General features: G+C 59.7%; 47 protein-coding genes, 1 tRNA gene and 1 pseudogene (1 of these 49 running past the window's edge). 11 read left to right on the top strand and 38 right to left on the bottom strand.

Annotated elements, in window-relative coordinates; genetic code table 11:
* A partial coding sequence (locus AAHB08_RS16340; RefSeq protein ID WP_342059509.1) for a DNA replication terminus site-binding protein occupies nt 1-210 on the top strand: 210 nt, incomplete at its 5' end.
* Between the two features lie 88 nt (nt 211-298).
* Here the strand turns inward: AAHB08_RS16340 and AAHB08_RS16345 are convergent.
* From AAHB08_RS16345 to rfbB, 23 genes and pseudogenes are all read right to left on the bottom strand, one after another.
* Nucleotides 299-4,141 carry a DEAD/DEAH box helicase gene (locus tag AAHB08_RS16345; RefSeq protein WP_342059510.1) on the bottom strand — a complete coding sequence of 1,281 codons (3,843 nt, stop codon included), beginning with the start codon at nt 4,139-4,141 and terminating at the stop codon, nt 299-301.
* Between the two features lie 206 nt (nt 4,142-4,347).
* Entirely contained in the window at nt 4,348-5,001 is a 654-nt protein-coding gene (locus AAHB08_RS16350; protein ID WP_042649459.1) for a YceH family protein, read from the bottom strand.
* A gap of 176 nt (nt 5,002-5,177) precedes the next feature.
* Nucleotides 5,178-5,630 (bottom strand): glycine zipper 2TM domain-containing protein, encoded by a 453-nt coding sequence (locus AAHB08_RS16355; RefSeq protein ID WP_342059511.1) that lies wholly within the window; start codon nt 5,628-5,630, stop codon nt 5,178-5,180.
* Nucleotides 5,631-5,807: 177 nt separating this feature from the next.
* Entirely contained in the window at nt 5,808-7,523 is a 1,716-nt protein-coding gene (locus AAHB08_RS16360) for a PglL family O-oligosaccharyltransferase (RefSeq protein ID WP_342059512.1), read from the bottom strand.
* Nucleotides 7,524-7,618: 95 nt separating this feature from the next.
* A complete protein-coding gene (locus AAHB08_RS16365) occupies nt 7,619-8,701 on the bottom strand; it encodes an LPS O-antigen chain length determinant protein WzzB (protein ID WP_342059513.1) in 1,083 nt (360 codons plus the stop codon).
* Nucleotides 8,702-8,724: 23 nt separating this feature from the next.
* Entirely contained in the window at nt 8,725-9,255 is a 531-nt protein-coding gene (gene rfbC, locus AAHB08_RS16370; RefSeq protein WP_342059514.1) for a dTDP-4-dehydrorhamnose 3,5-epimerase, read from the bottom strand.
* Nucleotides 9,256-9,309: 54 nt separating this feature from the next.
* Nucleotides 9,310-10,215: a glucose-1-phosphate thymidylyltransferase RfbA gene (gene rfbA / locus AAHB08_RS16375; RefSeq protein WP_342059515.1), complete on the bottom strand. Its 906-nt coding sequence runs from the start codon at nt 10,213-10,215 to the stop codon at nt 9,310-9,312.
* Nucleotides 10,216-10,261: 46 nt separating this feature from the next.
* On the bottom strand, nt 10,262-11,152 hold the full coding sequence (gene rfbD / locus AAHB08_RS16380) for a dTDP-4-dehydrorhamnose reductase (RefSeq protein WP_342059516.1): 891 nt from the start codon (nt 11,150-11,152) through the stop codon (nt 10,262-10,264).
* A gap of 5 nt (nt 11,153-11,157) precedes the next feature.
* Nucleotides 11,158-12,255: a sugar transferase gene (locus AAHB08_RS16385; RefSeq protein WP_342059517.1), complete on the bottom strand. Its 1,098-nt coding sequence runs from the start codon at nt 12,253-12,255 to the stop codon at nt 11,158-11,160.
* Nucleotides 12,256-12,427: 172 nt separating this feature from the next.
* Entirely contained in the window at nt 12,428-13,204 is a 777-nt protein-coding gene (locus AAHB08_RS16390; protein ID WP_342059518.1) for a glycosyltransferase family 2 protein, read from the bottom strand.
* Between the two features lie 3 nt (nt 13,205-13,207).
* The gene (locus tag AAHB08_RS16395; protein WP_342059519.1) at nt 13,208-14,473 is read right to left on the bottom strand and encodes a protoporphyrinogen/coproporphyrinogen oxidase; all 1,266 of its coding nucleotides are present in this window, start codon (nt 14,471-14,473) and stop codon (nt 13,208-13,210) included.
* On the bottom strand, nt 14,470-15,255 hold the full coding sequence (locus AAHB08_RS16400) for a glycosyltransferase family 2 protein (RefSeq protein WP_342059520.1): 786 nt from the start codon (nt 15,253-15,255) through the stop codon (nt 14,470-14,472). Before AAHB08_RS16400 ends, AAHB08_RS16395 begins: the two co-directional genes overlap by 4 nt.
* A 2-nt stretch (nt 15,256-15,257) precedes the next feature.
* Nucleotides 15,258-16,379, bottom strand: coding sequence for an EpsG family protein (locus tag AAHB08_RS16405; RefSeq protein ID WP_342059521.1), 1,122 nt, complete (start codon nt 16,377-16,379; stop codon nt 15,258-15,260).
* Nucleotides 16,366-17,592, bottom strand: a complete 1,227-nt coding sequence (locus tag AAHB08_RS16410; RefSeq protein WP_342059522.1) for a lipopolysaccharide biosynthesis protein — start codon at nt 17,590-17,592, stop codon at nt 16,366-16,368. Before AAHB08_RS16410 ends, AAHB08_RS16405 begins: the two co-directional genes overlap by 14 nt.
* Before the next feature lie 3 nt (nt 17,593-17,595).
* Nucleotides 17,596-18,639 (bottom strand): polysialyltransferase family glycosyltransferase, encoded by a 1,044-nt coding sequence (locus tag AAHB08_RS16415; protein ID WP_342059523.1) that lies wholly within the window; start codon nt 18,637-18,639, stop codon nt 17,596-17,598.
* Nucleotides 18,636-19,331, bottom strand: a complete 696-nt coding sequence (locus AAHB08_RS16420) for an acylneuraminate cytidylyltransferase family protein (RefSeq protein WP_342059524.1) — start codon at nt 19,329-19,331, stop codon at nt 18,636-18,638. Before AAHB08_RS16420 ends, AAHB08_RS16415 begins: the two co-directional genes overlap by 4 nt.
* The gene (locus AAHB08_RS16425; RefSeq protein WP_342059525.1) at nt 19,331-20,383 is read right to left on the bottom strand and encodes a nucleotidyltransferase family protein; all 1,053 of its coding nucleotides are present in this window, start codon (nt 20,381-20,383) and stop codon (nt 19,331-19,333) included. The genes AAHB08_RS16420 and AAHB08_RS16425 overlap by 1 nt, the downstream gene beginning before the upstream one ends.
* A gap of 12 nt (nt 20,384-20,395) precedes the next feature.
* Entirely contained in the window at nt 20,396-21,040 is a 645-nt protein-coding gene (locus AAHB08_RS16430) for an acetyltransferase (protein ID WP_342059526.1), read from the bottom strand.
* Nucleotides 21,033-22,106, bottom strand: a complete 1,074-nt coding sequence (neuB, locus tag AAHB08_RS16435; RefSeq protein ID WP_342059527.1) for an N-acetylneuraminate synthase — start codon at nt 22,104-22,106, stop codon at nt 21,033-21,035. Before neuB ends, AAHB08_RS16430 begins: the two co-directional genes overlap by 8 nt.
* Nucleotides 22,103-23,263, bottom strand: coding sequence for a UDP-N-acetylglucosamine 2-epimerase (gene neuC / locus AAHB08_RS16440; protein WP_342059528.1), 1,161 nt, complete (start codon nt 23,261-23,263; stop codon nt 22,103-22,105). The genes neuB and neuC overlap by 4 nt, the downstream gene beginning before the upstream one ends.
* Before the next feature lie 2 nt (nt 23,264-23,265).
* The gene (locus tag AAHB08_RS16445; RefSeq protein WP_342059529.1) at nt 23,266-24,408 is read right to left on the bottom strand and encodes a LegC family aminotransferase; all 1,143 of its coding nucleotides are present in this window, start codon (nt 24,406-24,408) and stop codon (nt 23,266-23,268) included.
* A 9-nt stretch (nt 24,409-24,417) separates the two neighbouring features.
* Nucleotides 24,418-25,611, bottom strand: coding sequence for a UDP-N-acetylglucosamine 4,6-dehydratase (locus AAHB08_RS16450; RefSeq protein WP_342059530.1), 1,194 nt, complete (start codon nt 25,609-25,611; stop codon nt 24,418-24,420).
* 85 nt (nt 25,612-25,696) lie between these two features.
* A pseudogene (rfbB, locus tag AAHB08_RS16455) lies at nt 25,697-26,716 on the bottom strand (dTDP-glucose 4,6-dehydratase); the annotation flags it as partial.
* Nucleotides 26,717-27,588: 872 nt separating this feature from the next.
* On the opposite strand from rfbB, the gene AAHB08_RS16460 reads away from it, so the two are divergent.
* The gene (locus AAHB08_RS16460) at nt 27,589-28,263 is read left to right on the top strand and encodes a response regulator (protein ID WP_025327574.1); all 675 of its coding nucleotides are present in this window, start codon (nt 27,589-27,591) and stop codon (nt 28,261-28,263) included.
* Between the two features lie 23 nt (nt 28,264-28,286).
* On the top strand, nt 28,287-29,645 hold the full coding sequence (locus AAHB08_RS16465; protein ID WP_139434905.1) for an ATP-binding protein: 1,359 nt from the start codon (nt 28,287-28,289) through the stop codon (nt 29,643-29,645).
* Between the two features lie 378 nt (nt 29,646-30,023).
* On the opposite strand, the gene glk is transcribed toward AAHB08_RS16465, so the two are convergent.
* Nucleotides 30,024-30,992: a glucokinase gene (gene glk / locus AAHB08_RS16470; protein ID WP_139434784.1), complete on the bottom strand. Its 969-nt coding sequence runs from the start codon at nt 30,990-30,992 to the stop codon at nt 30,024-30,026.
* 348 nt (nt 30,993-31,340) lie between these two features.
* Between glk and AAHB08_RS16475 the strand changes: the two genes are divergently transcribed.
* Nucleotides 31,341-32,195 carry a MurR/RpiR family transcriptional regulator gene (locus AAHB08_RS16475; RefSeq protein ID WP_167402227.1) on the top strand — a complete coding sequence of 285 codons (855 nt, stop codon included), beginning with the start codon at nt 31,341-31,343 and terminating at the stop codon, nt 32,193-32,195.
* A 161-nt stretch (nt 32,196-32,356) separates the two neighbouring features.
* Nucleotides 32,357-33,796, top strand: coding sequence for a pyruvate kinase (pyk, locus tag AAHB08_RS16480; RefSeq protein ID WP_139744459.1), 1,440 nt, complete (start codon nt 32,357-32,359; stop codon nt 33,794-33,796).
* A gap of 64 nt (nt 33,797-33,860) precedes the next feature.
* Here the strand turns inward: pyk and AAHB08_RS16485 are convergent, their stop codons facing one another.
* The 4 genes from AAHB08_RS16485 to AAHB08_RS16500 form a co-directional block, all read right to left on the bottom strand.
* The gene (locus tag AAHB08_RS16485; RefSeq protein WP_342059531.1) at nt 33,861-34,904 is read right to left on the bottom strand and encodes an efflux RND transporter periplasmic adaptor subunit; all 1,044 of its coding nucleotides are present in this window, start codon (nt 34,902-34,904) and stop codon (nt 33,861-33,863) included.
* Between the two features lie 15 nt (nt 34,905-34,919).
* Nucleotides 34,920-37,982: an efflux RND transporter permease subunit gene (locus AAHB08_RS16490; protein ID WP_342059532.1), complete on the bottom strand. Its 3,063-nt coding sequence runs from the start codon at nt 37,980-37,982 to the stop codon at nt 34,920-34,922.
* A 163-nt stretch (nt 37,983-38,145) separates the two neighbouring features.
* Nucleotides 38,146-40,470: an acyl-CoA dehydrogenase gene (locus AAHB08_RS16495; RefSeq protein ID WP_342059533.1), complete on the bottom strand. Its 2,325-nt coding sequence runs from the start codon at nt 40,468-40,470 to the stop codon at nt 38,146-38,148.
* A 47-nt stretch (nt 40,471-40,517) separates the two neighbouring features.
* Nucleotides 40,518-41,171, bottom strand: a complete 654-nt coding sequence (locus tag AAHB08_RS16500; protein ID WP_025327582.1) for a TetR/AcrR family transcriptional regulator — start codon at nt 41,169-41,171, stop codon at nt 40,518-40,520.
* Between the two features lie 463 nt (nt 41,172-41,634).
* Between AAHB08_RS16500 and AAHB08_RS16505 the strand changes: the two genes are divergently transcribed.
* Both AAHB08_RS16505 and AAHB08_RS16510 read left to right on the top strand, forming a co-directional pair.
* Nucleotides 41,635-42,375 (top strand): phosphatase, encoded by a 741-nt coding sequence (locus AAHB08_RS16505; protein WP_139434773.1) that lies wholly within the window; start codon nt 41,635-41,637, stop codon nt 42,373-42,375.
* 86 nt (nt 42,376-42,461) lie between these two features.
* Nucleotides 42,462-42,537: transfer RNA gene (locus AAHB08_RS16510), tRNA-Thr, on the top strand.
* 181 nt (nt 42,538-42,718) lie between these two features.
* On the opposite strand, the gene AAHB08_RS16515 is transcribed toward AAHB08_RS16510, so the two are convergent.
* Genes AAHB08_RS16515 through AAHB08_RS16525 form a run of 3 tightly spaced genes read right to left on the bottom strand, consistent with a single transcriptional unit; the run spans nt 42,719 to nt 48,487 of the window.
* Nucleotides 42,719-44,134 carry an efflux transporter outer membrane subunit gene (locus tag AAHB08_RS16515; RefSeq protein ID WP_342059534.1) on the bottom strand — a complete coding sequence of 472 codons (1,416 nt, stop codon included), beginning with the start codon at nt 44,132-44,134 and terminating at the stop codon, nt 42,719-42,721.
* On the bottom strand, nt 44,127-47,276 hold the full coding sequence (locus tag AAHB08_RS16520) for an efflux RND transporter permease subunit (RefSeq protein ID WP_202046698.1): 3,150 nt from the start codon (nt 47,274-47,276) through the stop codon (nt 44,127-44,129). The genes AAHB08_RS16515 and AAHB08_RS16520 overlap by 8 nt, the downstream gene beginning before the upstream one ends.
* 17 nt (nt 47,277-47,293) lie before the next feature.
* On the bottom strand, nt 47,294-48,487 hold the full coding sequence (locus AAHB08_RS16525; protein ID WP_265436618.1) for an efflux RND transporter periplasmic adaptor subunit: 1,194 nt from the start codon (nt 48,485-48,487) through the stop codon (nt 47,294-47,296).
* A 153-nt stretch (nt 48,488-48,640) separates the two neighbouring features.
* Here AAHB08_RS16525 and AAHB08_RS16530 point away from each other — a divergent pair, with 153 nt between their 5' ends.
* The 3 genes from AAHB08_RS16530 to AAHB08_RS16540 all read left to right on the top strand — a co-directional run bounded on the left by AAHB08_RS16530 (nt 48,641) and on the right by AAHB08_RS16540 (nt 51,346).
* Entirely contained in the window at nt 48,641-49,282 is a 642-nt protein-coding gene (locus AAHB08_RS16530) for a TetR family transcriptional regulator (RefSeq protein WP_202046700.1), read from the top strand.
* Nucleotides 49,283-49,381: 99 nt separating this feature from the next.
* Nucleotides 49,382-50,050, top strand: a complete 669-nt coding sequence (locus tag AAHB08_RS16535; RefSeq protein WP_342059535.1) for a class I SAM-dependent methyltransferase — start codon at nt 49,382-49,384, stop codon at nt 50,048-50,050.
* Nucleotides 50,051-50,167: 117 nt separating this feature from the next.
* Nucleotides 50,168-51,346: a dicarboxylate/amino acid:cation symporter gene (locus AAHB08_RS16540; RefSeq protein ID WP_139439560.1), complete on the top strand. Its 1,179-nt coding sequence runs from the start codon at nt 50,168-50,170 to the stop codon at nt 51,344-51,346.
* 74 nt (nt 51,347-51,420) lie between these two features.
* Here the strand turns inward: AAHB08_RS16540 and tesB are convergent, their stop codons facing one another.
* The 7 genes from tesB to pxpB form a co-directional block, all read right to left on the bottom strand.
* On the bottom strand, nt 51,421-52,284 hold the full coding sequence (tesB, locus tag AAHB08_RS16545; protein WP_342059536.1) for an acyl-CoA thioesterase II: 864 nt from the start codon (nt 52,282-52,284) through the stop codon (nt 51,421-51,423).
* 68 nt (nt 52,285-52,352) lie between these two features.
* Nucleotides 52,353-53,006 carry a pyroglutamyl-peptidase I gene (gene pcp, locus AAHB08_RS16550; RefSeq protein ID WP_342059537.1) on the bottom strand — a complete coding sequence of 218 codons (654 nt, stop codon included), beginning with the start codon at nt 53,004-53,006 and terminating at the stop codon, nt 52,353-52,355.
* A gap of 114 nt (nt 53,007-53,120) precedes the next feature.
* A complete protein-coding gene (locus AAHB08_RS16555) occupies nt 53,121-54,110 on the bottom strand; it encodes a DUF979 domain-containing protein (RefSeq protein ID WP_342059538.1) in 990 nt (329 codons plus the stop codon).
* On the bottom strand, nt 54,107-54,847 hold the full coding sequence (locus AAHB08_RS16560; protein ID WP_342059539.1) for a DUF969 domain-containing protein: 741 nt from the start codon (nt 54,845-54,847) through the stop codon (nt 54,107-54,109). Before AAHB08_RS16560 ends, AAHB08_RS16555 begins: the two co-directional genes overlap by 4 nt.
* Before the next feature lie 54 nt (nt 54,848-54,901).
* Complete coding sequence (gene pxpA, locus AAHB08_RS16565) at nt 54,902-55,645, bottom strand: 5-oxoprolinase subunit PxpA (protein ID WP_342059540.1); 744 nt, start codon at nt 55,643-55,645, stop codon at nt 54,902-54,904.
* Nucleotides 55,629-56,561: a 5-oxoprolinase subunit C family protein gene (locus AAHB08_RS16570; protein ID WP_342059541.1), complete on the bottom strand. Its 933-nt coding sequence runs from the start codon at nt 56,559-56,561 to the stop codon at nt 55,629-55,631. Before AAHB08_RS16570 ends, pxpA begins: the two co-directional genes overlap by 17 nt.
* Nucleotides 56,555-57,244 (bottom strand): 5-oxoprolinase subunit PxpB, encoded by a 690-nt coding sequence (gene pxpB, locus AAHB08_RS16575; RefSeq protein WP_342059542.1) that lies wholly within the window; start codon nt 57,242-57,244, stop codon nt 56,555-56,557. Before pxpB ends, AAHB08_RS16570 begins: the two co-directional genes overlap by 7 nt.
* 138 nt (nt 57,245-57,382) lie before the next feature.
* On the opposite strand from pxpB, the gene AAHB08_RS16580 reads away from it, so the two are divergent.
* Nucleotides 57,383-57,671: the 5' portion of a winged helix DNA-binding protein gene (locus AAHB08_RS16580; RefSeq protein ID WP_202046709.1), read on the top strand. 227 nt of this gene lie beyond the right edge of the window; only the first 289 of its 516 coding nucleotides appear in the window; its start codon is at nt 57,383-57,385; its stop codon lies beyond the right edge, outside the window.

Consider the following 57,671-nt stretch of genomic DNA (forward strand, 5'->3'; position numbering starts at 1 on the left):
CATCCCATGATCAACCTGCTCTGGCAGGACAGGGAGCCGCGCAAGCAGCAGCTCAAGGCGAGCCTGCCCCTGCTGCTCTGCTCGGACAATCCACCCAGCGTCACCCACCTCGGCCACTATCCGCCCAAGCTGCGCCAGGCCCGGCGGGATCGCAAGATTGGCGGCGAAGCCATCATAGAGCGGCTGCACCTCTATCGTTATCAGGGCTAGCGCCTCCTGGCCAGAGCCGGACCATGAGTCCCTGAAACAGAGAGGGGGATGGCCACCAGGACCATCCCCCTCTCGCACCCAGCCGCCCCTAGCCCATCAGCAGCGCGCGCAGGCTCTCCACGTCCAGGCCGCGCACCTCGGACTGGCCGCTCAAGAGGCCATCGGCCAGGGCCCGCTTCTCGTCGTGCAGCGCCACTATCTTCTCTTCCACCGTCTGCTCGCACACCAGTCGATAGACGGTCACCGGCTGGGTCTGCCCCATGCGATGGGCCCGATCGCTCGCCTGATCCTCCACCGCCGGGTTCCACCAGGGATCCAGGTGCAACACGGTATCGGCCTGAGTCAGGTTGAGGCCTGTGCCCCCCGCCTTGAGGCTGATGAGGAACAGGGGAACAGGGTCGTGACGGAACCGTAGTATGGACTCCTGACGGGACTTGGCGGAGCAGCCCCCGTCCAGGTAGCAGTAGTCCCATTGCCGCTGCTCGATGCGGGCCCGCAGCAGGCTCAGCAGATCGACGAACTGGCTGAACACCAGCACCCGGTGCCCGCCATCGATGGCTTCCTCCAGCAGCGCCATGGCCTCGTCCAGCTTGCTGCTGGTCTGGGACCACTCCGGCATCACCAGCTCGGGAGAGCAGCAGAGCCGCCGCAAGCGGGTCAGGCCGCTCAGCACGTGCATCAGGGCGCGGCCATCGGCGCTTTGCACCTGCTGCACCACCTCGCGCCTGGTCGCCTCGTAGAGCTGACGCTCCTCGGGGGAGAGGCTGATGTGGTGGATGATCTCGGTCTTGTCCGGCAGCTCGGTCAGCACCTGCTGCTTGAGGCGGCGCAGAATGAAGGGGCTGATCACCGCCCGCAGCAGCGCCATGTGCTGGGGATCCTTCACCGCCTTGCCGAAGCGGCGCTTGAACTCGCCGAGGCTGCCGAGCAGGCCCGGATTGATGAAGGTGAACAGACTCCACAGCTCGCCCAGGTGGTTCTCGATGGGGGTGCCGGAGAGGGCAAGGCGAAAATCCCCCTCGAGCTGGAACAGCAGCTTGGCACGCTGGGTGCCGGCATTCTTGATCTGCTGCGCCTCGTCCAGCACCATGCTCGCCCAGCGGCGGGACTTGAGGGACTGGGCCAGGCTGCCGAGCATGCCGTAGTTGACCAGGATGATCTGGCCCGCTTTGGCCTCCTGGATCAGGGTCTCCCGCTCCGCGGGATTCTCGAACACCACCACCTCCAGCTCGGGGGCGAACCGCGTCACCTCCTCCTGCCAGTTGGTGACCACGGACTTGGGCACCACCACCAGGGCGGGGCCGAGGTGCTGGCGCATGCGGAGCACCATGAGCGCCTGCAGCGTCTTGCCAAGGCCCATGTCATCGGCGAGACAGGCACCGAAGCCATGGTGGGCCAGGGTCGCCATCCAGCGCACCCCCTCTTTCTGATAGTCCCGCAGCGCCGTCAGGAGCTCGGGGGCACACTCCACCTCCTGCTGCCACTCCTGCTGCAGGGAGTGCCAGGCATCATCCCCGGCCGTGGTCACCGCCGACAGCAGGCGGGCCAGGGGGTAGGCCAGCTTGTTGTTGATACGCTGCTCGGTATCCAGCATGGCCCCCAGCATGGTGAGGCGCTCCACCAGCTTGTCGCTCAGCATCAGACTGGTCTTCTCGTCGAGCTGAACGGTGCGCTGACCCGGGGTCAGCTGGCGCAGGATGAGGCGCAAGTCGAGGATCTGGTGCTCGTCCAGCGCCAGCGCCCCCTCCACCTGGAACCAGTCCTGGCGACGCTCGATGCGCAGGCTCAGGGCCGCCTCGTCAAGGCTCTTGAGACGGGCGCTGTCCTGATGCCAGTGAACGACCACTCCGGCGTCCACCAGCTCGGGCAGCGCATTGACCAGGGTCAGTGCCTGCTCACCGTCCAGCTTCCATTCGTTGCCCGGCAGGCCGATGGGCAACTGGTTGCGCAGCAACTGGGCCTCGGCCTTCTCGGCAGCCAGATCCCGTTGCCAGTAGTGATAGTCCCCGACGCCCTGGCGCACTATGGCCTCCCCCTTGCCAAGGGGCAACGGCGGCAGCTCCCCCTCCCGGGTCACCAGCTGGACCACCAGCTGACCATCCTGCCAGTCCAGCTGGACCGAGGGCACTCCGGGCCAGGGGGTCAGCTCGGCATTGCCACTGAGCCCCTCGACCTGGCTGTGCCAGGGCAGCTCGGGGATGGCATCCAGGGTACGTTGCAGCTCGGCGAGCCCGTCCGCTGGCAGCAGCGGAATAGATTCCAGCGCAGGCAGTCTGTCCAGCAGGGCCTGCGGGGTCAGGATGAGCTGCCACAGGTCCTGGGCCAGGGGCACTATGTGCGCCCCGCGCGCCGCGGCGGCCGGGCTCAGGACGGCGCTCATGCCCTGCTCGGTGGCGACCACCTGCAGCAAGGGGGCGCTGATGGCCAGTTGCAGCTTTTGCCCCTTGGCATTGAACAGGCGCGGATGGCTGGCCAGGGGGGCCCAGGCGTCTCGCGGCAGCTTGCTCATGCCCCGTGGCAGGGTGCGCACCAGGGCCCAGTCCGCCTCGTCGAGCAGGGCGGCATACTGGGTGGAGAGCAGGACAGGATCGACTCGGCGCCCGGCGGTCCACTCCCCCTTGGTGCTCTGCTTCTGGATCTTGCACTCGAGCTCGGGCCCTTCCGCGTGGAGCAGCCACACCAGCCGCTCCTGCGCCTTGCGCACGCCGCTGGAGCGCCCCAGCCCCTGCAACCAGTTGAGCCAGCTGGCCGAGGCGGGGGTCTTGTCCTCATCCTCGGCGTCGCTGGCCGCCTCGGGAGCCGCGGTGGCACGCAGTTGCTGCAACGGGGGGCGCTCGGCCCCCTCCCCCAGCAAGAGGCGCAACAGATCCTGACAGAAGGCCATCAGGCGATGGCGGGGCTCGGCCTCCAGCACATGGGAGAGATCCCACTTGTGCAGTATGGCCACCTGGGGGCTCTGCTCGCCGTGACGCGCGAGGGCACAGAGATCCAGCCAGAGGTAGCCCCAGTGGAGCTCCTCCAGCGGCAGTTGCAGGGTATCGAACAGGCCTATCGCCTGACCGTGACGATCACCGGCCCACTGTCCCAGCAGATCCGAAAGCAGGGGGAAATGGTTGCCAAGGCTGCGCTGCCACTTCTTGCGCTGCTCGCTGGCGAGCACGGGATCGGCCTGCTGCAGCCAGCCAAGCCAGAGCAGGGCGCTGAACATCCTGGGCCAGGGCTCGTGCGCCGCCACGGCCTGCCACTGCCCCAGCGCGCCGAGCAACCGCTCCGCCAGGGGCTGCTCATCCCCCTGCTCCGCCAGTTGTTTCAGGGCCGGCCAGTGAGTGGTCACCTCGCCGGCCAACGGGCCGCAGAGCCAGTCCCACTCGCTGGCCAGCGCCTCGAGGCGGCTTGCCAGCGCAGAGGCGCAGGCCGCGGTCACGGACGCCAGCGGCCAGTGCGCGTCAGGCTCGGCATCGAGCAGGGTCTGCAGGGCGAAATGTTCCAGCAGCAGCTGTTGCCAGGCAGGGCTTGAGCCCGCCAGCAGGCGGTGGGCATCGGGCAGGTCCAGCAGGCTCAAGAGATCCGCGCTCTGGTAGTAGGCGGGGATCTGCCCAGCCTCCCCCAGGCAGAGCTCGCGCACCACCCCTTGTGCCATCTCCTGACCGGTGACCGAGGGGACCCGGGTCCAGTCCGGCATGGGGCAGGCCCCTCCCCGCACCGCCAGGATCAGGGTCAGGGTGCCCTCCGCCGTCAAACTCCACTGCTGCTCGGTGCGCAGCCGTATCAGCCCTTGCTGCTGCAACTGGTTCAGCATCTCCGTCAGCGCCTGCCCGGGCGAGCGCTGCGCGTACAGCGTGTCTTGCAAATAACGGGTACTGGCGGCGCGCTGCAGTTGCAGCTCGCTGAGCAGGGCATGGCAATCCGAAGAGAGGGTGAAGGCTGACATCAGAACTCGCGGGCAGGTGCAAAGGCGGAATTTTAACGGGAAAGCGGCGGCGGCTCGACCCTTAACCGCGAATTAGTACAAAAAAAGCGGTCAGGCTCATAAAAGCGGGGACAGGGGGCCGGGCAGCCCCTCTTCTGCGGGCGGCCAGCAGGGCATGAAAAAAGGCGCCGCAGCGCCTCTTGATGGGATAAGCAAACTCGCCGGATTCAGCCTTCCAGGTGCGCCAGACGGGCTTCCAGGGCCTGCAACTGCGACTTGAGGCGCTCCACTTCCTCTTCCAGCTGGCTCAGGCGATCGGCGGCAGGAGAGGCATAGCTGCTGGCGGGAGCGGCCTCGGCCAAAGCTTCCAGATCGATTTCGCCGCCAAACAAATGGGCATAGCGGGATTCCCGCTTGCCCGGCTCCCGGGGCAGCTTGACCACATAGGGTCCCCGCTCGACCAGCGCGGCCAGCACCGCATCCACCTCGGTCACATCGTCGAAGCTGCACAGCCGGTTGGTGCGCGAACGCAGCTCACCCGGGGTCTGGGGGCCCCGCAGCAGGAGCTCGCAGATAATGCCGAGCTCCTGGGCGCTGAACTTCAGTTCACCGAACTCGGTGTTGCAGAAACGGTGCTGATAGCGGGGCACCCGGGCATTGAAGCCGGCGGTGTTGACCACCAGGCGGCGGCGGATCAGCTCGTCGATGACGGCGCGGATATCCAGCTCGGCGAGCTCGAGCACGGGTTCGCGATTGCTCTTCTGGTTGCAGGCGTTGACCAGTGCATTGAGAGAGAGAGGGTACTGATCCGGCGTGCAGATCTCTTTCTCTATCAGGCAGCCGATCACGCGAGCCTCTAATGGGCCTAGTACTATCTCCATTTCATACTCCCTTGCCAAACAAGACGTTAAGACGGTTATCTTAGCCAAGGCGCTCTCGCCGTCCAGCACGGAACCGCATTTTTGCGAGCCGATGAAACCCTTGTTGAAACATCGTACAACCCGGCCACGACCAGGGGGCAACACCATACCGCCAGGAAGCCAACACCAGGCAGCGCCTAGACGGACTTGTCGACCCGGGTATCCGTTCCCGTGGTCAGGATGCGCACCTTGTCCCCCTTGTTGAACGTGAGCGCGGGAGCCTGATCCTGCACGACGCTGAGCAGTTTGCCTGCCTCGGTCTTGATCAGCAGCTCGACCGTCTGCTTGCCCTGCACGCTCTGCTGGTTGCCCTGACGGCGACGGGAGGCCTCGGCCCCCGCCACTGCCCCCACAGTGGTGGCGACGGTCTGGCCAGAGCCACCGCCAAACTGGCTGCCGACGGCCGCCCCCAGGGCGGCGGCCCCTATGGTACGAAGTGGCCGGGTTCCGCCCTGCTGGGGCGCCACCTCCTGGGTCAGGATGCGGCTCTCTTGCACTGTGCCGTATTCCACCTGGGCGCTGGTGCCTGCGAGGGCCGGTGTGCCCATCAGGATGAGCAGGCTGGTAATGATGGATGCAATCTTCTTCACTATGTCGACTCCGATGACGACTGAGACCAGATGGCGCCGACACCGCGCCTGCGCGGCCCCGCCATCCCCATTCGGGAGACTACACCGCCGATCCTGACTGTGAGCTTGCCTGAGGTGGAAATGATCACGGCCGCAGGGCGGCCGTGATGGGATAAGGAGAAGCGGTGCCCGGCCCGCTCATGAGGAGGGCTTGGGCTCCAGGGTCGAAGCGACCGACCTGGCCGCCGAGGCGGTGAGCAAGGGCTCACCCGGATAGAACATTAGCGCCTGGGTGCGCAGGCGGCTGGCCTCTTCGGTCCGTCCCAGCGCATTGAGGGCGATCACCATGTTGGCGTAGATGTTGGCCCTGGGGGTATGACGCACAAACGCCTGCCCCCAGTCGAGATAGGCCTCCAGCTCCGCCTTGTTGTTGGCCTGCAAACCCACCATCAGGCGCACCGCATTGACGTCGAACTCCACCCGGGTCAGCCAGGCCATGGGGTTGACGATGTCGAGCAAGAGCGCAGGCTGCTTGTAGCCGCCGCGCTCATACTTGGTCACCACCCAGGCGGTATGCAGGGCCGTCAGCATGAAGGGAACGACGATCAGAGGGATGCCAATGGCCAGGAAACGCAGCAAAAGCCAGGGGCGATAGACATGCTCCCGCCAGTTGGCATGGCCAGCGCTTCCCCCCTCCTCCACCTCCGCATCCAGCACATGGATGAGCAGCAGCAGCGCCCACCACAGGGCAATGGCATGGTAGAAGGGATACTCGGTCTGGGTGTGCAGCAGTATGGGGATCACCAGGGCCAGCAAGGCACTCCCCCTGACCCAGCCAGCCCGACCCAGTCGCCACAGCAGGGCCCCGCCCATCAGCGCCATGCCGAGCATGGGGGCCAGCCCCCCTTCCACCGCCCAGTAGAGAAACTCGTTGTGGGGGTGATCCAGGTTGTACTCGATCTGCACCATAGCGGGATTGAGCGCCTTGTCCGCCATGTAATGCTGGAGGAACACGGACTCGAAACTGCCATAGCCCCAGCCGGTCCAGGGCGCCTCGGCAATCAGCCTGGCGGCATAGGGCCAGTAGATGGATCTCATGCCGCCGGACTGATACATCTCCAGCCCCCGATTGGCGCCGGCCATCCAGTACTGGGAAGCCAGCCCGAGCGCTATGCCCAGCCCGACCAGTCCCAGCACTCGACCCAGTTGTCGCTCGCGATGCAACTGCGGCAGCAGCAGGATCAGGGCCAAGGCGCCTCCCAGCTGGCCCACCCTGGACTGCAGCACCACCAGCAGCAAGGCGGTCGCCAGGATCACGGCATGACGCAGCCCCTTGAGCCAGGGGTTGACGTGCCCTCGCATCTGAAGCCATATCGCCAGGGCAAGCCCGGTTGCCATAAAGCTTGCCATCACATTGGGCTGCTGGAAGATGCCATAGGGGCGATTGATCCTGGTGTCATAGCCTATCCAGTTGCCCGGCACCAGCAGGTAGTACTGCACCAGGCCGAGCAGCGCCTCTATGGCGACCGCCCCCAGCAGCAGGTAGAGCAAGCGATCCCGCATCTGACGGTCCAGTCGCCACTGATAGAGGCAAGCGAGAAACAGCAGACCGGCAAACAGTCCCAGCAGGCGGGGGATGGCATAGTCCTTGAGCTCGAAGCCCGGATAAGCCATGGGCAACAACAGCAGCAAGGCCCCCAGCCACAGGACCGTCAGCAGCGGCGAAACCACCAGCCGCTGGTTGAGGGTGACCTGCCACAGTCCCAGCGCCATCACCAGGCTCGCGAAGATCCAGCCCCAGGCATTGAAGGGCAGGTAGAGCCCGGCCCCGCCCGGGTTGTGCATGAAAAAGTGCATGCCCAGCAGCCAATAGAGGATGCTGACCAAGCCAAAGATCCCTGTTGTTGTCCTCATCGTTCCTGATCCCTGCAGCGTCATTTCCATGGTGTCGTCACCAAGCATCCAATACGTAAAAGGGGGCAACCGCCCCCCTGTTCACTTCCTTGCCATCATGCCGGCTCTGGCCTGCGAAACACATGACGGACCAGCACTATGCCCACGCCCAGCATGCCGCCGAGCAAAGTGGCCAAGACCACGACCAAGGGACGCTTGGGCTTGTCACGACTCAGGGGTTCACTCGGCGAAGCCAGATAGGCGAAGGACTGGAAGGGCAGCGCCTCGAGCTTGATGGCCTGCAGGCTGCTCAGTTGCAGGCGCAGATCGCCGATCCCTGGATTCATGAACTCGGGGTTCTTGATCTCCTTGAGGATCTTGAGCTTCTCGGCCAGAGCGCGGGCACCGAGGTCAATGGCCAGGCTACCCTGACCTTGCAGGTTCTGCACAGGCGCCTCAATCCCGGCCGCCTGAGTGATACGCAGGCTGTATTGGGTCCGCAAGATGTCATCCTGCAACTGCTTGAGGGTATCGGCTTTGGCACTCTCATACTGGGTCTGCAGCGTCTTGATCCGGTTCTGCCAGATGGTGTTGAGCTCCTTGCCCTTGGTCGCTGACTCCTGCTGCTGGATGAAGGCGATGTATTGCTCCAGACGCTGTCTAGCCTCGGTTGCCGTGTCTGCGGCGAAGGAAAGGGTAACATCTTCACGCAGTTTGTCTGGGGCCTTGGCACTGATCCCTTCGGTCATCTTCTTGAGCAGCAGTCGCTTGCCTTTTGCGTCCGTTACTCCGGACTGCGCCGCCTCGGCGTCCAGATAACCTTTCTCCATCAGAAACTGGCGCTTGTTATTGAAGCTGTTGAAGTTGTTTACGAAGTCACTGTAGAGCGCCTTCTTGTCAAAGGCGGTGAAGGCGGTCGCCGGTATCTGGGCGTTGATCAGCTGGTTGATGTTGAGCTCGAGTGATTCCACCTCCTTGAGGGTGGGCTGCTTGATCTCGGCCTGGCTGATCCAGACCTGGGGTGCCAACAGGGCGTAGGCAATACCTGCTGCGGCAAACACGCCTGTGACCAGCAGGATCAGGATCTTCTGGCGCCATAACACCAGGATCAGCTCACGCAGATCGATCTCATCGCCAACGGAGGCTTGCCAACCTTGAGGCAACTGAGTGCCTGAATTATCGAATACCTGTTTGTTCATACTGAGCTCTAAAGATGATGAAATTACTTCCAGAAAGGGGCGTGACGATCTTTGTCAGACAAGATTAATGGCACATTGTCCATGAGGGGCCACGCAATAGCCAGCGTCGGATCAGACCAGTTGAGAGATGCCTCCAGCTTGGAAACATAATAGTCGGTGCATTTATACAGCACATGAGCCCATTCGCTCTGTACATAGAAGCCGTGGGCAAATCCTGGGGGAATCCACAGTCCCTCACCCTCCTCCGCCGAGAGTGTCACGCCAACCCATTGACCATAGGTCGGACTCCCCTCGCGCACATCGACCGCCACATCGAAGATGGTGCCGGTAATCACCTGTACTAGCTTGCCCTGTGGTCTCTCCCTCTGATAATGAAGACCACGCAATGTCCCCTGCCGGGAACGACTCAGGTTGTCCTGAACGAAGCAAAGATCGCCACATTGTTGCGTGAAGTCCTGGTGGCGAAACAGCTCCATGAAGCAGCCTCGCTCATCCTCATGACGCTGATGCTGGATGTGCAACACATCAGGAATGTCCAATGAAATAAAGTGCATAGGTGATCTCTTTGAAGAGATGGGTAAGGATATATCACCCAATAGACAACCTTATCAATCCCAATCGGAATGAGACTTGCCAAAAGGCGCTTGCAACAAACGCAGCAGATAGGTGCCATACCCACTCTTTGCAAGAGGGCGTGCCAAGGCCCGAAGCTGTTCATCTGATACCCAGCCACGGCGCCAGGCGATCTCCTCGGGAGCAGCAACCTTGAGTCCCTGGCGTTTTTCCAGGGTCTGGATGAAGCTGCTGGCCTCCTGCAGACTGTCGTGGGTACCGGTATCGAGCCAGGCTGAACCTCGCCCCATAAAGCAGACTTCCAGGCGCTGCTGTTTCAGATAACACAAATTGACATCGGTGATCTCAAGCTCCCCCCGCGCCGAAGGTCGCAAGGTACGTGCAATCCCGCTCGCCGTGGCATCGTAAAAGTAGATCCCCGTCACCGCATACTGGCTCGCCGGAGAGGCAGGCTTCTCGACAATCGTTTGCACCTTCCCCTCTTCATCAAATCCCAGGACGCCGTATCGCTCAGGATCCTGCACATGATAGGCAAACAGGGTGGCACCTTGCGCCTTGCTGCTCGCACGCTGCAACTGGCGAGAAAGCTCGGTGCCGTAGAAGATGTTATCACCCAGAATAAGGCAGCAGGGGTTTCCCGCCAGGAAAGGCTCGGCGATGAGTAGTGCCTGCGCCAGCCCAGCGGGCTCCTCCTGCACCGCGTAGCTGAAACGCATCCCCCACTGGCTGCCATCCCCCAGCAGCAGTTCGAAGCGGGGCAGATCCAGCGGCGTGCTGATGATCAGGATGTCACGGATACCAGCCTGCATCAGGGTTGATAGGGGGTAATAGATCATGGGCTTGTCATAAACCGGCAGCAGTTGCTTGCTGATGGCCAGAGTTGCCGGGTAGAGCCGGGTGGCAGATCCCCCGGCCAGGATGATGCCTTTACGCTCGTGCATGGAACACCTTCACAGGGCAGATAAAACAATCAAGAAGCGACTCACGTCAGCCACCTTCACATTGACTGGCAAGCCAGCGGCTCATCAGTGCTTCCCAGGCCGGGATCTGGATCCCAAAGACAGTGGAAAAACGCATCCAATCGAGTCTAGAGTTGAGTGGGCGACGGGCTGCCTGGGGCCAGTTCGCAGATGGAATGGGTTTTATCGGAACGGGCCGCGCCAGCAGACCAAGCCGACAACCTTCCTCAACCAGGGCCGATGCAAAGCCATGCCAGCTCGTCTCGCCTGCGGGGCAGAGATGATAGAGGCCTCCCTTGTCGGGGGCCTTCACGACCTGTGTCAGCGCCAGAAGAACAGACGTTGCCAGCCAGTCCACCTGCGTCGGCGCTCCCCATTGATCCGCCACCACCTCAAGGGGCTGGCCCTCTTTGGCACGGCGCAAGATGGTACGGGCGAAATGTGCCCCCTCCCCACCATAAAGCCAGCTGGTTCGCATGATTAGATGATGGGGACACAGGCTCTGAATGGCCTGCTCTCCGGCCAGCTTGCTGGCGCCATAAACATTGAGCGGGGAAGGCGCATCCGCCTCGCGCCAGGGATCGCTGCCGGAGCCATCGAACACATAATCGGTGGAAAAATGCACCAGCAGCGCCCCCCTGGCACAGGCTTCCCTAGCAAGCCGAGCTACCGCCTGATGATTGATGCGCTCTGACAGCTCAGGCTGCGCCTCTGCAAGATCGACTGCCGTATAGGCAGCCCCGTTGAGGATGACCTCCGGCTGATGGCGGTTCAGGGCGGCGGTCAGCGCACTGGGGTCGGTGATGTCACACTCCTCCCTGCCAAGGGCCGTCACCAGCCAATGGGGATAATCCCGGCAAAGGGCAGAAAAAAGGGCTCGTCCCAACTGGCCACGAGCCCCCAGCAACAAGATCCGCATCGGGATTACCGCGCGCCAAAACCGGTCAGGATGGTGCGGATGGTCTTGAACACGATGAGCACATCCAGCCAGAGGGAGAAGTGCTTGATGTAGTAAAAATCGTGCTCGATCTTGATGCGGGTATCATCGGCATCGGCCGCATAGCCGTGCACCACCTGTGCCCAGCCACTGATCCCGGGCCGCACTATGTGGCGATACATGTAGAACGGGATCTCCCGCTCGAACTGATCGACGAAGGTACGCTGCTCCGGCCTCGGCCCAATCAGGCTCATATCCCCTTTAAGGACGTTGAAGAACTGCGGCAGCTCGTCGATACGCAGCTTGCGGATCACCTTGCCCACCCGGGTGACACGCATGTCACCGTCCTGGGCAAACTGGGCACCGTGCTGCTCGGAGTTCTGGCACATACTGCGGAATTTGTAGATCCTGAAATCCTGGTTACCCTTCCCTACCCGGTTTTGCAGGAACATCACGGGGCCCGGGCTCTCCAGCTTGATGAGGATCGCCGTCACCAGCATCAAGGGGGAGAACAGCGGGATCGCGATCACCGCGGCCAGTATGTCCATTCCCCGCTTTATGAAGGCATAGACGGGTGATGGCAAGAGGGAGCCGAGTTGGTTCTCGTGGAGATGGTCAATCTTCACCCGGCCGGTCAGGGTCTCGCTGATCTGCTTGATGTGATAGACGGGGATGTGAGCCAGGGCGCAGCGAGCGAGGAAACGCTCCCACTCTCCCGCCAGCTTCTCATCCCGAAGGTCTGCCACCACGGCGTCGTAACGCACGGCCCCAAGGTCGGGTTTGTCCAGCAAACGCCACTGCACGCTGGTGTGCTGAGTCAAGGCCTGGTAGTCGCCAAAGGGCAGCAAGGCATACTTGGGAGTCCGGTAGCGGCGGCCAATGAAGTAGGCCAGCCAGCAGCAGAGAAGGGCTACCAGATACGACTCGAACAATACTTGGCGGCTGTAAGGCAGGCGCAGGAAGAAGAGAATGCCGACCAGGGCACCATAGAGGGTGGTGACTGTGGGGATCATATAGGCCACCGGACTGGCGCCCGGATAGCGCAAGAAACGTTGGAGCACTATCCCTGTCAGCAGAAAGGCCACAAAGGCTCCCACCAAGGTGTTGGTTCTGACTGCATTGAGCCCCTCCCAGAATCCCCATCCCCAACGCTCGATGGCAGGTAGACAAACTGCCAGCAGGGCACCAAAGAAAAACAAAGAGATGGGATTGAAAATAATCAGCTCATACCAGCGAGAATGCCTACGTTCAGGACTTCTAGTCAAAACGCACTCCTTTGAACTTGTTATTAATAAGCATAAAAGCGGCTGTACACGCATAGTGCAGCCAATAGTAAAGTGCTGGTAACAAAGACAGCTTGAGTATTCTTCTGTAGATATGCCACTGCCACGAAGCAGCCTTCAACTTGTTGGAGGACAATGACCCCTCTGCACGCCGGTAATATGCCAAAGGTTGCTTGATACAATAACCACGCTTGGCGCGAGCCATGACTTCGAGCCACATCACATAGTCTTCATGCCCAACCCGCTGCTGGGTGAAAGAACCCAGCCTGCTTCTGTTGTAAACACCTGTCAGGTTGCCGATGTTGTTGCTCTTAAGCATGTCGCTATATGTAAAGTGTTCTTTTCTTTGACATTTTCCAACAATATTGGTGACTGTTCCAGAGAAAATGAAATAATCTGAACAAACTACATCATAGCCATTGAGCAGGTAATTAAGCTGGAGTTCCAGCTTTTGCGGATGCCAGACGTCATCACTGTCCAGAAAAGAAACATATTCCCCGTCTGCCATAGCAATCCCCTGATTGCGTGCAGCCGCCACACCACCATTTCGTACCATCTGATGGTAAACCACCCTGGTATCACGATGTACATACCCCTCGACAATTTCCCGAGTGGCGTCACTTGATGCATCATCGATGACGTACAGCGTCCATGAAGGGCAGGTTTGTGCCAACACGGATTCAATGCTTTGCCCTATGGTTGCCGACGCATTGAACGCCGGCATAATGATTGAGAAATGATCGGATTTCATGGTTCAGGCAATTTTTTTGGCGACGGATATGGCATCAAGCATGGAATCTTCGATGGAGCAGTACTTCCAATCCCCATAACGACCAATGGAGTAGATCCCCATGCTTTCGAGATCGCTTTTTACCTCGTCCTTCACGCCAGACAGCTCGCTGTTCACATGAACATAGGCCGGGTCCATGACAATGTGGCATGAGGACAGCAAGAGATGATCGGTTATGATACCTGCATCCTTGAGCCCTTCCAGGGTTGCCGCAAGCTGTGCTTCCACGTTTATGTCATCGTTCGGGCCATAACCAATTTCGACGTACAGACTGAGCCGTTCATCATCGAGGATATTGTTGTAGAAACCCACCCGGTAGAAGTTGTACTTCTTCTCGGGGAAATAGGCCCAATGCACCTCATCATAGCTGGACGCTTTATCGAAGCCGAGGTTGAAGACCAATACCTTGTTCCAGGAAAGTCTGTCCACGAAATGCTGATAGTCGATGTCATCAATGGTGGAAAGGAAACGATTCAATGGCATCGAATTGATGAGGTAGTCGTAGGAGATGCGACGATGGGTTGTGACTGCAATCTTAGCTTTTGCGTCAATAGAGACCACCTGCTCATTCAAGAACACGTTGTCTTCAGGCAGATCTTGAGCCAAGGCATCAACAAACACTTTGGCCCCTTTCTTGGGGTACAGGAAAGTGGAGTTGTAACTTCCCTGATACTGTTGCTTGAAGTTGCGAATGATTTGCTCAAGGTTCGCATAGGGGAAGAAACGCCCCATGGCATCCGTATCGAGTGAGTTCAAGTCACAGGCATAAAGCTTTTCATTATATGGCTTGAGGAATTTCTCCGTAATGGATTTACCAAACTTGCCATACAACATGTCCAGGAAAGAATCATAGACCTCTTTTTCTTCACGGAAGTAGAGATCGTAAAGGCACTCGATAAACTCTTCCTTCTCCAGCTGATGAATATTGGTCTGGAATGGGAAATCCACCACACTATCCTGATAGAAGATTTTCGTGACTTTATCCTTCAATACAAAAGCATCGTCAGCAATCTTGCTCTTGAAAAAAGATTTTATTTCTTCATTGGCAAAGTGGAAAAAGTGACCTGCATAATCCCAAATGAACCCATCTTGATAAATAGTCCGACAGAAACCACCCAGCTCGCTCTCTTTTTCCAAAAGAATGAAATCATCACTCTTGACCAGATTGGCAAACATCAATCCGGAAACGCCACCACCGACAACCAGATATTTGCAGTGATTCACGCTCATTTCTTATCCTCTTTTATAAATTTGACGGAGCCTTGGAACATGGTCATCAAAAACTTGATAAAGCTATAACGGTCGGCATATTCACCATGTTTTTTCAGAGAAAAAACAAGATTGAAAAACATGCCTTTCAACCCGAACAGCCTGACAAACGCGGCCCCTTTGGAGGTGACCAGATGATCATTGAAATCGGTGCCTGAACTCTCCGCAGGATGAATGACAATCGGGATCGGCAGATAGAGCAGTTTGAGCCCCCTGTCCATCGCATCTTTCAAGAAAATAATCTCGTCGTGTACACGATATTTGCTACCCAGACCAAAATTGGTGTCCAGTGACAAACCGGCTTTGAGCACGGCATCACGGCGAAATGCAATCTCGATAGACGCGCAGCGCAGTATTGAACGCCAGTTGTGCCACTGGGACTGCTGGGGGTAACCCGCATTGAACGGATTACCTTCCGGAGTCACTATCTGGAATGTAATGATATCGGCATCAGGATGTTTTTCGAATGCTCCCAATACGATATTCTCCATTCCATCGACATAACCCACATCGTCATCGGCGATCAGACATATATCGCCCGTCGCATTTTTCAATGCCATATTGCGGCTATTGGATGAACCACGCTCCTTGCAGGAAATCATTCTGATATTCCCTATAGCTTCGGAGCCATCAAAATCAGCTTGGTTAATCAATAAAACATCAGCATTTGTATTTTTATACTTCCAGTCTACATCTGAAACATTCTTTTTATGCATTGTTGCCATCAATATTTCTAAGCCCATAATCAAAAACCCCACTGATATTTTATTTCACCAACGCTCATCATGTAAAATTCATACATAAGATAAATAAAGCCAACAACAGTAATAATAGAGAACAATAGCATCCGCTTAGTTAAATCACGCACCAAAAACATACAGTTGGTGTAAATGAAAATATCAAAAACATAAAAAAATGATGCTGTTCGCGATGCCATTCTAAAATCAAAAGCAAGGAATGCATATAATGATGCACCTAATACGAATATCACTCTATGCAGGTTATTTATTTTTGCGAAAGGTAATTCTTTATCATAGAAACTCTCTGGTGCAAACATCAGCATTAAAAAACAAAAAATTATTCTTGTCGTATCTGGATTAAAGATATTGCCTGAAGCAGAAAAGTTCGTCACATATATGTACACTTTTTTTAAATAGGGTACATCTCCTACATATGACAATACAGCACCGATATTTGACGAGAACATCATCAAGGATAAAATCATTATAATAAAAAGTAAACACAGACAGTATATTGCTCTTCTACCGACCCATATGTATGAAACAAGTGGAACAATGAATGATACTATCGATACAGAATGAAATGTTAATGCAATCGTATTTATTAAAAAATACTTCAGTAAATTTCTTTTTTCAGGGATCAGATATTTGACTGATATCATAAAAGCCAAAATTGATATTGCCTGCCTGACTTGTCCATATGGACCTCGAAAAAAATAAAATAAAAAGAATAAAAATAAAAATACATAGGCATTTCTTACATTATCTTTTACTGCGAGAAAAATAAGTGTAGTGAGGATAAGAGACACCATTGCATTGAATACAAAATATGGCGCACCTATATATTTAAAAATAAAGTTTAATAGTAAAAAACCGGGTTCGAACCAGCTATCAAAATCTAAAGCTTCGCCATTAACACTATTATATGCATTGTAATATTGTTCAACATCCCACCCTCTTGTACGAAATGCAATCAGAATAAAAACAAAAAAGAGAAGAACTAGAAACTCGTTGAGGCTACGTTGAGGGGTAGATACATTATTGAATGCGTATATAAATACTAGCATGGCCATGCTAGCAATAATAATTGCATTAAAACCTAATAGGTATGGATCACTTAGGTACAATGTTGACCTCGTTGTTATTTATTTTTCTTATTAAAAGCACTGTAATCATCAATGACACTGCCGCAGATAATAATGAAACGTAAGGAACATAATCCATTTTTTCTTCAAGAAATAGTATCCATATCAAGCCGGCTATATGAGTTAAAGATGAAATAGTCGTAGACATAAGCACATGCACTGTCTTTCCTTTGAAAAATAAAACATTACTCAACATGATACTTATAAAAACAAAAGGATAGGATAGGATATAAATTAATGTGAGGTGTTTAGCTTCAATATATTCAGGAGAGAATAAATAATGTACTATATAGGGCAATATAATAAAAAATGCTAATATAAACAAAAGAAATAGAAGTAACTGAATCGAAAATACACGTTTGATGCTTCTTTTGTCTTCAACAGCCAATAATTTCATGACATATGGCATTGTAGCCTGATTTAATGAAAGCATAAAGATATTTACAACCATGGATAATTGATAGCCTACACTAAATACAGCAAGGTTTACAATTCCAAATACATGCGCAACAAAGAATCTATCAGCACCAAATCTCACAAAATTGATCAAACCATTTGGTAATAGGGGCAGGGTAAATTTCCATAAGGCCCTGACGCCGCCATTCGGCGTGGATGATACGGGAAACTGACGGCAGAGTGAGTAGCAAGAGAAACTCCCAAGACATATCACGGGTAACAGCAATGCCGCCAAACGCCAGGTCAGCCCAGGAGTCATCAATTCGAAGGCAGCAATTGTCAGTAGTGAGCTGACCGCTACGTTGAGAAACAGCAATATCGATGCCTTGATCGTTTTAAGTTCAAAGCGATACAAAATAGCTCTGATCTGGATCAGGCACATTCCCAAGGCATAGAGCGGTGCAAAGATAAACCGTGGATCATCTGCCACAAACATCATCACCAGCATGCTCACAACAAACACGGCCGCGATGCTTAACAAGCCCAAACGCAGCATGCCGGAAAAAACGTGCCGTTCCAGCTTGTGGAAATGGGCAGAACACCACCCATCGACACCAAACATAATCAGCAGCACCAGGAGTGCTACATAGGTATTGAACAGCTCGAGCAGCCCGAACTCGGCTGTAGCCAGGCGATGTGTCAGGTAAGGAAGCAATAAAAAAGGAATCGCTTTGTTGATCCCGTCAAACACAATAAAAATGAATGAGTGGCCAAGCATATGCCGCAAGGAAGAAGACATGAATCAGGGTACCACGATTGAGTTGACGAGTCCCAGCCACTGGGAGGCATGCCTGGCATTGAAATATTCTATTGGTACTACCTGCATATGGTGCTCGGCGACCCTCATCTCATTAGTCGCAAGAGCGGTAGAGCAAAGAGCGATACAATAGACGAAACGATGACCAGTGATAAAGGACCATAGTTCAATCGGAAACGCCGTCGGCAATTGCTCAACATCATGCCCGATATGATAGGCCCCTTCTTTGGGATGGTGTTTCAAATATACCCGATAGCCCTGAGCCCGGAAGAGATCAACCAAACGCGCGTAGAGGGTTAACTTGTCGGCCTCACTGCACATGCCGACCAAATCGACAGGCTGCGTCAGAATAAGGCATCCTTTGGGCTCATTGAAGCCAATATACTTGTTGAGGCCAAAAATGGTTGCGAGACGCAACCGCTGAACATCATCAATACATGAGAGCAGATCCATCAGTTTCAACGGCACAGCCTTGCTGCGAATAACCTCAGGCAAGGCTTCAGGATTCTCCGCTTCGACAGAGGTCACCCAGGGTTCATCTCCCCACACCTGGGCACGCCATGGCAATCCGAAACAGGCCCGGATCACCGCTTTCTTGACCGACAAGGGCTGCGGGACGTAATTGGACAACCCATCCTCTCGCAACACTATGGTACTACAGAGACCACGCAGTACTTTGGCCAAGAAAGGGCCGGTGTGATAGATGTAGCCAATATCGAAACGCTGCCCTCGCAAAAAAGTCGGGCACCACTGTGAAGGTGTACAGATCCCGCCTTGTAACGTGACGTTTCTGCGCAAAATACTAGGCATCATAGCTGGCAGGGTTGCAAACGCAGCAATGTGTGACTGTTCCCTGACAAAATGAAATTCAATTTCTGGATAGGCACGCATAAGACGATAGCGAACCTGACCATTGATAAACTGATAATCAATGGGGCAAATTATCGTTGTATGTCTACCTGTCTTGAGTACATCACAAATTGCCATCAGCAATTGACGATAGGTAATGCAAAGATGAACTACTTTCATGTTGAAATATGATGCTCTATTACTTCTGCCAGTATAAAGTCAAACTCATCATCGATATCGACAGAACTCTTCTTATCCATCAGATATGCATAGGAATTTTCACAGTAGATACCAGACAGATCTCCGACATGCTGTCGGTCAAACAGATAAATAGCGCCATTCAGGCGATAGAAAGGCTCAAGTTCCTGACTCCTTTTATTAACCGAAGGGGTGATAAAATAATTCAAACTATGGTCTTCCGGTAATCTATTGCAATACTGAACCGGATGTTCCAGTTCGCAAACTGAAACCACTGCAGTCGCTTTTTTATTCTTATATAACGCTACAGCCTCTTTTATTTGCTGTGCCGTACGCAATGGTGATGTAGGCTGCAATATCGCAACCATATCCACCATCGAATGATGCTCTTCTACCCATTGCACAACATGAGAGATTACATCGTTGGTCGTGGCCGTATCACTGGCAAGCTCAGCGGGACGCAATCCTGGAAATATTACACCAGCATCTTGCATCGCAATATCGGCTATCGCTTGACTATCTGTGCTGACGATCACCATGTCAAACTCACCGCTGGCGAGTGCGGCCTGCGTTGTCCAGCGGATGAGTGGTTTGCCTGCCAGCGGCTTAATATTCTTTCCAGGCAGGCGTTTACTGCCACCTCGGGCAGGAATAATTGCAATATTCAGGGACATTATACCAACCCCTTGATATCGAGCTGAGCCTTGTGGAAATCATCCATACGGCCGATATCGAGCCAGTATTCGTGAATGGGAAACATCAACACATCTTCCTGCTTGGCAATTTGCTGCTCAAGCAGTGTCGGCATATCGATTCGCTCTTGCCTTGGGACATTCATGAATAATTCTGGACTGACCACATAAATTCCCGCATTGACAAAATAGCGTTGAATGGGTTTTTCCTGCATCTCGAGGATGCGGTGTCCGTCTCCGCTGATCACCCCATAGGGGATCTGATAGTCATATTCGCGAACGCACATGGTGGCCACAGGCAGGTATTTGTTATGGAAATCGAGCAGACGATTGAAATCCACCGTGGTCAGTACATCACCATTGATCATGATGAGTGGCAAGGTGGGGATGTCGGCAGGCAACAGCCCCAGCGCGCCGCCTGTGCCTAACGGCATCTCTTCATGCACGTAGCGAATATTGGCCCCCCAGGCTGAGCCATCGCCAAAATAATCGGTGATCTGCTCGGGCATATAGTGGGTGGAGATGTAGATATTTTTGAAACCCGCCTTGAGAAACTGACTGAGCAGAGTTTCCAGAATGGGTTTGTCGCCCACCTTGAGCATGGGTTTGGGGCAGCTGTCGGTGAGCGGGCGCAGCCGGGTGCCAAACCCACCCGCCATGATGAAGACGGGGTTGTCGTAGCTCGGTGTTTGTGCAGCCTGCTCCCAGGTTTCCAGTCCGATCAGCCTACCGGCTTCATCGACTACCGGCAGGGAAAGAATGCTGCGCTCGTGCATGAGCTCCAATAATTCTGTGCGGGCCATCTTGGCAGAGACGGTGATGGGGGTGGTGTTCATCACCGCCGTGACGCTTTGCGTCAGGGCCACATTGTTCAGGATGGCACGACGGATATCACCGTCAGTGACCACCCCCAGCAGATGCTGTTCTTCATCCACGACCAGACAGACCCGCAGCGCCTCCGCATTGATCACGGCCAGAGCATCACGCACCGAACGTTCGGGTGACAGCACCACTTTTTCCCAATTTTTGCTCATCCAATCCATCCTTTACTGCTTGATAGGCATAACGCTGCCACGGGCAACGTATGCAATCTGCTTTTCTCCAAGAGGGCGCGTCAGCGTGGCGCCAGCCCCCACCACGGCATCAGCGTCAATCGATATGCCCTGGATCACGGCGGCCCCCGTGCCGATATGGACTCGCTCGCCTGTCACCACCCCGCCGGAGAGCACGGCACCCGGTGCGACATGATTGTCACTCCCCAGGTGGCAGTCGTGATCTACGATGGCGCCGGTATTGATGATGCTGTTGGCGCCTATCCGGGTGCCAGCCTGAATGATCGCCCCCGTCATGACCTGGACACCCTCTTCCAGCACGGCGTAATCAGAGACCATGGCCTTCGTGCTGACGACCCCGGCAAAACGGTAGCCGAGGGCGTGATAACGGGCAAACAGCTCGGCCCGCAACGGGTTGCCCGGCAAGGAGCCGATACCGTTGATCAACTCCACCTCATCCGGGTGATGAGTCAATATCTGAGCCTCGTCGTGCCAGAGGGGAATATCTGCCAGCACGGCGCGCGGAGCACCTGTGGCGGGCGCAACCAGCGCGAGAGGAACCACTCCCTGGCCGCGCAGCATGTCGACCAGCACGGAGGCATGTCCGCCAGCCCCGAGGACGATGACCGGTTTATTCACGGATAGGTTCACCCGCCTGATAGGCACGCTTCGCTGGTTGCCCCAGAAGCTGCCAGTAGGCATAGGGGCTCATGCCGTCACCCGGACGCTTGATGGCGAGGTTGTCGGTGCAGAGGATGGCGCCCTTTTCAATGTCGCAGGCAGCCACCAGGCTCTTGCGTGCGATCTCCTTGTTCTTGATCTCGCTCGGGCGCGGCCCCTTGATGCCATCCCCCAGTGCCAGCTCCACATCGCGGATCCCTTTCACCATGGCGGCCAGCTCATCGGGTTCAAGAGAAGCCTTGTGATCAGGCCCTTCCATGTTGCGATCCAGCGTGAAGTGCTTCTCGATGAGGCAGGCTCCCCGGGCTACTGCCGCCACAGGGATGGTGATGCCCTGACTGTGATCCGAATAACCGACCGGCAACCGGAATGCGTGAGACAGGGTATCCATGGCTTTGAGGTTGATATCCACCATGGGCGCCGGATACTCGGTGGTGCAATGGAGCAGGGTGACCTTGCTGGCCAGTGCCGCCTGACCGGCCTCGCTGGCATAGGCAGCCATGAAGGCAGCCTCCCCAGGTTGAGCATCAAGAGGAGCCGTCAAACCGAAGGCGATCACCCCCAGAGCCGCTTCCACTTCTGCCAACGTGGCCATGCCGGTCGAGACGATCAACTCGCAGCCGGTGCGGGCATGGGCCAGTACGAAGGGAGCATTGGTCAGTTCCCCGGAAGGGATCTTCAATGTCTGCAACTTCAACCGGTTCACCAGGAAGTCCAGGCTCTCGGTATCGAAGGCGGTAGACAGAAACTCGATGCCGAGCGACTCGCAATGGGCGATCAGGCGAAGATGGGCATCGAACGAGAGTTCGAGGCGGGAGAGCATGGCAAACTGGCTCTCTTCCTTGCCGGTATTGGCGGTCTGATAAGCAGCCTGTTTGGCTTGACGGGTCACCAGATTGGCCGCCTTGAAGGTCTGAAACTTGACGACATCGACGCCTGCCTGGTAGGCGGCATCGATCAGCGCCACGGCGAGTGCTTCGTCGCCATTATGGTTGACGCCGGCTTCGGCGATGATTCGGATCATGGTGACGGACTCCTGTCGAGATCATGGAACTGTTTGATGGTGGGAGCAGAAAAGTGTTTCAGACACGCCAGGATCTGGTTGCTGGCATCCCCAGCACCATAAGGATTGACATAAGCATCCGGAGCCATCGGTTGCAGAGCCTGGGCAATACATTGCGTAATGACCGCAGCCTTCGCCTCGCAATGCAGCACGCTCTTCGCTGCTAGGCGCCCTTGTTGACGCTGACCGATATTGATGGTCGGAACACCCAGAGAGGGCACTTCGATGATGCCGCTCGACGAGTTGCCAATCACGGCGGCACAGTGTTTCACCGCGCTCAGGTAACGCTTGTAACCCAGAGATGGGATGGCCAGCACGCGTGCTGGATTGGCTGCCGCATACTGCTCAAGCAGTGGAATGATGGCTCGACCACCGTCATCTGCATTCGGATACGTCAGGATGACCTGATGGTCGGGATAGTTATCCAACGCCGCCAGCAAGGCACTGAAACTCTCCTTGGCCGGTTCATCGGCCAGAGTCACGGGGTGATAGGTCACCACGAAGAACGGTGAGTCCAGCGTAAACCCAAGGGAAGATTGCAACTCGTCCATGGACAGCAGCGGGGTCTTGATGATGTGATCCAGACCGACAGCGCCTACGTTGAACACCCGCTCCGGCGCTTCACCCAACTGGATGACGCGCTGCCGATAGGGCTCGGCGGCAGTGAAGTGCAGGTAGCTCAACTTGGTAATGGCATGGCGAATGGCGTCGTCATAAGCCCCCTCGGTGATCTCACCACCATGGAGGTGTGCTACCGGTATGCGCTGCAACATGGCCGCCTGGGCGGCCGCCAGCGCTTCGAAGCGATCTCCCAGTATCACCAGTACATCCGGTTGCAACCGGGCCAATGCATCTGCCAGCCCGAGCAAGGCCACTCCCATGCTTTTGACCACACCCACAGAGGTATCGGAGGAGAGCAGCATCTCGATGCGCTCATCGATCTTGAATCCATCTTGCTCTATCTGCTGATAAGTCAGACCGAACTCGGGGGACAAGTGCGTACCCGAGACGATCAGCTTGAGCTCCAGATCGGGATCGGCGGCAATGTCTTTCATCAACCAATAGAGCAGCCCGTATTCGGCGCGGGTACCGGTAAAGACGGCGATGGTATTGGCCATGTTCAGACCTCGACAGGCGAGCTGGGCAGGTTGATCAGATGGGCTTCCAACCACTCGGCGTTCTTCAGCTCCCCGCACAGGGCATGGGAGAACATGGGCAGACGATGCATCAGCTTCCATACGGGCCGGGTCATGACGCCAGCCTTGTTCAGCTCGGTCAGCAACGTATCCCGCTGGGTTTGATCTTCACAGACAATCGCATTGAGCCAGTAATTGGAACGCCCATAGGAAGGCTCGGTCACAAACTGGCATGCCTGATCCTTGAAGAACTCGGCATAGTGCATGGCCAGCGCCCGCTTTTGCGCCAGGAATTGCGGCAGGGCTTCCATCTGTGCACATCCGAGGGCCGCATTCAGATTAGGCATGCGGTAGTTGAAGCCAGGCTCGTCATGATAGAACTCGAACGGATGGGGCACCTTGGCGGTGGTGGTGATGTGCTTGGTGCGCGCCCCCTGTTCGGCATTCTGGCAGAGCACCATGCCGCCACCACCCGTGGTGATGATCTTGTTGCCATTGAAGCTCAGGGCCGAAAATGCGCTCAGCGTCCCCGTGTGTTTGCCTTTGTAGTAGGAACCCAGGCTCTCGGCAGCATCTTCCACCAGGGCGATGCCCCAGGCCTGGCACACGGCCTGAAGCTCATCGAGTTCAACCGGATGACCAAAGGTGTGCATGGGCACAACGGCTTTCAGAGGGCGCCCGCTTGCCTTGTGAATGGCACCTGTCTCGGTGCGTTGGGCATGCTCATCCAGCCAGCTGGCAAGGGCAACGGGACACAGACCCAGGCTCTGGCGTGACACATCGACGAACACGGGCTCTGCGCCCATGTGATACAAGGCATTGCAGGTCGCCACGAAGGTCAGGGGCTGAGTGATCACCAGATCGCCTGCCTGCACACCTGCCATGTAGAGGGCGATATGCAACGCCGCCGTGCCGTTCATGGTGGCAATGGCACGGGCAGAACCGGTAAAGGTGGCTATTTGCTGTTCGAACTGCTCGACATAGGCGCCCACACTGGAAACGAAGGTGCTTTCCAGGGTATCGAGCACATATTGACGTTCATTGCCGGCAAACGTCGGGGCGTGAAGAGGAATGAAGTCATCGGTTTTGTAGGTATCACGAATAAAACGAATCAATTGAGTATGCATACCGATCCCTTACATCTTGCCGTCGAGATATTTGCCTGTTTCTTTATGACCAAAATCCGGGATCATGGTGAAGAACAGCTCGACGATCTCGCTCTTGTCCCAAGCGCGTTTTGTTTTCATGGCCGCAATGGTCTGTTCGAAATGGTTGAGCAGATCATTCTGATATGAGGGTTCATTCTTGATGATGCCCAGGTTCTCGAACCGGGCCATATCCAGCACTTCCTTGTCGGTGAAGAACTCTTCGAAGTCTTTTTCACCCGTGGTATCGCTCTCGGTGAAGAGACAAGGCCACATCCCCTGCTCAGGCAGGCTCGCCATCATGGTTCTGGCTTCATCCTCGTCCTTGCACAGATACGGCTTGTAACCATGCTGCTCCAGATACTTCACGGCGATTTCGGCGAAAGTAATGAGGTGCAGGGACTCGCTGAGCTTGGGGAAGAAGATATCCCGATTCTCACCGAAGATGCAGGACATCAGGCACAGCTCACCAGACTCCTGGGGCGTCACGAAGTAACGCTTGATGTCACTGGGGGCGACGATAGGCTGACGCTTTTGCAACCGCTGGTTGAAGCCGTGCAACAAGGAACCGTCGGAAAAGGCCACGTTGGCAAAACGAGCGGTTGAAATGGCAATCTGCTCGCTGCGGCGCATCAGGAACATCTCCATGATGCGTTTGGAGGCCCCCATCATGTTGACCGGGTTCGCCGCCTTGTCTGTCGAGACACAGAAGTACTTCTTCACCCCCATGTCGATGGATTGCTGGATGGTTTTGTCCGTGTTGAACACGTTGACATCGATCATGCGCATCAAGGTGAAGGGGTCTTTCTCGCTGCGTACATGCTTGAGGGCAGAAAGATTGAGCACGTAATCATAGGCGCCGTCGGCTTTGATAAAGGCATCATACTCAATGGAGCCGATATCCAGCGCGAACGTCTGGAAATCACCATCGATATACCCGAACGAGCTGCGGATATCGCGCACCAGCTCGACCATATTGTTCTCACTGATGTCCACCACATGCAGCTTACGGGGGTTTCTCTTGAATATTTCCTTGGTCACCGCCTGTCCAATAGAACCAGCGCCACCAAGAACAAGAAAACGGGACTGGCTGACGATCTCAGACAGCTTTTGCTCATTTTTACAAATGTCATCAACGAACAGGTCTTTGTTACGACCGATGAGACTCAAAATATTATTCTTCATATTAAAGATACCAATCTGAAGTTCAGTCCGGGAAGGACATGCAAATACGTCAACAATGAATTCAATCAATTTCTCAAACTTGAGCGAGATACCAGGTGATTGTCTTGCGTATTCCTGACTCAAAGCTGTGCTGCGGTAGCCATTTCAACTCCGAAGCCATCTTGCTGGCATCGATGGCATAGCGACGATCATGGCCAGGGCGATCCGCCACGTGAATGATCTGCTCTCGATAGGAACCGGCCTTGGGTATCAGTTCATCAAGCTGATCGCAGATGGCATGCACCACCTCCAGATTCCGTTTTTCGTTGTGACCACCGATGTTGTAGGTCTCACCAACCTTCCCTTTTGACAGCACCAGGCAAAGGGCGTGGACGTGGTCTTCCACATAGAGCCAGTCACGGATCTGGTCGCCCTTACCATAGAGGGGGATCGGTTTGCCAGCCAGTGCATGACTGATGGTTTGCGGGATCAGCTTCTCTGCATGCTGCCAGGGCCCGTAATTGTTTGAACAGTTGGTCACCAGAATTGGCAGTCCATAGGTTCGGAGCCAGGCGCGCACCAGATGATCGCTCGATGCCTTGGCGGCAGAATAGGGGCTGCTGGGCGTGTAGGGCGATCTCTCGGTAAAGAGCGGCAGCGGCTCGTTCCACAGAGGGTGCTCAGCACTCACCTCATCTGGATGAGGTAGGTCCCCATACACTTCGTCGGTGGATACATGATGGAAACGAAAAGCGCGCTGGCGCAGCTCGTCCAGGCCATTCCAATAGGCACGGGCGGCTTCCAGCAACATATAGGTGCCGACGATATTGGTCTTGATGAAATCGGCAGAGCCGGTGATGGAGCGATCGACGTGGCTCTCTGCCGCCAGGTGCATCACTGCATCGGGTTGGTGGGCGGCAAAGACGCGATCCAGCTCGGAGCGGTTGCAGATATCTACCTGCTCGAACGCATAGCGTTCGCTATCGGCCACATTCGTCAAGGATGCCAGATTGCCTGCATAGGTCAGTTTATCGAGGTTGACGACGGAATTCTGAGTATGGCCAATGATATGGCGTACCACAGCCGAGCCGATAAAACCGGCACCTCCGGTAACAAGGATTTTCATATCAATAGATATTCATGCAAGGCTAGTGAGTTGTGGTGAACAGGATTGTCGAATAAAAAACACCCAGCTCAAGGCAGGAGGCAGGCAGTTCAATAACAAATAAGAGGAAATAAAAAACCGTCAAAGTATGCCGATTTTCTGTCAACTTTGTTAGCTACCGCCCTTGAGTTACAGCTCCCAATACGCTGCTTTTTAACCTGATTGTGCGCGCTGTTGGTCATCATATCCTCCAGCTTCTTGTTTTACTTGATGTTTGACAATGGCGTCACATCACATTGCTCACCAGGCATTACTGGCGCCTGCATTGCCCACATCTTGGGCAGTTAACCCGATTTTGGGCCAGATTCTATCTCGTTTGACCCGGGGATGAACAGTCAAAACATCGCAGGCTAGATGCCTATAGTGGGCTCATATGTGTCTTTTTAGTTATTGTTAACACTCCACCAAAGAACCCTAAGCCCAACAATGAGAGACATAACCTTACCTGACCGTTGCTATTATAGAAGAGAAAAGTCACTTGTTTTCAAATTCTTACAAACAATGTGAGTGGACGCGACATCAGAGCTAAGATTGTGTTGCCAGGCATGGTCTCCACGCGGTAATCCGCCTAAAGCATGAGGATTTCTCGGTCCCGGCCCGTGCGATAGGAACAGTCGCAACCCCTGATACTGAAGTGCTGGGTGAGCCCCAGGTTGCCGATAGCTTTGATTGAGGGGTCATGGATCAGCCTGGTCACGGAGTGAGGCGGGGTGATGACAATAAAGGCAGGCACGATTCAGTCCCGATACAGGGGGGTTATGTAGGATCCACGTTGACTCTCCCCCTTAGACACCCTCTAATTGACAGCCTGGACCCTTATCATCATGCATCTTATGAAAATCCTACTGGTCGAAGACGACAAGCTGCTCAATCATCACCTCACCACGCTGTTGACCGAGGCCCAGAATCAAGTCCACAGCACCGACAGTGCCCAGGTGGCGCTGCACTATGCGGCCGACTACCCCATCGACGTGGGCATCATCGATCTGGGCCTGCCTGACATGGACGGTCTGCAGCTCATCAGCCGGCTGCGCGAGCAGCAGATCCCCTTCCCCATCATAGTCCTGACGGCCCGGGGCAACTGGCAAGACAAGGTGGAAGGTCTGGAGGCCGGCGCCGACGACTATCTGGTCAAGCCCTTCCAGAAAGACGAGCTGCTCGCCCGCCTCAATGCCCTGGTGCGTCGCAGCGCCGGTTTCATCTCCCCCAGGGTGAAGGCGGGTGACTACGAGCTGGATCTCTCCCGCAAGGAGCTCACCGTCGCCGGCGAAGTCACTGTGCTCACCAGTTTCGAGTATCTGATCCTGGAATACCTGATGCGCAACGCCCGCCAGGTGGTTTCCAAGCAGCAATTGCTCGATCAGCTCTATGGCGATGGCGAAGGGGATCCCAACACCATAGAGGTGATGGTGAGCCGACTGCGCAAGAAGCTGGATCCGGAAGGGGTCATTGCCCCCATCTCCACCATCCGTCGCCAGGGTTACATCTTCAACCTCTCCTGCAGCTGATGCCCCGTTTCATGCTGCATCCCATGCAACTGATCCGCCGCTCGCTGCACCTCAAGCTGATGCTGAGCGCCATGCTGGTCATCGCGCTCATCATGACCTTCTCCGTCTATATCCTCTATCTTGGCCACGCCGAGGAGCAGGCGCAGAAGGCCAGCATCCGCATGCAGGAGAATCTCTCCAAGCTCTTCTCCTCCAAGCAACCCGATCCCCATGCCATCACGGATCTCGGCAACATCACCCCGGATGCCATCGACCCCAATCTCGACACCCTGATCTGCCGATCCGACGGTGAGCTGAGCTGGTCCAGCCTGCACATGCCGGAGGTGATCACCATCAAGGAGACCATCTGCCGGGATCTGATGAAATACCTTGGCGGCCTGGATCAGGACTATTTCTTCAAGCTGCACACCATCAAGAACGGCGAGAGCTACTTCATCTACAGCCTGCGTTTCCTGCGCAACCACGGCGACGGCCCCACCACCTACTACGTGGTCATGGTCGATTCCGCCAAGCGTTACCAGGCCCAGACCAGGGAGTATCTCTACCGCTGCATTCGTCAGGCGCTGCTCTCCTATTGCCTGCTCGGGGCCCTGCTGCTGCTGACCAGCTTCTGGAGTCTCTCCTCCCTGCGCACCATGGCGCGGCAGATTGACGAGATCCGCGCAGGCTCCCGTGAGTCGCTCTCCAACGACTACGAGCGGGAGCTGACACCGCTGACCGAGTCGGTCAACCAGCTGCTGGAAAACGAGCGCCAGCAGACCCAGCGTTACCAGCACGCCCTGAACGATCTGGCCCACAGCCTGAAAACCCGGCTGGCGCTCATCCAGATCACCGCCCAGGAGCTCAAGCTCGGCCACGATATCCATGACAATATCAGTGAGCAGATCACCACCATGGATCAGATCATCCAGTACCAGCTGCGCCGTGCCGTCACCGGACGAAAACGCCTTGCCAGCAAGGGTACCGAGCCGGTGCCCCTTATCGAGAAGCTGCTGGCCAGCCTCACCAAGGTCTACCGCCACAAGAAGCTGCAAACCGGCTTCCAGTTTGATGACGATGTCTTCTTTCACGGTGAACAGGGCGACCTGATGGAGCTGATGGGCAACCTGCTCGACAACGCCTGCAAGTTCGCCATCAGCGAGATCCAGGTAAGGGTCAACCGCCAGGGCAGCGGCCTGCTCATCGTGGTGGAAGACGACGGCCCCGGCATAGACCCCGGCAAGTCGCAGCAGATCTTCCAGCGCGGCGTGCGGGCGGACAGCTCCCCCGGCCAGGGGATAGGGCTCGCGGTGGTGACCGAAATCGTGCACAGCTATGGCGGCAAGATCCGGGTGGACGAGTCACCGCTCGGCGGCGCCAGATTCCATATCACCCTCCCCTGATACCGCGATACGGGCCCATGCCATGGGCCTTCCTTCTCCATGCAGACTCTGCCCTGCCTGTATCCAGCAGCTTGCAGATCCTTCCATCATTCTCAGACCACTTTATGAGGGTTCACCGGCTCTGCCACATCCTCCTGGATACGGCGTCACCTATGGTTCCCTCATAGGGGGAATGCCACGACATCAGGTGGACAGACATAAAAAAACCGGCCGCAAGGGCCGGTGAAACAGTTCAGGCTTGTCAGGTGACAATTCGCACCCAGCGGATGAAGACAGCTTCCAATTCCCTATGAAACCCTGTCCTCTTGAGTACGTGATGTCACTCTACGCCATGGTCACTGAATCGGGACTGAACCATTTGCGCATTCTTTATCCGCCTCAGAGGCGGATCCCGAGGGACTGGCGCAGATAGGCCCCCGCCCCGAGCAGCCCCGGGCCTTCATGGGTGATGAGGAACACCGGAATCTCTTTGAGATAAGGCTTGAAGCGCCCCTTGTCCTCGAAGGCGACCCGAAAACCTGAGCCGATGAAGAACTCCTGGAAGCGCGGCACTATGCCGCCGGCGATGTAGACGCCGCCGAAGGTGCCCATGTTGAGGGCCAGGTTGCCGGCAAAGCGGCCCATAAGCACGCAGAACAGGCTCAGGGTGCGGCGGCAATCGAGGCAATCCCCCGCCAGCGCCCGCTCTGTGATGTCCTTGGGGGCAAAGGGCTCGGGTTCACGGCCATCTGATTTGACCAGGCCGCGATAGAGATTGACCAGTCCAGGGCCCGAGAGGAAACGCTCCGCCGACACATGGCCCAGTTCGCCACGCATCACCTGCAGCACCGCATCCTCCTCTTCCGTGTTGGCGGCGAAGTCCACGTGGCCGCCCTCCCCCGGCAGACTGAGCCACTGCTCGCCGGCCTGCACCAGGTGCGCCACCCCAAGGCCGGTGCCTGCGCCATAGATGGCGATGGGCTTGCCGGCCACGGGCGCGGCGCCCCCCAGCTGGATGCGGTCACTCTCACCGAGCACGGGCACCGCCATGGAGACGGCGGTGAAATCGTTGATCACCTGCAGGCGATCCAGGCCGAGGTTGGTCTGCATCTCGCGGATGGAGAACTCCCAGCTGTGGTTGGTCATGGCGACCCAGTCACCGTTGATGGGGCAGGCGATGGCGATGCAGGCCTCGCCCACCTTGACGCCATGCTCCTCCAGATAGAGGCGCACCACGGCCTCCAGGCTGGGGTGGGCCAGTCCGGAATAGGTCTTTGCCTGGGAAATGGCGCCGGTCGCCAGCTCGCAGAGGGCCAGCCGGGCATTGGTACCGCCTACGTCGCCCACCAGCGCATGGGTATGCTGCATAACAAACTCCTTCGTTACCGACTCGGGGCGGCCCTTACCGTCCCGACATAATTATTTGGTTGCAATACTACCCGAGCCCCTTCCCTTGCGGCGTGTCGGATGAATGCAACTGTGCGCCCGCTCACAGTGTTGTTGCTTTGCAACATTTGTAAGCGTTTTCAAGGGGCAGATGGAAGTTTGTAACCAAAAGCACGAAATAATTAGACATGAGTCATACTTTGTAGGGACGAGATTAGTTCCGATAAGCGCTTGTCTTGTATAGTCATCAAGTAGATTGGAAACCTGCTTGAGCTGTGAATTTAGTGCACAGACACTGAAGTTAAATTACAAAAATGCCTGGTGGTAATGATGAATACCCTCGATAAAATTACGAACAATTTGGAAAGTTTCAGTAAATCAGAGCGTAAGGTGGCTGAAGTGATCCTGGCGTCGCCCCAGACCGCCATTCACTCCAGCATTGCCACCCTCGCCAAGCTGGCCGATGTCAGCGAACCGACCGTCAATCGCTTCTGCCGTCGCCTCGATACCAAGGGCTTCCCCGACTTCAAGCTGCACCTGGCCCAGAGCCTGGCCAACGGCACCCCCTATGTGAACCGCCACGTGGAAGCGGAAGACGGGCCCGACACCTATACCGCCAAGATCTTCGAATCCACCATGGCCTGCCTCGATGCCGCCAAGAACAGCCTGGACATCTCCGCCATCAACCGCTGCGTCGACATCCTGACCCAGTCCAAGAAGATCAGCTTCTTCGGCCTGGGCGCCTCTTCCGCCGTGGCCCGCGATGCCCAGAACAAGTTCTTCCGCTTCAACATCCCCGTGGTGAGTTTCGACGACATCGTCATGATGCGCATGAGCTGCATCAACAGCAGCGAAGGGGATGTGGTGGTGCTGATCTCCCACACCGGCCGCACCAAGGCGCTGGTGGAAATCGCGGCCCTGGCCCGTGAAAACGATGCCACCGTGATCGGCATGACCGCCAAGGATTCCCCCCTGGCCCGCGAGTGCAACCTGGTGCTCTCCATGGACGTGCCGGAAGACACCGACGTCTACATGCCCATGGCGTCGCGCATCGCCCAGCTCGCCCTGGTGGACGTGCTGGCAACCGGCTTCACCCTGCGCCGTGGCATGAAATTTCGCGAAAACCTGAAGAAAGTCAAAGAAGGTTTGCGCGAATCCCGCTTTGATACCCCGCATAATTCCTGAATCATTCGGGGGTCCGCCCCCGACTGTCTATGCCACCGGGCTTGGTGTAGTATCGTAATTTAATAACACAAGGCCACTCAGATGGCCTGCAAGCAGGCACCATGCCACATGCTTGACGGGGCAGTATTTCAAGTCATATCAACTTCACATCGGAGTCTTTCATGCCAAGACGTACAAAGATTGTAACCACACTCGGTCCGGCGACCGATCGCGACGGCATCCTCGAGGGGATCATTCGCGCCGGGGCCGACATGGTGCGGATGAACTTCTCTCACGGCACTCCTGAAGATCATATCCTGCGCGCCAACCAGGTGCGTGAAATCGCCGCCAAGCTGGGCCGTCATGTGGCCATCATGGGGGACCTGCAAGGCCCCAAGATCCGCGTTTCCACCTTCAAGGATGGCAAGGTCTATCTCGCCATCGGTGACAAGTTCATCCTCGATGCCGCCCTCGGCAAGGGCGAAGGCTGCCAGGAGCAGGTCGGCATCGACTACAAGAGCCTGCCAAACGACGTGGTGGCCGGCGACATCCTGTTGCTGGACGATGGCCGCGTGCAACTGAAAGTCGAGCAGGTCGAAGGCACCCGCATCCACACCACAGTGACAGTGGCGGGCCCCCTCTCCAACAACAAGGGCATCAACAAGAAAGGGGGTGGTCTCTCCGCACCGGCCCTGACCGAGAAGGACAAGGAAGACATCAAGACCGCCGCCCGCATGAACGTGGACTACCTGGCGGTCTCCTTCCCCCGCAGCGGCGATGATCTGCGCTACGCCCGCGAGCTGGCCCGCGAAGCCGGCTCCAACGCCAAGATAGTGGCCAAGGTCGAGCGCGCCGAGACCGTCGCCAGCGACGAGGCGATGGAAGACATCATCCTCGGCTCCGACGCCGTCATGGTGGCCCGGGGTGATCTCGGCGTCGAGATAGGCGACCCCGAGCTGGTGGGCGTGCAGAAGAAGCTCATTCGCCACTCCCGCCGCCTGAACCGCGTGGTCATCACCGCGACCCAGATGATGGAGTCCATGATCAACGCGCCGCTGCCGACCCGTGCCGAAGTCATGGACGTGGCCAACGCCGTGCTGGACGGTACAGATGCGGTGATGCTCTCCGCAGAGACCGCCGCCGGCCAGTTCCCCATCGAGACGGTCACCTCCATGGCCAGCGTCTGCGTGGGCGCCGAGAAGCACCCTAGCCTGAACGTCTCCAACCACCGCATGAGCTACACCTTCACCTCGGTGGAAGAGGCCGTGGCCATGTCCACCATGTATGCCGCCAACCACCTGGAAGGGGTCAAGGCGATAGTGGCACTGACCGAGTCCGGCACCACACCGCTGCTGATGTCCCGCATCAGCTCCGGCCTGCCGATCTTCGCCATGTCCCCCCACAACAAGACGCTGGCCTGGACCAACCTCTATCGCGGCGTCACCCCTGTGCTGTTCGACGGGGACGAGAGCAAACCTGTCTACGAGGTGTGCCGCGAGGCACTGGACGTGCTCAAGGCCAAGGGCCTGGTCCAGAGCGGCGACATGGTGCTGCTGACTCACGGCGACAAGATGGAAACCGTGGGCAGTACCAATACCTGCAAGGTGATGATGGTCGAGTAATTCCCCTTCACCGGCACCAAAAACGGCTCCCGCGGGAGCCGTTTTTTATGGCGCCAAACCTGGTTCAGCCACGAAACAGCGCCACCTTGTCGCCATCCTGCAGGCTGCCGGCGCCGCGCACCACCACCCTGTCCCCCTGCTTGAGCGCCCCGCTCACCGCCACCTGCCGGCTGTCGCCGAACAGCACTGTCACCGGCACCCGGTTCACGGTCAGCGCCTCGCCGTGCTGCTCCACCTGATAGACCACGTTCCCCTCGGTGCCGAGCACCAGGGCATCCCGTGGCAGCAGCATGGTCTGCTGCTCTCCCAGGGGCAACGCCACCCGCACCGGCGAGCCTATGATGAAGCGGCCCGGCTCTGGCCTGAGCCGCAGCTCGATGAGGCGCGACTTGGGATCGGCGCTCGCCGCCCGCTGGTAATAGACGGCGTGGCCGCTGAGCTGCTCCCCTTCCACCCGCAACCTGGCCTTTGCTTCCAGCTGGCTGGCCCAGACGATGGGTGCCCGCAGCCGGATGTCAGGCTGCGCCGGGTTGACCAGCTCCAGCGCCCGCTCGCCCGCGTCCACGTGCTCCCCCGGCTGGATGAAGTGCTCGTTCACCACACCGTCGAAGGGAGCGAAGATGTGGGTCCTTTGCAACTGCGCCTCGATCTGGCGCACCTGCACCCGGGCCAGCTGCTCGGCCAGCTCCGCCTGCTCCACGTCATAGCGCGCCTTGTCGTACTGGCTCTGGGAGGCACTCTTCTGCTGGTGCAACCGATCCAGGCGCTGGAACTCGGCGCGGGCGTAGCGCAGGTTGCTCGCCTCTCTCGCCTGCTCGGCCCGGGACTGCTCCAGGGAGAGGCGCAGGGTCGCGCTGTCCAGGCGCAGCAGCTCGTCCCCCGCCTTCACCCGGCTGCCGAACTCGGCAATCCACTCCACCCGGCCGCTCACCTCGGCGCTGAGCGCCGCCTGCTGGCGGCTCGCCACAGTGCCGCTGACCCAGATGCTGGCCCCCGCCTCCCCCTGGGTTACATCCGCCAGGGTCACCATCTTGTCTTGTGCCAGCGCGGGCAGCCCCCCTGCCAGCAGCAGGGCCCCCACCATCATCCTTGTGAACATATGCGTCATCGATAAGCTCCTTGCTCAGGCCCTCTGGCGCAGGGGTTGTGGGATCTCCGCCTGCTCTCCGAGACGGAGGAAGGCGGGTAACAGGATCAGGGTGAACAGGGTGCTGCAACTCATGCCGCCGACGATGACGGTGGCGAGCCCCCGGTAGATTTCGCTCCCCTCGCTCGGGCTCAGCATCAGGGGCAGCATGCCGAAGATGCTGGTGAGGCTGGTCATGGCGATGGGCCTCATCCGGCTTTGCAGGGCATCGGCCACCGCCGACTGGCGGCTCAGGCCGTCCCGCTCGGCCATGCGGGTCTGGTGCACCAGCAGGATGGCGTTGTTGACCACCAGCCCCAGCAGGATGACGAAGCCGATGATGGTCAAGAGATCCATCGGCAGCGGCACCAGGAGGCCGCTCAGGTGCAGCGCCAGCACGCCGCCCACCGAGGCGAGCGGCAGGGTGAGCAGCACCAGCACGGCATCCTTGAGGGAGGCGAAGACCCCCCACAGCAAGATGAGCAGTATCATCACCGCAAACAGGAAGATGCTCCCCAGGTTGTCCAGCGCCTGCTGCAGGCTGTCGGCATTGCCGGCGACCCTCAGCTCGCCACCGGCGGGCAGCAGCGGCCGGATGGCGGCAAAGCTCTTGGTCTGCAGGGTCTCCAGCACCTGCTCCATGCTCATCCCCTCAGGCGGGGTGATCTGCAGGCTGATGCTGCGCCGCCCGTCGGCCCGAAAGATGCTCTCAGGCCCGAGGCCGGGCTCCACCCGCAACAGCTCGCCGAGGGGGACGATGCGCCCGGACGGGGTCGCGAGCGGCACCGCCTTCAGCTCGTCCGGGTTGGCGGAGGCCTGACCCATCAGCAGGATGTCGAGCCGCTCCTCCCCGTCGAAATACTCGCCGACCCGCAGGCCGTCGCCGAAGGTCTGGATGATGGCGGGCATGGGGCTGCGATCCCAGCCCACCTCGGCCAGACGCCTGTCCTGGGGCACCAGCCGCAATTCGGGGGCGGTGAAATCGAGCCCGGGCTCAGGCCTTATCTGGGCCCCCGGCAAGTCCCGCTGCACTATGGCCATGCTCTGCCGCGCCGCCTGATAGAGCGCCGGCAGCTCGCCCCCCTGGATCAGCAGTGAGATGCCGTTCTCGCTATCGAAGCCGCCAAACAGGGAGCCCTGACCGCCGAAGGCCCGGGTATCGGGGATCCCCACCAGCAGCTGTTTCATCAGGAGCTGCTCCAGCGCCTTGATCTGACTCTCCTCTTTTGGCCGCACCCCGATCTGGGCGCCGCCCGGGTAGCGCAATATGTAGTAGTTCTTGAGGGCCGGCTCCTTCTCCCCCTTCATGTAGGGATCGAGGCGGGCGATCAGGGTGTCTATCACCTCTTCGCGCTGGGCCTTGAGGTTGACCCCTGGGGTGAAGCTCATCCACACATCGATGGCGTCACGCTTCACGTCCGGCAGGTAGTTCATCTTGGGCAGCAGCAGCCAGCTGGCCAGCACAGGCCCCGTCATCATCAGGGCGATGATGGCCCAGCGCCGGGGGGCCGTGCCGGTCCAGCGGATCAGGTGGCGGGTGATGCGCTGCCACTGGTTGTCATAGGGATCCAGTAGCCGCTCAGACCCCATCCAGCGCGCCGCCACCGCCGGCAGCACTGTCACCGCCACCACCATGGAGACGGTGACGGCGCAGGCGATGGTGAGCGCCAGGTCTGCGAACAGCTGCCCCTCCACGTCGTTGAGCAAGAGTACCGGCAGGAAGATGGCGACCGTGGTCAGGGTGGAGGCCACCAGGGCGGTCCACACCTGCCGGGTGCCCGCCAGCGCCGCCTCGGCCTTGTTCAAATCCCCCCGCTCGTGGCGCCGATAGATGCTCTCCAGCACCACGATGGCCGCGTCGAGCACCATGCCGACGGCGAAGGCGATCCCCGCCAGGGAGATGATGTTGAGGGTGCGCCCCATCACCTTGAGCAGGCAGAAGGTGAGCATGATGCTGATGGGGATGGCGATCGCTATCATCAGGGTCGCCTTGAGCTGGCGCAGGAAGACCCAGAGGATGGCGCAGGAGAGCAGCACGCCGAGCCCCAGGTTCGCGGTCACCATGCCCACCGCCCGGTTGATGTAGAGGGAGGCATCGAACGACTGCTCCATGTGCAGCCCGACCGGCTCCAGCACCTCCCGGTTGAGCTCATCCACCTTGGCCTTGATCCCCTCCAGCGCCGCCAGGGCATTGGCTCCGCTCTCCTTGAAGATCTGCGCCGCGATGGCGGTGTTGCCGTTCTGGATGCGCAGCACCGGGTTCTCCTCCCGGGCCAGCCGCACCTCGGCCACATCCCGCAGGTAGATGGGCAGGCCGTCCCGCCAGTCCACCACCTTGTCCCCCAGGGTTGTCACATCGTAGCGACCGGCGAAGCGCAGCTTGTACTCCCAGCGGCCGATGTCGAGGGTACCGGCAGAGACATCCCAGTCGGTGGTTGCCCGGCTGGCGAGCACGGGTATCTCCACCCCCAGCTCGGCGGCGCGATAGGGGTCGAAGCGGATCTGGATCTGGCGCTCGTTGATCCCCTCCACCTCCACGGTCGATACCCCGGGGATGCGCTCAAGCTCAGGCTTGACCCTCGCCTCGATCAGCGCCTGGTGATCGTCTATCTCCCCCTTGGCGCCAGGCAACTGCTGGATGAAGAAGAAGGTCAGGGTGTCGTTGCTGCTGTAGTTGTTGACGTAGGGACCGCCGATGTTGTCCGGCAGGCCGGAGACCCGGTTCAGGCGCGAGATGACGTCGAGCTGGGCCCGCTGCATGTCGGTGCCGAGGGCAAACTCCATGTCGATCTCGGTGAAGCCGGGGTAGCTGTTGCTGGTGAGGCTCTTGAGCCCCTGTACCCCCTGCATCTCCTGCTCGATGGGGTCGGTTATCTCCGACTCCATCTCCTGGGGCGAGGCCGAGCGCCAGTCCACCGAGATGTTGAGGTGCGGACGGTCAATGTCGGGAAACAGCTGGACTGGCAGTCCCCGGATGCTGAGCAGGCCCAGCAAAAAAATCAGCACGACCGAGACCGCCACCCAGATGGGGCGTTCGATCGCCGTTTTGGCGAGGTTCATTCACTCTTCCTGAGTTTGTTGTTGTGGGCCATTCCGCTGGCCTTGCTTCCTGCCCCAAGGGTGGGGGCCATTGCATTTAACTGGAATTAATCGAGGTTGTAAATGCCTGGTTAACAAACAAAAAAACCGGCCACATGGGCCGGTTGTCGGTTCACTCTCGGGGTCAGGCGGCGTGCACGACCGGGTTCGGTTGAGACAGGCCTTCCAGCTCGCCCGGGGCGAAGTTGTCTACCTGGATCGCCTCGTAGCGCAGGGCATCGGCGGCCAGCAGCTTGTCGGCCTCCTCCTTGCCGAGGATGGACTGGGACAGGGCCGCGGCCACCAGCTCCGGCAGGGCCATCTTGCGGGGCAGCTTGCCCTCTTTCTGGGCCTGCACCAGCTTCTTCTCGATGGGCTGCACCGCCACCATGGCCTGGAAGGCCCGCTCCATCAGACCGACCGGATCCGCCTCCTCCTTGCCCACGTAGCAGAGCGCGGTCAGACGGTCGCGGAACTCGCCCGGCGTCATCATGGCCAGACAGATGGCGTGGCAACGCTCGTCTGCCGGCATCTTGTAGCCCACGCCGAACGGGAACACCACCCGTTTGAGCACGGCGCCCACCACCTTGTTCGGGAAGTTCTGGAAGAAGCCCTCGAACGCCTTGCCAATCAGGTAGAGGTTGCGCTCAACCGCGTATTGCACGAACGGCAGATCCGAGACCATACGGCCCTGATCCTCGTAGTGCTTGAGGGTGGCGGAGGCCAGATAGAGGTGACTCAGCACGTCACCCAGACGGGCGGAGATCATCTCCTTGCGCTTGAGATCGCCACCCAGCATCAGCATGGAGACGTCGGCACAGAGTGCCAGCCCCTTGCTCATGCGAGAGAGCTGCTTGTAGTAGCGGGCGGTTTCCCCTCCCACGGGGGCATTGTTGAACTGCCCCAGGGTCAGCCCCTGGAACAGGGCACCGAAGAAGTTGCCGGTGCCGAACGCGATGTGCTTCATCAGCAGGGCGTCAAACTTCTCGAGGCCGCGTTCCACGTCGGTGTCTGCGGCCGCTTCCAGCTCGGCAAACACGTAGGGGTGGCAGCGGGTGGCACCCTGCCCGAAGATCATCAGGTTGCGGGTCAATATGTTGGCCCCTTCCACCGTGATGGCGACCGGAATGCCCATGTAGGCGTAGCCGGTGTAGTTTTTCGGGCCGAGCTGAATGGCGCGACCGGCGTGGATGTCCATGGAGTCATCCATGATCTGGCGCGCCATTTCGGTCATGTGGTACTTGGAGATGGCGGTGACGATGGCGGGCGCCTGACCCAAGTCCAGGGAACCTGCCGTCATGCGACGTGCCCCTTCCAGCTGATAGGTGAGGCCGCCGATGCGGGCCAGCGCTTCCTGTACCCCTTCAAACTTGCCGATGGACATGCCGAACTGCTTGCGCACATAGGAGTAGGCACCCACGGTGCGGCTCGCCATGTGGCCGCAGGCGGTGCCCAGGGCAGGCAGCGAGATGCCGCGACCGGCGGAGAGGCACTCCACCAGCATACGCCAGCCGCGGCCGGCGTATTCAGGGCCGCCGATGATCCAGTCGAGCGGAATGAACACATCCTTGCCGAAGGTCGGACCGTTCAGGAACGCCAGTCCCATGGGGTAGTGGCGATCGCCGACCCGCACACCCGGGTGATTGGTGGGGATCAGGGCACAGGTGATGCCGATCTCTTCCTTGTCACCCAGCAACTTGTCCGGATCGTACATCTTGAACGCCAGACCCAGCACGGTGGCGCGGGGCGCCAGGGTGATGTAGCGCTTGTTCCAGTTCAGGCGAAGCCCGAGGACCTCCTCCCCCTTGTACATGCCCTTGCAGACGATCCCCTTGTCCGGGATGGCGCCCGCGTCCGAGCCCGCTTCCGGACCGGTCAGGGCGAAGCAGGGTACTTCCTTGCCGTTGGCCAGCCCCGGCAACCAGAAGTCCTTCTGGGCCTGGGTGCCGTAGTGCATCAGCAGTTCACCCGGGCCCAGGGAGTTGGGCACCATGACGGTGACCGCCACGCTCAGGCTCTTGGTGGCGATGCGGGTGACTATGGTGGAGTTGGCAATGGCCGAGAACTCGCGGCCGCCATAGGATTTCGGGATGATCAGGGCGAAGAAGCCTTCCTTCTTCAGATAGTCCCAGACCGGCTCGGGCAGGTCCTTGGTCTCGTTGACGATCTTGAAGTCGTCCACCATGGCGAGCAGGGTCTCGACCTGATTGTCGATGAAGGCCTGCTCCTCGGCGCTCAGGGTCGCCTTGCCGTAACCATGCAGTTTCTTCCAGTCCGGGTTGCCGCGAAACAGCTCGCCATCCCACCAGACGGAGCCGGCTTCCATGGCCTCCCGCTCGGTGGCCGACAAGGGCGGCAGTATCTTCTTGAAGATGCCGAACACGGGACGAGTTACCACCTTTTTACGGATGGCGGGCACGCCGAGTACCACGGCTATCGCCAGCACCAGCAGGACAAGCAATGTGATCATACCGAAGTTCCTTCTATTTCACTGTTTCCGTTGATTATTGTTAGGTGTTACACGGCCAGGGAGAGCCTGGTCGACTCCACGGGCGCCCCGACACCGGACGCCAGATAAGGAATAACGTTGCGCACCAGCCCTTCCACATCGAGCTGCTGGCCAAAATCGGCCTGGGCGATGTCACGCAGGGCATCGGCGGAAGCCATGGTGAACACGACTGTGCCCAGGGTGAAGTGCAGGCGCCAGAAGAGATCCGCCGGCGACAGGGCCGGGTTGGCCTTGGAAATCGCCTGGGTGATCCCGTGCAGGGTCGCCCCGTAGTGTGTGGTGATGAAACGGCGCAGGTGGCCCTGACTGTCGATGTAGCCGCGCCCCAGCAACTGCATGAAGAGCGCCGGGCCGTTGGCCCGCACCGCCACCAGCTTCATCAGGGGATCGACGAAGCTCTCGAACACCTGCAGCAGGGTCAGCTGCTCCTGCACCATCAGGGTCTGCAGCCGCGCATCCAGCGCCGGCATGAAGATACTCAGGTAACGATCGAGCACCGCCTGGATCAGCTCCTTTTTGGAGCCGAAGTGGTAGTTGACCGAGGCCAGGTTCACATCGGCCTCGCTGGTGATCAGACGCAACGAGGTATCGGCGAATCCCCGCTCGGCAAACAGCACCTCGGCGGCATCGAGAATACGGTTTTTGGTATCGATTTTACTCACTGGACACCTCACTTAAACGAATGTTTAAAAAGTACGTTTCACGCCCAGTCATGTCAAGAGAATGTGAACAGGTGTTGGCGAAATGTTTTCAACCAAAAAAGCGGGAACAAGATGGGAACTTAGCGGCCAGGCCGGACTCTATATCTATGCCACTGCAATTAAACATTAAGTCTCGCCCAACTTGCGCCATGCTAGTTGGGCATTTTTTTATCCGGATGGCGGCGAAGATTGCGGGCGAAAAAAAACCGTCGCAGGGGCGACGGTGGGGAAAAGTGAGTCGAATCATCCAGTTTCGACTCATCGATGAGAGTTCAGGCTTGCATCGATGGGGTTATGCTCGCAGACAAAGGTGGTCAGACTTTGTCAGTCCTGGCGTAATTTGTGACAAAGTATGGCAGGCCGCCACATGGCCCGAGTCCGCCAATTTTGCTATGCTGGCGCCTCATGCCAGAGGGGAGAGAAGATGAAGTATACGGTCGATACCCACACGCACACCGTCGCCAGCACCCACGCCTACAGCACCATTCACGATTACCTGCCCATTGCCAGGGCCAAGGGGATCAAGCTGTTCGCCACCACGGATCACGGCCCCGACATGGCCGATGCCCCTCACTTCTGGCACTTCGTCAATCTGCACGTGCTGCCGCGGGTGGTGGACGGTGTCGGCATACTGCGCGGCATCGAGGCCAACATCAAGAACATAGACGGCGAAATCGACTTCCCCGAGCGCTACGAGTCGCGCCTCGACATGATCATGGCCGGCTTCCATGAACCCGTGTTTCCCCCCTGCGATCAGGCAACCCATACCCAGGCCATGATCAACGCCATCAAGAGCGGCCGGGTCGACATGATAAGCCACCCGGGCAACCCGGCTTTTCCCATCGACATCCAGGCCGTGGTCAGGGCCGCCGCCGAATACAGGGTGGCGCTGGAGATCAACAACTCCTCCTTCAGTCACTCCCGTCCGGGCAGTGAAGGCAACTGCCGCGCCATCGTCGAGGCGGCGCGCGACCTCGGTGCCTATCTCACCTTCGGCTCAGACTCCCACGTGGCCTTCAGCCTGGGGGATTTCGACCACTGCCACCGGCTGGTGACCGAGGCCGGCTTCCCCGAGGAGCGGATCCTGGCACGCTCCCCCCGCGCCCTGCTCGCGTTTCTCGAGAGCCGTGGCCGCGCCCACATTCCGGAATTCGTCGATCTCTGAGGTGTGCCCGTAACTCCATGAGCAGGCTCATAAAAACAGTCCTGGCTCATTGACTTGCCTGCACATTTTCGGGAATCTAGGGACAAGCCGGTGTAGCTCAGTTGGTAGAGCAGCGCATTCGTAATGCGAAGGTCGCAGGTTCGACTCCTGTTTCCGGCACCAGACATAGCAAGGCTCGCAGCGATGCGAGCCTTTTTCTATTGCGGTCCGGACAAGCCTAGCGTCAGAAAAACGGGCCTGCTCGGCAGCAAGGTACCCAGACCAGGGCGGTCCATGTACACCTAAAAAAACAGGGCGAACCAGATGGTTCGCCCTGTGGCTGTCACAGTGCCAGCGAGAGAGACTAGCCCTGCCCTTCGGAGGCCGCCGGGGCTTCCTTGGGGGCCTGCCAGCCACCGCCGACCGCCTTGTAGAGGGCGACCTGGTTGCTGAGCTGGGCCAGGCGGGTGCTGATGAGCCCCTGCCGCGCGCTGAACAGGGAGCGCTGGGCATCCAGCCTCGTCAGATAGCTGTCCACCCCCTGCTCGTAGCGGAACTCCGCCAGCTTGAAGTAGGTCTGGTTGGCGTTCACCAGATCCTGCTGGGCCTGCAGCTGCTGCTGGTAGTCCGCCTGGGCGCCGAGGGTATCCGCGACCTCCTTGAAGGCGGTCTGGATGCTCTTCTCGTAGCTCGCCACCGCCTGTTTGGTGCCGACCTCGGCCACGTCCAGATCCGCCACGCGCTTGCCACCGTCGAAGATGGGCAGGTTTATCTGGGGCATGAAGGTCCAGGTGCCGGTGCCGCCATCAAACAGCCCGCTCAGCTGGTTGCTGGCGGTGCCCGCCGTCGCGGTGAGCGAGATGGTCGGGAAGAAGGCGGCACGGGCCGCGCCTATGTTGGCGTTGGCCGCCTTCAGGCTGTGCTCCGCCGCCAGTATGTCGGGCCGCTGTTGCAGCAGGCTGGAGGGGGCCCCCACCGGGATCGGCGCCAGCTTCACCTCGGCCAGGGTCGCCGGTTGCCCTTCCAGCACAGGCACTTCTGTGCCGAGCAGCAGGGCCAGACCGTTTCTGTCCTGTTTCACCTGACGCTGGTATTGCGCCTGGCTGACCCGGGCGTTCTCGAGCGCCGTGCGCCCCTGCGCCAGCTCCATCTCGGAAGCCGCCCCCAGCCGGTACTTGTGCTGGGTCAGGGCATAGCTCTCCTGCTCGGTCGCCAGCGTCGCCTGGCTCAGGGCCAGCAGCTCCTGATCCGCCAGCAGGGTGAGATAGGCGTTCGCCACCGAGGCGATCAGCGCTATCTGGGTGCTGCGCTGGGTCTCGATTTGCGCCAGGTAGTTCTCCAGCGCCTGATCTTTCAGGCTCTGGATCCGGCCAAACAGGTCCAGCTCATAGGCGGTGATGCCGATGTCGGCGCCGTACTGGCTGCTGATGCTCCCCTGCCCCGTGCTGCTGAGATCGTCGGATCCCTGCTGACGGGTGCCGGAGCCGCTGGCGGCCAGGGTCGGCAACTGGGCCGCCCGCTGGATCCGATATCTGGCCTCATAGGCCTCGACGTTGAGGGCCGCGAGCCGCAGATCCCGGTTGTTCTCGAGCGCGGTGTCGATCAGCTTTTGCAGCGCCGGGTCCAGGAACTGTTGCTGCCAGGGCGCCAGCGCCCCCTGGGTGGCGAGGTTCTCTTGCCAGGAGGCGCCTTGCGGCACCTCGGGGCGTTGGTAATCGGGGGCCATGGAGCAGGCCCCCAGCAGCAGCGTCACACTCAGGGCGACCAGGGTCTTAGTCATGTTGGGTCTCCTTGGTCAGCGCGGCGCGCTCCTCGGCTGAACTCTGCTTGGTGAAGTAACGCATCACCAGCACGAAGAAGAGCGGCACGAAGAAGATGGCCAGCACGGTCGCGGTGATCATCCCCCCCATGACACCGGTGCCGATGGCGTTGCGGCTGCTGGCGCCGGCACCTGTGCTTATCACCAGCGGCAAGACGCCGAGGATGAAGGCGAGGGAGGTCATCAGGATCGGACGCAGACGCTGACGGGAGGCTTCCACCACCGCATCGCCGAGCTTCATCCCCTTGTCATGGAGCTCCTTGGCGAACTCCACGATCAGGATGGCGTTCTTGGCCGAGAGCCCGATAGTGGTGAGCAGGCCCACCTGGAAGTAGACGTCGTTCTCAAGCCCGCGCAGGGTCGCCGCCAGTATGGCGCCCAGTACCCCGAGCGGCACCACCAGCATGACGGAGAATGGAATGCTCCAGCTCTCGTACAGGGCCGCCAGACAGAGGAAGACCACCAAGAGCGAGATGGCGTAGAGCGCCGGCGCCTGGGAACCCGCCTGACGCTCCTGGAAGGAGAGCCCGGTCCACTCGATGCCGATGCCTTCCGGCAGCTGTTTCACCATCTGCTCTATGGCCGCCATGGCGTCACCCGTACTCTTGCCCGGCGCCGCTTCACCGACTATCTCCATGGCGGAGACGCCGTTGTAACGCTCCAGACGGGGCGAGCCGAAGCTCCACTCGGTGCTGGCGAAGGCGGAGAAGGGCACCATCTGGCCCGCGCTGTTGCGCACGTACCACAGCTTGAGATCCTCCGGGTTCATCCGGAAGGGGGCATCCGCCTGCAGGTAGACCTTCTTGACCCGGCCTCTGTCGACGAAGTCGTTCACATAGGAGGAGCCCCAGGCCGCCGACAGGGTGTTGTTGATGTCGCTGATGGAGAGCCCCTGGGCCAGCGCCTTCTCGTAATCGATCTTGATGTCGAGCTGGGGCGTGTCTTCCATCCCGTTCGGGCGTACCCGCACCAGGTTGGGATCCTGCGCCGCCATGCCGAGCAACTGGTTACGAGCCTGCATCAGCTTCTCGTGCCCCAGACCACCGCGGTCCTGCAGGAAGAAGTCGAAGCCGGTGGCCGTGCCGAGTTCAGGGATGGGAGGCAGGTTGAAGGCGAACACCTGGGCCTCCTTGATGCTGAACAGATAGCCCATGGCGCGGCCTATGATGGCGTTGGCGCTGCGCTCTTCCCCTTGACGCTCGCTCCAGTCCTTCAACTTGATGAAGGCCATGCCGCTGTTCTGGCCGCTACCGGCGAAGCTGAAGCCCGCCACCGTCAGCACCGAATCGACGTTCTCCTTCTCGTTCTTGAGGAAGTAGTCGCGCATGTCGGCCAGCACCACCTCGGTACGCTCCTTGGTGGCCCCCACCGGCAGCTGCACCATGGACATGATGACCCCCTGATCCTCTTCCGGCAGGAAGGAGGTGGGCAGGCGCATGAAGAGCACCGCCAGCACCGCCAGCATGGCCAGGTAGATGATGCTGTAACGGGTCCCCTGCTTGATCACCTTGCGCACGCCGTTCTGGTAACGGTTGGCGTTGGTGTCGAAGAAGCGGTTGAACCAGCCGAAGAAGCCGCGCTGGGCACCGAACTCCCCGTGTTTCATGGGTTTGAGCAGGGTGGCACAGAGCGCCGGGGTCAGGATCAGCGCCACCAGCACAGAGAGCACCATGGCCGAGACTATGGTGAGGGAGAACTGGCGATAGATGGCACCGGTCGAGCCGCCGAAGAAGGCCATGGGCACGAACACCGCCGACAGCACCAGGGCGATGCCCACCAGGGCGCCGGTGATCTGGGTCATGGACTTGCGGGTCGCCTCCAGCGGGGAGAGTCCCTCCTCGCTCATCAGCCGCTCCACGTTCTCCACCACCACGATGGCGTCATCCACCAACAGGCCGATGGCCAGCACCAGACCGAACATGGTCAGGGTGTTGATGGAGAAGCCGAAGGCCGCCATGACCCCGAAGGTACCGAGCAGTACCACGGGCACCGCTATGGTCGGGATCAGGGTCGCCCGGAAGTTCTGCAGGAACAGATACATGACGCAGAACACCAGGAAGATGGCCTCGATCAGCGTCTGCACCACCTCCTCGATGGAGATCTTCACGAACGGCGTGGTGTCGTAGGGGTAGACGATCTCCATGTTGGCCGGGAAGTACTCGGAGAGCTCACCCAGCTTGGCCCGGACATGCTCGGCGGTGTCCAGGGCGTTGGCACCGGTCGCCAGCTTGATGGCCACCGCCGCCGTGGCCTGGCCGTTGTAGAGCGCGGTCGCGTCGTAGTTTTCACCGGCGAGCTCGACCCGGGCCACGTCTTTCAGCAGCACCTTGGAGCCGTCCTGGTTCACCCGCAGCAGTATGTTGTTGAACTCCTCCACGGTGGAGAGCCGGGTCTGGCCCATGATGGTGGCGGTAAATTGCTGATCGCTCACCGCAGGGGTGCCACCCAGCTTGCCGAAGGCCACCTGGGCGTTCTGGGCCTGGATGGCGGCCTGCACGTCGGCCGGGGTCATCTGCACCCGGTTGAGCTTGTGGGGATCGAGCCAGACGCGCATGGAGTACTGGCTGCCGAACAAGGTGATGTCACCCACCCCGTCCAGACGGCTCAGGGGCTCCTTGATGTTGGCCACCACATAGTCCGCCAGGTCATCGTTGGTCATGGTGCCGTCGGTGGAGATGAAGGCGGCCACCATCAGGAAGCTGCTGGAGGTCTTCTGGACCCGCACGCCCTGCTGCTGCACCTCTTGGGGCAGGAGCGACATGGCCTGTTGCAGCTTGTTCTGTACCTGCACCTGGGCGATGTCGGGATCGGTACCCGGCTTGAAGGTGAGGGTCACGCTGACGTTGCCGGAAGAATCCGACTGGGCAGACATGTAGAGCAGGTGATCCAGCCCCGTCATGTTCTGCTCGATGATCTGGGTCACCGAGTCTTCCACCGTCTTGGCGGACGCCCCCGGGTAGCTGGCGGAGATGCCGACGGCCGGCGGGGCTATGGTCGGGTACTGGGCGACCGGCAGGCCTATGATGGCCATGGCCCCGGCCAACATGATCACCAGGGCAATCACCCAGGCGAAAATGGGTCTGTCTATGAAAAATCGTGCCATGAGGCGACTACTCCATCCTACTGCTTGGTGACCTGGGTCTGATCGGCTTGTGCTGTCGTGGTGGTGCTGGTGCGCTCAGCGGGCGCCACCAGGGCACCGGGTTTGACCTTCTGCAGACCGGCCACTATCACCTTCTCGCCGGCATCGAGACCGGACTCCACCACCCAGCTGTCGCCAACCACGCGGCTGAGCTGCACTTCCCGCAGCTCGACCTTGTTGTCCGCAGTCACCACCATGACGGTGGCACCGCCTTTCGGTGTGCGGGTCACGGCGGTCTGGGGCACCAGCAGGCCTTGCGGGCGCTCGCCCTCCTGCAGGGTGGCGCGCATGAACATGCCGGGCAGCAGCAGATCATGGGGGTTCGGGACCAGGACCCGCAGGGTCACCATGCCGGTGGTCTCGTCCACTGTCACGTCGGAGAACTGCAGGGTCCCCTGCTCGCCGTACTGGCTGCCATCTTCCAGCTGGAAGCTGACCTTGGCGCCCTCCTGCTGGCCCTGGGTCAGCTTGCCGGCGGCAACCTGGCGCTTGAGGCGCAGCAGATCGGCGGTGGACTGACGCACGTCCACATACATGGGATCGAGCTGGGAGATGGAGGTGAGGCTGTCCGCCTGCTGGGCGGTGACCAGGGCACCCTCGGTCACCGCAGACTTGCCGATGCGGCCGCTGATGGGGGCGGTGATCCTGGTATAAGCCAGGTTGATGTTGGCGCTCTGCAGGGCGGCCTTGGCGGCCCCGATCTCGGCAACCTGCTGCTTCCAGGCCGCATCGGCGTCGTCATACTCCTGACGGCTGATGGCTTTCACCTTCACCAGCTCGGCATAACGCTGGGCCTTGAGACGGGCGCTCTGCTCGTTGGCCTGCGCCTTGGCCAGATTGGCCTTGGCACTGGCGACGGCGGCCTGATAGACGGCGGGATCGATCTGGTACAGCAACTGGCCGGCCTTGACGTCGCTGCCTTCGGTGAACAGGCGCTTGAGGATGATGCCATTCACCTGGGGGCGCACCTCGGCCACCCGCAGGGGGGCGGTGCGGCCGGTGAGCTCGGACATGAGTTGCAGCGGTGCGGCATGGAGAGTGACCACGTCCACGGCGGCAGGCGGCATCTCGCCCGCCCCTTGCCCGGCCTCGCCCTTGTCGCCACAACCAGCCAGCAGGCCGCTTGCCAACAAGGCAAGGCCCACCGAACGTGCGAGAATGTGTTTATGCATGGAGTTTCTGAGCCTCTGTTTCAAACAAAAAAAAACCACAAAACCACAGGGTTTATAGGGCCCCTGTTGGTAAAACTGCGAAGATGAGGCAATATACATACATTCATAAATGTATGTAAGTAACTTTTTCCCCTTTTAACAGGTACAGATCCGATGGCCAGAAGAACCAAAGAAGAAGCGCAGCAGACCCGCTGCCACATCATGAGCACGGCCCTGAATCTGTTCTGCCAACAGGGATTGGCGAAGACCAACCTGACCGACATCGCCAAGGCGGCAGACCTGACCCGGGGCGCCATCTACTGGCACTTCAAGAACAAGGAGGAGCTGTTTGTCACCCTGTGGGAGGAGCTGTGCGCCCCCCTCTCCCACCAGCTAGACGCCTGTGTGGATGAGCAGGAGCCGGATCCCCTCGGCAAGCTGCGCAGCTTCCTCAAGGAGGTGATGCACAAGATCAGCACCGAGCCCGCCCACCAGCAGATGTTCACCATCATGTTCAATCTGGAGTCGCTGGAAGGAGAGGCCATCTCCCTGCGGGATCACATGCGCGTGCAATCATTCAACTTCTTCCGGGATCTGGAGATCACCCTGGCCAACGCCGTGCGCCTCGGCCACCTGCCCCAGACCCTGGATCTGCACCGCGCCGCCACCCTGCTGCACTGCACCCTGGACGGTTACATCATCAACTGGCTGCACTTCCCGGAGCGCATCAACCTGATTCGGGAGGCCGACTTCCTGCTCGACACCCTGTTCGGTCTGCTCGCCAACCCCTCTCCCTCGCTCTTGCGCCGCCCCTGATGGCGCTGATGGTGCGCAGGGCCGGGGAGGATCCTCAGCAGAGCTGAACAGCGGGGGGCAAATTTGCTAGAGTAGCCGCCCACCCTAGAGACGAGCCCTATGCCACTGCCACAGTCACCCGCCCAAGGCCCCCAGAGCGCTGCTCCGCTGGCGCCCCGCCCCGCCCTCATCGGCCAGGCCCACTCCCCCTTCCTGGCCCGCCTGCAGCCGGGCGCCCACCTGCTGGAAGCCGGCTGCGGCGCGGGGGAGGATCTGCACCATTTTCGGGAGCTGGGGTTCATGGTCACCGCCTTCGATGCCAGCCTGAGCCAGGCCAGCGCCGCCTCGCGCCTGTGCGGCCAGCCGGTACGGGTCTGCCGCTTCGAGCAGATGCACAACGTGCTGCCCTATGACGGCATCTGGGCCAGCGGCTCGCTGCCCTGCCTCACCGAGGATGAGTTGGCCCCCGCCCTGATGCACCTCGCCGGCCTGCTCAAACCCCAGGGGCCCCTCTACTGCTCCTTCCCCCATGGCGAGAATGACCCCGGCAGCCCCTTGCCCCCCTCGCAAGGCGACTACCCGCTGCTGACCCGGCTCGATGAGGCCCGCTTGCAACAGCTGATCGCCCCCCTGCCGTTTGAGCTGCAACAGAGCTGGTGCAGCGACGATGCGGTGCACGGCCGCTGGCTCCATGCCCTGCTGATCCGCGACCCCAATCCCGCCACCATCAATCAATATCGCGGCCGTCGATCCAGACAGGGGGCCCGACGTGATTCAGCATCCAGATAACAATATTTAACTCTGAGTTAACCAGGTGATGGCAGACAAGATGCGGCATTTGTGTTAAAAAGCGGCATTAAAATCAAGATTAAATAACAAAACAGACACCAACACCTGGATTCCCCCATGAAACTCGTCCTCAATCTGATTGCCGGCATCCTCGCCGGTCTCCTGCTCGGCCTCTACGCCCCGGAATGGGTCGCACGGGTGCTGTTCACGGCCAAGACGGTGATAGGTCAGCTGATCACCTTCACCATTCCGCTCATCATCCTGTTCTTCATCATGAGCGGCATCGCCAGCCTGCCGAAGAACTCCGGCAAGCTGCTCGGCAAGACGGTGGCCCTCTCCTACTGCTCCACCATACTGGCGGGCCTGTTCGCCTTCACGGTGGCGAGCCAGCTGATCCCGCAGCTGACCACGGCCGCCGAGCCCACGGCGCAAGCCGCCATCAAGCTCAGCTCCTACATCAACCTCGAGATCCCGCCCCTGTTCGGGGTGATGTCGGCGCTGGCCGCCGCCTTCGTGTTCGGCATCGGCATCAGCGCCACCCAGGCCACCGACCTGCGCCGGGTCGCCGATCAGGGCCGTGACATCATCGACCGCCTGCTGGCCCGCGTGATTATCCCGCTGCTGCCCTTCTACATCGCCGGGGTCTTCGTCGAGATGACGGTGGAAGGCACCGTCTTCGCCACTCTCAAGACCTTTGGCGTGGTGCTGGTGATGGCCATCGTCATGCACTGGCTCTGGCTCAGCCTGCTCTTCATCGGCACCGGGCTGGCGCTGGGTCGCTCCCCCGCCATGCTGATCAAGAACATGCTGCCCGCCTACTTCACCGCCCTTGGCACCATGTCCAGCGCCGCCACCATCCCGGTGGCCCTGCAGGCGAGCAAGAACAACGGCGTGAGCGACGGCATCGCCAACTTCACCGTGCCCCTGTGCGCCACCATTCACCTCTGTGGCTCCACCATCACGCTGGTGACCTGCGCCACCGCGGTGATGTTCCTCTCCGAGCACCTGGCCATTCCGGGCTATGGCACCATGCTGCCCTTCATCATGATGCTCGGCGTCATCATGATTGCGGCGCCGGGCGCCCCCGGCGGCGGTGTCATGTCGGCGCTGGGCCTGCTCACCTCCATGCTCGGTTTCGGTGAGGCCTCCATCGCCCTGATGATTGCCCTCTACCTGGCCCAGGACAGCTTCGGCACCGCCTGCAACGTCACCGGTGACGGCGTCATCGCCCTCTGGGCCGATCGCTTCGCCCAGGGCGAAGCGCCCCTGGCCGCACCGGAGCAGGACGCCGCCTGAGGGCCTGAACCACAATAAAAAAACGGGAGCCAATGGCTCCCGTTTTTGTTGATGGACCCTCGATGAACCAAGGTTCAACCCCGGCGGCGGATCACCCCTTCCTGCATGGTGCTCGCCACCAGCACGCCGTCGCGGGTGAAGAACTGGCCGCGTACCAGGCCACGACCGCCGCTGGCACTCGGGCTGTCCACCACGTAGAGCAGCCAGTCATCCAGCCGGAACTCCCGGTGGAACCACATGGAGTGATCTATGGTGGCCACCTGCATGTCCGGCTCCCAGTACGACACCCCGTGGGGCTGCAGGGCAGCGAACAGGAAGTGGAAGTCGGAGGCATAGGCCAGCAGGTAGTTGTGGACCCGCTGATCGTCCGGCACAGTGCCGTTGGCCTTGAACCAGGTGTAGCGCAGCGGCTCGTGTACATCCGGGCGAATGGGGTCGACCAGGGTCACGGGGCGGATCTCCAGGGGCTTCTCGCACAGGATCTTGTCCCGCAAAGCCGGGGGGATCAGCTGCTCGTAGGGGCGCACCAGCTCCAGCTCGCTCTTGAGCTGCTCGGGGGGCGTGATGCCGGCGGGCATCTGGGCCTGATGCTCGAAGCCCTCGGCCTCCACCTGGAAGGAGGCATTGAGGTAGAAGATGGGCTTGCCGCCCTGGATGGCCTTGACCCTGCGGGTGGAGACGGTCTGACCGTCGCGGATGTTCTCCACGTCGTAGACGATGGGCTTGTTGGCATCCCCCGGACGCAGGAAGTAGGAGTGAAAACTGTGAACCTGGCGATCCCCGGCCACCGTCTGCTTGGCGGCTGACAAGGCCTGCCCCATTACCTGCCCGCCAAACACGGATCGCAACCCGAGATCCTGGCTCTGGCCCCGAAACAGGCCCTCCTCGATCTTCTCCAGCGCCAGCAGTGCCAGCAGCTCATCCAGTACCTTGCTCATTGGTTTCTCCTGTATCTGTGCGCGAAAGGCTAACAAGGAGACCGTGCCGAGGCAACCTCCCCCCTCTCTCAGTGGGTCGTGCCGCCACCGATCGCCAGGTCCTGCTCGTGATTCAGTGCCGCGTCCAGGCCGATCGTCAGCCCCTGCACTATCTGGGTCAGGCTCATCGAGGGGGTACCCGCCAGCTGCCGCGCCGCCTGCTCTGGCAGATAGGGGATGTGCAGGAAACCGCCCCGGCAGCACAATCCGTCCCGGGCAATCCTATGCATCAGGCCGTAGAACAGGTGGTTGCAGACATAGGTCCCGGCGCTGTAGGAGACGGCGGCGGGCAACCCCGCCTCACGCAGTGCCAGCACCATGGCCTTGATGGGCAGGGTGGTGAAATAGGCCGCAGGGCCATCTGCCACTATGGGCCTGTCGATGGGCTGAGCCCCGGCGTTATCCGGGATGCGGGCGTCATCCAGATTGATGGCGACCCGCTCCAGACTGAGTTCGCTGCGCCCCCCCGCCTGACCCACCGCCAGCACCAGCACGGGCTGATGCTGTGTCAGTTCGGCCTCCAGTTCCGCCAGGGCCAGGTCGAAGACACAGCTCAGTCGCACCGCCCGGATCAGATGTTGTTCACCGAGGTGCTGGCCATCGAGTCCCCTGACCGCCTCCCAGGACGGATTGAGCGGCTCGCCACCGAAGGGCTCGAAACCGGTCAGTAAAATGGTCTTCATTATCATATCCTTCTGGGTTGTTTCGGCATGCGGCCGGCCACGGCGCCCCCACAGCAATACGCATGATCCTGAGGCGACGAGGCCGCCCGAGTGGGTGGCCCTCGTCATGACGCATTAACGAAACGCCAGGAAGTACATCAGCAATATGTTGCAGCCAAGCATCAGGATGGCGGTGGGGATCTGTACCAGGATGACCTGATACTTGTTATCCAGCTCGAGCAGGGCGGCGGGCACTATGTTGTAGTTGGCCCCCATGGGGGTCATCAGGGTACCGCAATAACCGGAGAGCATGCCAATGGCGACGACGGCGGCGGGGTTGCCGTGGGCCCCCATGATGAGGAAGGGGATGGCGATACCCGCCGTCATCACGGGAAAGGCCGCGAAGGCATTGCCCATGATCATGGTGAACAGCGCCATGCCGACACAGTAGATGGTCACCATCAAGAACAGATTGTTGGGGGTGACAAACAGATTCACCACCTCCTTCACCGACTCCCCCGTCTGGGCGACCACGAAGACCCCGCCCAGCATGGCGAGCATCTGCGGCAGGATGGCGGCCCAACCGATGGAGTCCACCAACCGTCTCGATTCACGCACCGCCTGCAGAGGGGTGCCACCGGTCAGCCTCCAGCCCAGCAGCAGGGCCGCCAGCGTCCCTATGGCCAGGGAGGTCAGGGTGATGTTCTTCTGATCCAGCACGAAGTAATCCCCCAGGGTGGCATGCCCCAGCAGTACGGTGCTGAGCACAGTCGCCACCGGGATCATGACGGCGGGCAGGAACAGACGGTTACCCAGCTTGCCCGCCGAATCTTGCCGCTCGGCATCAGTGCGCTGGGAGTAACGCCCCATCGCCAGCTGACCGGTGCCGGCCAGCAGGGCGATCAGGATCACCAGCACACCCACTATCCGGTAGGCAATCTGACTACCCAGTTGGCTGACCAGCAGGTCGCCGAACAGGAAGATGGCGCCGAAGCAGAACCAGAACAGGGCCGTCGTATAGCGTTTGGGGTTATGCCTGTCCGAGAGGGTCATGCCGACCTGCAGCATGACGATGAGACCGATGAGGTAGTAGATATCATTGAGAGTGATCAGGCTGTTCATCATGCACGCTCCAGCACGGCTTGTCCGGGGGCCTTGGCCTGTTCACCCGCCTGCCAGGCGGCCACGTCGCGGGCAATGCTGGCATCGAGCCTGAGCAGACGACCCATGTGGATCAGCAGCGCGCACAGGGCGGTCGGTATTCCCCACAACCCTATGTAGAGGGGTTCGACCTGGGTGATGCCGTTCTCCTGGAGGAAGGCACTCATCAGCAAGACGGCACCGAAGGCGAGGAAGATGTCCTCACCGAAGAAGACCGCCACGTTGTCACAGGCGGCAGCATGGGCCCGTATCTTGTCACGAATATGCTTGGGCAAGTCACCATGACGATGCACCGCGGCCCCCTCTGTCATGGGGGCGATCAGCGGACGCACCGTCTGGGCATGGCCCCCCAGGCTCAGCAACCCCAGCATGGCCGTGCCCTGACGCAACACGAAATAGAGCATCAGGATGCGGGCCGAGGTGGCCTTGCGGATGCCGGCGATCCAGCTCTGCGCCCGCTCCTTGAGGCCATGGCGTTCCAGCAGGCCGATCACCGGCAGGATCAGGATCAGGGTGGCCAATTGCCGACTGTTGAGAAACTTCTCACCGAAGGTCTCCAGCAGCCCGGTCAGGGACATGCCAGTCGCCAGACCTGTCGCCAACCCCGCCGCCGTCACCACCAGCAACGGATTGAATTTCAAAGCAAAACCTAGCACCACCACGGGGATCCCTATCAGTGGCAATAATACACTTCCATCCATGTGAGCCTCTCCATTCCATCTAGACGCCACCGCGGTGGCTTGAGATTGACCTCCTCAATGAGGTCTTATCGATATTCCGTTCGACATCAGGCCCTCGCGCAGGCGCTGGGCAAAGGCAACGGCATGGGCGCCATCCCCGTGCAGGCAGATGCTCTGAGGCAGCAACGACAGCAGGGTCCCCTCCAGGGTCTCCACCTCCCCCAGCCGCACCAGGCGCAGGGTCTGGCTCAGCGCCTTCGCCTCGTCGTCGATGACTGCGCCGGGCTGGCCCCGCGGTGCCAGGGAGCCATCGGCCAGATAGGCGCGATCGGCGAAGACCTCGGCTATGGGGGTCAGACCATGGCGCCGGGCGGCGGCGATCAGCTCGCTGCCCGCCAACCCCATCAGCTTGAGGCTGGGATCCAGACTGACGACGGCGCTGGCGATGGCATCGGCCAGGGCCCCATCCCGGGCTGCCTGGTTGTAGAGCGCACCATGGGGTTTGACATGAGCCAGCCGGCCCCCGGCCGCCTTGGCCAGCGCGGCCAGGGCCCCCACCTGATAGAGCACGTCGGCATAGACCTTCGCCGGCTCCCGCACCATGGGGGCCCGCCCGAAGTGTTCCCGATCCGGGAAGCTGGGGTGGGCGCCGATGGCGACGCCCCTGGCCAGCGCCAGCCGGACTGTCTCGCCCATCAGGAACGCATCCCCCGCGTGCCAGCCACAGGCGATGTTGGCCGAGCTGACACAGTCCAGCAGCGCGGCGTCCGAGTCATAGCCTTCGCCCACATCGGCGTTGAGATCAATGCATCTGTCCATAAGCCTTCCATTCGAAACGATTGAGGTAGAGCCGCCATTCACGGCGCGCCGCCAGGGCCTGCTCCCTGGTCTGGGAGACGAAGCGCAGCCGCTCCCCCGGACGAGCCTGAGCCAGCTTCCAGAGATCGGCCTCGATGACGCAGCCGATGCGCGGGTAGCCCCCGGTGGTCTGGGCATCGGCCAGCAGCACTATGGGTTGTCCACCAGGGGGCACCTGGATGACGCCGGGCAGGACCCCGTGGGAGGGCAGTTCCCTTCCACGGCTGCGGACCAGTTCGGGCCCATCGAGGCGAACCCCCATGCGGTTGCTGGCGGAATTGGGCCGCCAGTGCGCCTGCCAGAGCGCGTTCACGGCGGCCGCGTCAAACTCGTCGAATTCCGGGCCCGGCAAGACGCGCAGACACTGATCCGACGTCCGCAGCAGGGCGCCGATGGCGCCATCATGGTGCAGCGGCTCCCCCAGCGGCAGGCGATCGCCCGCCTGTAGGGCCCGGCCCTGATGGCCACCGAAGGCGGCCTGCAACTCGGTGGCACGCGACCCCATCACCAGGGGCTCGGCCACACCGCCATCCAGGGCAAGGTAGCTGCGCATGCCATGGCGGGGCGCGGGCAATAGCAGGCGCTGGCCGCGCCGTACCCGCCAGCGCCAGCCGTGCCAGACGGGCTCTCCGTCCAGGGTGGCGCCACAATCGGCCCCGGTCAGCGCCAACCAGCCGTCACGCAGGAAGCGAAACTCGGCCGCCCCCAGCACCAGTTCGATGGCCGCAGCACCGGCCGGATTGCCCACCAGTCGGTTCGCCAGGATCAGCGCCTCCCTGTCCAGGGCGCCCCCCAGAGCAATGCCGAGATGGCGAAAACCGGGGCGACCGAGATCCTGGACTGTACTCTGCAGTCCGGGGCGAACCACCTCTAGCATGGCGAGCCTCCCACTGGGACGAAACGCACCCGATCGCCGGGCAGCAGGTAGGAGGGCTCGTCACGGTTCGGGTCGAACAACACCAGATCCGTGCGCCCGATGAGTTGCCAGCCGCCGGGGCTGGCCGCCGGATAGATGCCGGTCTGGGCCCCGCCGATGCCGACGCTGCCGGCGGGTACCCGCAGCCGTGGCTCTCTGCGCCGTGGCACGGCCAGCGCCGGATCCAGACCACCCAGATAGGCGAAGCCGGGCTGGAAGCCGAGAAAGTAGACCCGGTAGTCGCCGCCACTGTGGCGCGCCACCAGCTCGGCCGGTGTCAGGCCGCAGCAACGGGCCGCCTCGTCCAGATCGGGTCCCCCCTCATTGCCGTAGTGCACCGGGATCTCCCGCTCGCGCGGGGTGAAGTCGAGCTCCTCCCCCTGCCGCCACAGCTCGGTCAACCGCCGCTCTAGGCGGGCCGAGGAGGTCACCTCGGGATCGAACACCAGGGTCAGGTTGTTCATCCCCGGCACTAACTCCTCCAACGCCGGCTCAGCCGACACCTGACCCTTACCTTCCTGCTGACGAAGTCGCTCCGCCAACCACCAGATCCGCCGCTGGCCGACAAACCCGGCCTCCGGCTCCGCCTCCAGCACCAGGGCCCGCTCTCCCAGCGGGTAGAGGCGACACTCACTCGATCCCATACAACCCCCGACAACAAAACACTCAATTAACATACAGCAAACATATCGATAAAACATCGATAATTTATCTACAATAAGTCATCATTGGGTATGCAAGCCGTGGCGCGTCCCAGGCATCTCATCAGGAAAGGAATCCCCATGAACAAGTCTCCCTCCATCGTCTCATCGGCCCATCTCGTCTCGGCCCAGGCCCCCGCCCTCTCCGAGCTGGAATTCGGCCTGACCGTGCTCAACAACTCGTTTCACCGCTGGGTCGTGCGTTGCATGGGGGCCGCCGGAGAGAAGGGGCTGACCGCGCTGGAGGTGCTGCTCATCCATCACATCAATCACCGGGATCGCCCCAAGCGGCTGGCCGATATCTGTTTCGTGCTGAACATAGAGGACACCCATGTCGCCACCTATGCCCTGAAGAAGCTGGTGACCTTGG

The sequence above is a fragment of the Aeromonas sp. OTU364 genome (assembly GCF_038440395.1).
Lineage (GTDB): Bacteria > Pseudomonadota > Gammaproteobacteria > Enterobacterales > Aeromonadaceae > Aeromonas.

What these genes read in the sequence shown, in the direction of transcription:
- AAHB08_RS16345 (WP_342059510.1), bottom strand. Translation starts at nt 4,141, where the DNA reads ATGTCAGCCTTCACCCTCTCTTCGGATTGCCATGCCCTGCTCAGCGAG.
- AAHB08_RS16350 (WP_042649459.1), bottom strand. Translation starts at nt 5,001, where the DNA reads ATGGAGATAGTACTAGGCCCATTAGAGGCTCGCGTGATCGGCTGCCTG.
- AAHB08_RS16360 (WP_342059512.1), bottom strand. Translation starts at nt 7,523, where the DNA reads ATGAGGACAACAACAGGGATCTTTGGCTTGGTCAGCATCCTCTATTGG.
- AAHB08_RS16365 (WP_342059513.1), bottom strand. Translation starts at nt 8,701, where the DNA reads ATGAACAAACAGGTATTCGATAATTCAGGCACTCAGTTGCCTCAAGGT.
- rfbC (WP_342059514.1), bottom strand. Translation starts at nt 9,255, where the DNA reads ATGCACTTTATTTCATTGGACATTCCTGATGTGTTGCACATCCAGCAT.
- rfbA (WP_342059515.1), bottom strand. Translation starts at nt 10,215, where the DNA reads ATGCACGAGCGTAAAGGCATCATCCTGGCCGGGGGATCTGCCACCCGG.
- rfbD (WP_342059516.1), bottom strand. Translation starts at nt 11,152, where the DNA reads ATGCGGATCTTGTTGCTGGGGGCTCGTGGCCAGTTGGGACGAGCCCTT.
- AAHB08_RS16390 (WP_342059518.1), bottom strand. Translation starts at nt 13,204, where the DNA reads ATGAAATCCGATCATTTCTCAATCATTATGCCGGCGTTCAATGCGTCG.
- AAHB08_RS16395 (WP_342059519.1), bottom strand. Translation starts at nt 14,473, where the DNA reads ATGAGCGTGAATCACTGCAAATATCTGGTTGTCGGTGGTGGCGTTTCC.
- AAHB08_RS16400 (WP_342059520.1), bottom strand. Translation starts at nt 15,255, where the DNA reads ATGGGCTTAGAAATATTGATGGCAACAATGCATAAAAAGAATGTTTCA.
- AAHB08_RS16410 (WP_342059522.1), bottom strand. Translation starts at nt 17,592, where the DNA reads ATGTCTTCTTCCTTGCGGCATATGCTTGGCCACTCATTCATTTTTATT.
- AAHB08_RS16415 (WP_342059523.1), bottom strand. Translation starts at nt 18,639, where the DNA reads ATGAAAGTAGTTCATCTTTGCATTACCTATCGTCAATTGCTGATGGCA.
- AAHB08_RS16420 (WP_342059524.1), bottom strand. Translation starts at nt 19,331, where the DNA reads ATGTCCCTGAATATTGCAATTATTCCTGCCCGAGGTGGCAGTAAACGC.
- AAHB08_RS16425 (WP_342059525.1), bottom strand. Translation starts at nt 20,383, where the DNA reads ATGAGCAAAAATTGGGAAAAAGTGGTGCTGTCACCCGAACGTTCGGTG.
- neuB (WP_342059527.1), bottom strand. Translation starts at nt 22,106, where the DNA reads ATGATCCGAATCATCGCCGAAGCCGGCGTCAACCATAATGGCGACGAA.
- neuC (WP_342059528.1), bottom strand. Translation starts at nt 23,263, where the DNA reads ATGGCCAATACCATCGCCGTCTTTACCGGTACCCGCGCCGAATACGGG.
- AAHB08_RS16445 (WP_342059529.1), bottom strand. Translation starts at nt 24,408, where the DNA reads ATGCATACTCAATTGATTCGTTTTATTCGTGATACCTACAAAACCGAT.
- AAHB08_RS16450 (WP_342059530.1), bottom strand. Translation starts at nt 25,611, where the DNA reads ATGAAGAATAATATTTTGAGTCTCATCGGTCGTAACAAAGACCTGTTC.
- AAHB08_RS16460 (WP_025327574.1), top strand. Translation starts at nt 27,589, where the DNA reads ATGAAAATCCTACTGGTCGAAGACGACAAGCTGCTCAATCATCACCTC.
- AAHB08_RS16465 (WP_139434905.1), top strand. Translation starts at nt 28,287, where the DNA reads ATGCAACTGATCCGCCGCTCGCTGCACCTCAAGCTGATGCTGAGCGCC.
- glk (WP_139434784.1), bottom strand. Translation starts at nt 30,992, where the DNA reads ATGCAGCATACCCATGCGCTGGTGGGCGACGTAGGCGGTACCAATGCC.
- AAHB08_RS16475 (WP_167402227.1), top strand. Translation starts at nt 31,341, where the DNA reads ATGAATACCCTCGATAAAATTACGAACAATTTGGAAAGTTTCAGTAAA.
- pyk (WP_139744459.1), top strand. Translation starts at nt 32,357, where the DNA reads ATGCCAAGACGTACAAAGATTGTAACCACACTCGGTCCGGCGACCGAT.
- AAHB08_RS16485 (WP_342059531.1), bottom strand. Translation starts at nt 34,904, where the DNA reads ATGACGCATATGTTCACAAGGATGATGGTGGGGGCCCTGCTGCTGGCA.
- AAHB08_RS16490 (WP_342059532.1), bottom strand. Translation starts at nt 37,982, where the DNA reads ATGAACCTCGCCAAAACGGCGATCGAACGCCCCATCTGGGTGGCGGTC.
- AAHB08_RS16495 (WP_342059533.1), bottom strand. Translation starts at nt 40,470, where the DNA reads ATGATCACATTGCTTGTCCTGCTGGTGCTGGCGATAGCCGTGGTACTC.
- AAHB08_RS16505 (WP_139434773.1), top strand. Translation starts at nt 41,635, where the DNA reads ATGAAGTATACGGTCGATACCCACACGCACACCGTCGCCAGCACCCAC.
- AAHB08_RS16515 (WP_342059534.1), bottom strand. Translation starts at nt 44,134, where the DNA reads ATGACTAAGACCCTGGTCGCCCTGAGTGTGACGCTGCTGCTGGGGGCC.
- AAHB08_RS16520 (WP_202046698.1), bottom strand. Translation starts at nt 47,276, where the DNA reads ATGGCACGATTTTTCATAGACAGACCCATTTTCGCCTGGGTGATTGCC.
- AAHB08_RS16525 (WP_265436618.1), bottom strand. Translation starts at nt 48,487, where the DNA reads ATGCATAAACACATTCTCGCACGTTCGGTGGGCCTTGCCTTGTTGGCA.
- AAHB08_RS16530 (WP_202046700.1), top strand. Translation starts at nt 48,641, where the DNA reads ATGGCCAGAAGAACCAAAGAAGAAGCGCAGCAGACCCGCTGCCACATC.
- AAHB08_RS16535 (WP_342059535.1), top strand. Translation starts at nt 49,382, where the DNA reads ATGCCACTGCCACAGTCACCCGCCCAAGGCCCCCAGAGCGCTGCTCCG.
- AAHB08_RS16540 (WP_139439560.1), top strand. Translation starts at nt 50,168, where the DNA reads ATGAAACTCGTCCTCAATCTGATTGCCGGCATCCTCGCCGGTCTCCTG.
- tesB (WP_342059536.1), bottom strand. Translation starts at nt 52,284, where the DNA reads ATGAGCAAGGTACTGGATGAGCTGCTGGCACTGCTGGCGCTGGAGAAG.
- pcp (WP_342059537.1), bottom strand. Translation starts at nt 53,006, where the DNA reads ATGAAGACCATTTTACTGACCGGTTTCGAGCCCTTCGGTGGCGAGCCG.
- AAHB08_RS16555 (WP_342059538.1), bottom strand. Translation starts at nt 54,110, where the DNA reads ATGATGAACAGCCTGATCACTCTCAATGATATCTACTACCTCATCGGT.
- AAHB08_RS16560 (WP_342059539.1), bottom strand. Translation starts at nt 54,847, where the DNA reads ATGGATGGAAGTGTATTATTGCCACTGATAGGGATCCCCGTGGTGGTG.
- pxpA (WP_342059540.1), bottom strand. Translation starts at nt 55,645, where the DNA reads ATGGACAGATGCATTGATCTCAACGCCGATGTGGGCGAAGGCTATGAC.
- AAHB08_RS16570 (WP_342059541.1), bottom strand. Translation starts at nt 56,561, where the DNA reads ATGCTAGAGGTGGTTCGCCCCGGACTGCAGAGTACAGTCCAGGATCTC.
- pxpB (WP_342059542.1), bottom strand. Translation starts at nt 57,244, where the DNA reads ATGGGATCGAGTGAGTGTCGCCTCTACCCGCTGGGAGAGCGGGCCCTG.